This window comes from Serratia sp. DD3 (assembly GCF_000496755.2).
The window spans coordinates 1-49041 of record NZ_AYKS02000077.1 but is presented as its reverse complement, the minus strand read 5'-3'; the positions used below and the strand labels follow the sequence as shown (position 1 = coordinate 49041).

36 protein-coding genes and 1 tRNA gene are annotated in these 49041 nt (G+C 50.0%); 12 read left to right on the top strand and 25 right to left on the bottom strand.

The window, feature by feature from the left end; genetic code table 11:
- Positions 1–373 (top strand): integrase core domain-containing protein (locus tag IO95_RS15175; protein ID WP_037385993.1); only part of this gene is annotated, 373 nt, incomplete at its 5' end.
- A gap of 10 nt (positions 374–383) precedes the next feature.
- Positions 384–1094 (top strand): peptidoglycan editing factor PgeF, encoded by a 711-nt coding sequence (gene pgeF / locus IO95_RS15170; protein WP_051791260.1) that lies wholly within the window; start codon positions 384–386, stop codon positions 1092–1094.
- A 117-nt stretch (positions 1095–1211) separates the two neighbouring features.
- Here pgeF and cspE (IO95_RS15165) read toward each other — a convergent pair whose 3' ends face one another.
- Both cspE (IO95_RS15165) and IO95_RS24245 read right to left on the bottom strand, forming a co-directional pair.
- A complete protein-coding gene (gene cspE, locus IO95_RS15165) occupies positions 1212–1421 on the bottom strand; it encodes a transcription antiterminator/RNA stability regulator CspE (protein ID WP_002221949.1) in 210 nt (69 codons plus the stop codon).
- Positions 1422–1440: 19 nt separating this feature from the next.
- The gene (locus tag IO95_RS24245; protein WP_152554949.1) at positions 1441–1578 is read right to left on the bottom strand and encodes a DUF2627 domain-containing protein; all 138 of its coding nucleotides are present in this window, start codon (positions 1576–1578) and stop codon (positions 1441–1443) included.
- 1210 nt (positions 1579–2788) lie between these two features.
- On the opposite strand from IO95_RS24245, the gene IO95_RS15160 reads away from it, so the two are divergent.
- Positions 2789–3397, top strand: a complete 609-nt coding sequence (locus IO95_RS15160; protein WP_023491519.1) for a LysE family translocator — start codon at positions 2789–2791, stop codon at positions 3395–3397.
- Here the strand turns inward: IO95_RS15160 and IO95_RS15155 are convergent.
- From IO95_RS15155 to cbpA, 5 genes are all read right to left on the bottom strand, one after another.
- Entirely contained in the window at positions 3394–4293 is a 900-nt protein-coding gene (locus IO95_RS15155; protein ID WP_023491518.1) for a LysR family transcriptional regulator, read from the bottom strand. The genes IO95_RS15160 and IO95_RS15155 overlap by 4 nt on opposite strands.
- A 220-nt stretch (positions 4294–4513) precedes the next feature.
- A complete protein-coding gene (locus tag IO95_RS15150; RefSeq protein ID WP_023491517.1) occupies positions 4514–5518 on the bottom strand; it encodes an MBL fold metallo-hydrolase in 1005 nt (334 codons plus the stop codon).
- A gap of 171 nt (positions 5519–5689) precedes the next feature.
- Entirely contained in the window at positions 5690–5965 is a 276-nt protein-coding gene (locus IO95_RS15145; protein WP_023491516.1) for a YebO family protein, read from the bottom strand.
- A 147-nt stretch (positions 5966–6112) separates the two neighbouring features.
- A complete protein-coding gene (cbpM, locus tag IO95_RS15140; protein ID WP_023491514.1) occupies positions 6113–6415 on the bottom strand; it encodes a chaperone modulator CbpM in 303 nt (100 codons plus the stop codon).
- Positions 6415–7350 carry a curved DNA-binding protein gene (gene cbpA, locus IO95_RS15135; protein ID WP_023491513.1) on the bottom strand — a complete coding sequence of 312 codons (936 nt, stop codon included), beginning with the start codon at positions 7348–7350 and terminating at the stop codon, positions 6415–6417. Before cbpA ends, cbpM begins: the two co-directional genes overlap by 1 nt.
- A gap of 693 nt (positions 7351–8043) precedes the next feature.
- Between cbpA and IO95_RS15125 the strand changes: the two genes are divergently transcribed.
- Positions 8044–8430, top strand: a complete 387-nt coding sequence (locus IO95_RS15125; protein ID WP_023491511.1) for a helix-turn-helix domain-containing protein — start codon at positions 8044–8046, stop codon at positions 8428–8430.
- 57 nt (positions 8431–8487) lie between these two features.
- Here IO95_RS15125 and astE read toward each other — a convergent pair whose 3' ends face one another.
- From astE to putP, 8 genes are all read right to left on the bottom strand, one after another.
- Positions 8488–9498 carry a succinylglutamate desuccinylase gene (astE, locus tag IO95_RS15120; RefSeq protein ID WP_023491510.1) on the bottom strand — a complete coding sequence of 337 codons (1011 nt, stop codon included), beginning with the start codon at positions 9496–9498 and terminating at the stop codon, positions 8488–8490.
- Between the two features lie 13 nt (positions 9499–9511).
- Positions 9512–10852 carry an N-succinylarginine dihydrolase gene (gene astB / locus IO95_RS15115; RefSeq protein WP_023491509.1) on the bottom strand — a complete coding sequence of 447 codons (1341 nt, stop codon included), beginning with the start codon at positions 10850–10852 and terminating at the stop codon, positions 9512–9514.
- 23 nt (positions 10853–10875) lie between these two features.
- Positions 10876–12348, bottom strand: a complete 1473-nt coding sequence (gene astD / locus IO95_RS15110) for a succinylglutamate-semialdehyde dehydrogenase (RefSeq protein WP_023491508.1) — start codon at positions 12346–12348, stop codon at positions 10876–10878.
- A complete protein-coding gene (astA, locus tag IO95_RS15105) occupies positions 12348–13379 on the bottom strand; it encodes an arginine N-succinyltransferase (protein ID WP_023491507.1) in 1032 nt (343 codons plus the stop codon). The genes astD and astA overlap by 1 nt, the downstream gene beginning before the upstream one ends.
- A 51-nt stretch (positions 13380–13430) precedes the next feature.
- Positions 13431–14645 carry an aspartate aminotransferase family protein gene (locus IO95_RS15100; protein WP_023491506.1) on the bottom strand — a complete coding sequence of 405 codons (1215 nt, stop codon included), beginning with the start codon at positions 14643–14645 and terminating at the stop codon, positions 13431–13433.
- Between the two features lie 424 nt (positions 14646–15069).
- Positions 15070–15768, bottom strand: coding sequence for a gamma-glutamylcyclotransferase (locus IO95_RS15095; RefSeq protein WP_023491504.1), 699 nt, complete (start codon positions 15766–15768; stop codon positions 15070–15072).
- Positions 15769–16040: 272 nt separating this feature from the next.
- A complete protein-coding gene (gene phoH, locus IO95_RS15090; RefSeq protein ID WP_023491503.1) occupies positions 16041–16829 on the bottom strand; it encodes a phosphate starvation-inducible protein PhoH in 789 nt (262 codons plus the stop codon).
- A gap of 652 nt (positions 16830–17481) precedes the next feature.
- A complete protein-coding gene (gene putP / locus IO95_RS15085; RefSeq protein ID WP_023491501.1) occupies positions 17482–18966 on the bottom strand; it encodes a sodium/proline symporter PutP in 1485 nt (494 codons plus the stop codon).
- 490 nt (positions 18967–19456) lie between these two features.
- Here putP and putA point away from each other — a divergent pair, with 490 nt between their 5' ends.
- From putA to uspC, 3 genes are all read left to right on the top strand, one after another.
- Positions 19457–23431, top strand: a complete 3975-nt coding sequence (gene putA, locus IO95_RS15080; RefSeq protein WP_023491500.1) for a trifunctional transcriptional regulator/proline dehydrogenase/L-glutamate gamma-semialdehyde dehydrogenase — start codon at positions 19457–19459, stop codon at positions 23429–23431.
- A 250-nt stretch (positions 23432–23681) separates the two neighbouring features.
- The gene (gene ydgT / locus IO95_RS15075; protein ID WP_037386000.1) at positions 23682–23897 is read left to right on the top strand and encodes a transcription modulator YdgT; all 216 of its coding nucleotides are present in this window, start codon (positions 23682–23684) and stop codon (positions 23895–23897) included.
- A 259-nt stretch (positions 23898–24156) separates the two neighbouring features.
- Positions 24157–24567 (top strand): universal stress protein UspC, encoded by a 411-nt coding sequence (gene uspC, locus IO95_RS15070; RefSeq protein WP_023491498.1) that lies wholly within the window; start codon positions 24157–24159, stop codon positions 24565–24567.
- Between the two features lie 52 nt (positions 24568–24619).
- Here uspC and mgtA read toward each other — a convergent pair whose 3' ends face one another.
- From mgtA to IO95_RS15045, 4 genes are all read right to left on the bottom strand, one after another.
- Positions 24620–27319, bottom strand: coding sequence for a magnesium-translocating P-type ATPase (gene mgtA / locus IO95_RS15065; RefSeq protein WP_023491497.1), 2700 nt, complete (start codon positions 27317–27319; stop codon positions 24620–24622).
- A 196-nt stretch (positions 27320–27515) separates the two neighbouring features.
- Positions 27516–28214, bottom strand: coding sequence for an MgtC family protein (locus tag IO95_RS15060; RefSeq protein WP_037385986.1), 699 nt, complete (start codon positions 28212–28214; stop codon positions 27516–27518).
- A 694-nt stretch (positions 28215–28908) separates the two neighbouring features.
- On the bottom strand, positions 28909–29121 hold the full coding sequence (cspE, locus tag IO95_RS15050) for a transcription antiterminator/RNA stability regulator CspE (RefSeq protein WP_023491494.1): 213 nt from the start codon (positions 29119–29121) through the stop codon (positions 28909–28911).
- Between the two features lie 329 nt (positions 29122–29450).
- Positions 29451–30242 carry an ion transporter gene (locus tag IO95_RS15045; RefSeq protein WP_235186778.1) on the bottom strand — a complete coding sequence of 264 codons (792 nt, stop codon included), beginning with the start codon at positions 30240–30242 and terminating at the stop codon, positions 29451–29453.
- A 370-nt stretch (positions 30243–30612) separates the two neighbouring features.
- On the opposite strand from IO95_RS15045, the gene IO95_RS15040 reads away from it, so the two are divergent.
- Positions 30613–31620, top strand: a complete 1008-nt coding sequence (locus IO95_RS15040; protein ID WP_023491491.1) for an NAD(P)H-quinone oxidoreductase — start codon at positions 30613–30615, stop codon at positions 31618–31620.
- A 78-nt stretch (positions 31621–31698) separates the two neighbouring features.
- Here the strand turns inward: IO95_RS15040 and IO95_RS15035 are convergent, their stop codons facing one another.
- The gene (locus IO95_RS15035; RefSeq protein WP_023491490.1) at positions 31699–31950 is read right to left on the bottom strand and encodes a GlsB/YeaQ/YmgE family stress response membrane protein; all 252 of its coding nucleotides are present in this window, start codon (positions 31948–31950) and stop codon (positions 31699–31701) included.
- A gap of 331 nt (positions 31951–32281) precedes the next feature.
- Between IO95_RS15035 and IO95_RS26340 the strand changes: the two genes are divergently transcribed.
- Entirely contained in the window at positions 32282–32404 is a 123-nt protein-coding gene (locus IO95_RS26340) for a hypothetical protein (protein WP_023491489.1), read from the top strand.
- A 226-nt stretch (positions 32405–32630) separates the two neighbouring features.
- Here IO95_RS26340 and IO95_RS15030 read toward each other — a convergent pair whose 3' ends face one another.
- The 4 genes from IO95_RS15030 to IO95_RS15015 form a co-directional block, all read right to left on the bottom strand.
- The gene (locus IO95_RS15030; protein WP_023492819.1) at positions 32631–34034 is read right to left on the bottom strand and encodes an amino acid permease; all 1404 of its coding nucleotides are present in this window, start codon (positions 34032–34034) and stop codon (positions 32631–32633) included.
- A gap of 13 nt (positions 34035–34047) precedes the next feature.
- The gene (locus tag IO95_RS15025; protein WP_023492820.1) at positions 34048–35232 is read right to left on the bottom strand and encodes an amino acid aminotransferase; all 1185 of its coding nucleotides are present in this window, start codon (positions 35230–35232) and stop codon (positions 34048–34050) included.
- A gap of 63 nt (positions 35233–35295) precedes the next feature.
- Positions 35296–35667 (bottom strand): RidA family protein, encoded by a 372-nt coding sequence (locus IO95_RS15020; RefSeq protein ID WP_023492821.1) that lies wholly within the window; start codon positions 35665–35667, stop codon positions 35296–35298.
- On the bottom strand, positions 35651–36466 hold the full coding sequence (locus IO95_RS15015) for an alpha/beta hydrolase (RefSeq protein WP_023492822.1): 816 nt from the start codon (positions 36464–36466) through the stop codon (positions 35651–35653). The genes IO95_RS15020 and IO95_RS15015 overlap by 17 nt, the downstream gene beginning before the upstream one ends.
- A 475-nt stretch (positions 36467–36941) precedes the next feature.
- Between IO95_RS15015 and IO95_RS15010 the strand changes: the two genes are divergently transcribed.
- From IO95_RS15010 to IO95_RS15000, 3 genes are all read left to right on the top strand, one after another.
- A complete protein-coding gene (locus tag IO95_RS15010) occupies positions 36942–37166 on the top strand; it encodes a YdcH family protein (protein WP_023492823.1) in 225 nt (74 codons plus the stop codon).
- 438 nt (positions 37167–37604) lie between these two features.
- Entirely contained in the window at positions 37605–38384 is a 780-nt protein-coding gene (mtfA, locus tag IO95_RS15005) for a DgsA anti-repressor MtfA (RefSeq protein WP_023492824.1), read from the top strand.
- A gap of 101 nt (positions 38385–38485) precedes the next feature.
- A tRNA-Asn gene (locus tag IO95_RS15000) sits at positions 38486–38561 on the top strand.
- A gap of 221 nt (positions 38562–38782) precedes the next feature.
- Here IO95_RS15000 and IO95_RS14995 read toward each other — a convergent pair.
- Positions 38783–48997 (bottom strand): autotransporter outer membrane beta-barrel domain-containing protein, encoded by a 10215-nt coding sequence (locus tag IO95_RS14995; protein ID WP_235186777.1) that lies wholly within the window; start codon positions 48995–48997, stop codon positions 38783–38785.
- Positions 48998–49041 lie beyond the last annotated feature (44 nt).

The window sequence follows — 49041 nt, the reverse complement described above, 5'->3', positions numbered from 1 at the left end:
CATTACTGTTCAGGATGTGATGCTGAGAGCCGTGGAAAAGCGCTTCGGTGACAGTCTTCCGGCTAAACCGGTGCAGTGGCTGACGGATAACGGTTCAGCGTACACCGCGCATGACACAAGGAAGTTCGCCAGAGAGTTGAATCTGGAACCGTGTACAACAGCAGTAAGTAGCCCGCAAAGTAACGGAATGGCAGAGCGGTTCGTGAAAACGATGAAGGAAGACTACATCGCGTTCATGCCAAAACCGAATGTGAGAACGGCACTGCAGAATCTTGCGGCGGCGTTCAATCATTACAATGAAAGTCATCCGCATAGTGCGTTGGGATATCACTCCCCGAGAGAATACCGACGCCAGCGGGCATCGTTAACTTAAGATACAAAAGCTGTCTGGAGATGGCGGGTCAAGAACAATTCCTGGCGTCACTCATGGTTTCGGCAGTAAAAGTGCCCAACTGCCAATACCTTTACAACCATATTGCAGCACTAGGCCCGCAACCAAGCAGGTACATGGTACGCGTATTGTCGATGTTCACCACCCTTTGCAAGCCTGTGGTGAAGCCGATGGCTTTTTTACCCGAGAACCAGGGATCTTGCTCAGCGTATTAACCGCTGATTGCCTGCCGGTGATCTTCTGCCGTAAAGATGGCCAAGCCATTGCAGTGGTACATGCGGGTTGGCGCGGTCTGCTGGAGGGTATTTTGGAACAGATGGCTCAGCGTATTAGCCTGGAGGACAGTACCAGTAACTGGGTAGCGGCTATCGGCCCGGCGGCAGGTGTTTGCTGTTATGAGGTGAACGAAGATCTTATCAATAATTTTCAACAACTCTTGCCCTTCCCCGCTACCATGATCAGCCCGAGCTATCGCCACCTGGATTTGGCCGCTATTGCTGAAGCTAAACTCACCGCGTTGGGATTTGCGGCCGTCGACCGGGTGGGCAGTTGCACTATCTGTACCCCCAATGACGACCCGGCCCTTGCCAGGCGCTTTAAATACACCAGTTATCGGCGTAATAGTCATCGGCGTGAACAAGACCCAACACACCCGGGGATCAAAGGTCGTAATCAGTATTCTGGTATTATTATCAATCAGTAAGATGATGAGAGAGTCTGCTTTGGCTAAGTTCATCATCCAGCAGCCTGGCAATAAACTTAGGCGGCAGATACGAAAAAACCCGCACGTTATGCGGGTTTTTTGTACAGCTTGCGCTGATTAGATAGCAGTAACGTTTACTGCAGATGGGCCTTTCTGGCCATCTTGGATTTCGAATTCAACGTTTTGGCCTTCTGCCAGGGTTTTGAAGCCATTACCCTGAATTGCAGAGAAGTGTACGAACACGTCTTTGCTGCCATCAGCCGGGGTGATGAAACCGAAGCCTTTAGACTCGTTGAACCACTTCACTTGACCTTTGATCTTTGCCATCTTGAGTATTTCCTTTAGATTATTTAAACCGCCCAGGGGCGTTACACAGACAAACTAGAGTCGTTACTGCTGAGGCACTAAGATCAGGATCGGCAGAGAAGCGATATTCAACGCTAACATCTTTACTCTGAACTTCTTTACTGAAAATGCCACACATATACAGAACTGTACCTCTTTTTACCCAAGTGCGTTATTACATACTCTGTAAACGATGGCAAGCCATTTTTAATCACTGATGGACATGTCGCACATATTTAAAACGGTTAAGGTCAATAATAGATTAAATAGGTTAAAAGAGGTTGAAGCCTTTGCTATTTTCTGCTTTGTAAAGAAAACATGCCAGACTTCACTTCTACTCGCGTTGTTAACCCTCCACACCCCATGTCAATATCGATTCTTTTTAACCATCGAGCAATACTCTGACAGAGAAAATGCGTAAAAAAATTTGAATGATTATCACGTGTTAATGACAACATTTGAATTTGGATGATCGGGCAGATGAATGCTGTACTGATCGGAGCTTTTCATATCAACCCTAGCGATAACAAGCTAGTACCTGCGCAATCTGCTGTAGATTGCAGTCAGCTATCACTCTGCTGATCAGCCTACTAACGCATAACCATACAAATGTTCTAAATTCAACGATGGCCAAGGTGCAGTTGTGCTAAATATTCCTTTGCATGGCCACGGATACCCACCTGCTTATCCCTCTGATATCATTTGAACCGTGGTTATTGCGCCCGCCCGCAGATAAATGATTTTAAATATCGAGTTGATAATAGTCATCGCCACCAGCTGGAAATAACCCTTTTGACTAGCGGAAAATATTGCTATTTCTGAGTTTTAATTATGCTGCTCACTATTACGCGCTATATATAGCCGAATAACTTGAAGTTGCTTGACCCAGTCTGTTATTAGGGAAAGCGTGCTGAAAGGGTCGTAGCCCGCCGCCAGATCGCCCTAAGTGCGCTTGTACCGTGTATCTCAGGCTCAACAATCGTTTCAAGCAATTTGAAGTATCACAGGTGTATACAAAATAATTCGAGTTATTTGACAAAAACCTTAAGTTACAGCGATCTTCACCACTAGCCACCCCGTATAACACTGTATGTCAAGTTGTAAAAATCTAAATCAGCTTTAGATTATCCCCTATTAATGCAATGCACCTTTCCTTTGTATCATCCCTTCACGCCTATCAATCTGCCGGCTTCAGCAAGAACGCCGAGGAAGGACGCGCTGCGAAACCTGCAAAACGGCCTGCCTATGCCAACCACTTTATCTCGCTGGAGAACTTGGTCACGCCGGCTTGTCTAGCTAAAGCTGTCGAAGTCGGGATGGCCGGATTTTAATAAAACCATGGAGAAAAAATGGAGTTTGGGATGATTTTTGCAATGGGCATGTTTGCACTGAGCATGTCTATCTCACCGGGTCCGGTAAATATGGTGATCATTGCCTCTGGTGCTAACCACGGTTTCTGGCAGACCTTGCCGTTTGTCTCTGGGGCGACTATCGGTTTCACTCTTTTACTGGTTTTCGTCGGTTTTTGGTTCATTGGGATGATTGAGAACTATCAGGTATTTTTCCAATACCTCACCATGGCTGGATCGGCTTTTATTATCTATGTCGGCTACAAAATTGCCTCGTCGCATCCTGAGCTGATCGTGGAGAAAGGCGATGTTCCCAACTTCATACAGGGTTTCCTACTCCAGTGGTTAAACGCAAAAGCTTGGATTGCCTGTGCTTCTGGCGCGGTGCTATTTTCCACCCCGCAGACACATACTACGCTGTTCACTTTCATCGTTATTTACTTCGTCATCTGCTACTTATCGCTCGCTGCTTGGGCTGTACTGGGAGACCGAGTCTCAATTATTCTCAACAGCGTACTGCGTATCCGTATCTTCAACCTCGTCATGGGCGGTATGCTCATCTTAACCGCCCTCTACATGCTTTATTTGCAGTTTTACACCGCTCACTAGTTCTGCAAGCCTGAATTAAATGAGTCATAGATGGCATTAATGAGGGTATAGGCAGCACTACTGGTAGACATATTCAGTGGCCAAACTGCATATACCCTCAGTGGCTCCAGCGTCCATTCTGGTAGGACGGCGATAACCTCTCCGTTACTGATCCCTTGATCACTCAGGTAAGTCGGTGGTGCCGCTAATCCAACCTTTAGCTTGGCAAGCTGATAGGACAGCTCGACATTGTCCACATGGATATGTGGGGTATATTTGATCTCTACTTCTTCGCCGCTTTCCTTGTGCCGGAATAGTCGTGTGCTTGGCCGCATGGTAAGACCGATCCACTTCATATGTGCCAAGTCTCTAGGGTGCGTGGCTGACTTGAATTCTGCCAGGTATTCCTTAGCTGCAATGACACGGCGAGGCAACAAAAACAGGTGTCGCGCCTTCAATGAGCTATCCGGCAGCTCGCCAATTCTGAAAGCGACGTCAATACCCTCTGAAATGATGTCATTGCGGTTATCATCGCAGGAAATACTCAAAATGATTTCCGGGTGCTTTTTGATGAATGTCGCGATGTGTCGAGTAAATTCACTGTTGATAAACACAGCGGGAATAGAGATCCGCAGATTTTTCTTGGTCGATACGGAACGTCGTTTAAACTCGATGACACCTTTCTCGTACAACTCCAGCATCGACTTGGCCGTTTCGAGAAGGCTAGTGCCATCATGGGTCAATACCAGCTTGCGCGTATTTCGATAAAGCAGTGCACTGCATAAACTCTTTTCCAGCTTGGAGAGATGCAGGCTAGCCGTTGCCGTCGATATACCCAAGGCTTCCGCACCACCAGAAATAGAACCAACTTCGGCGATCTTCGCGAATACGATCAAATAGCGTATATCTTCAATCATTCCCACACTCCCTATGAGGAAAAAGTCTTAAAAGCCGAATATATTGCCCATTAAGCTATACGGTTACTCTTTGAGTATTCTGCGTTTTCAGGAAAAATGAGATTTTGATTTCTGTTAGGCAGATGTTTATCATCGGCAGCCTGCATCATACCCATCCGTAGCACGATTATGCACCCCGTGGTTAATGGCTTGGCAATACCTAAGGTATTCGAACTTTAGCCTATTCGTTAGGAACACACTTAACGTCGAGCCGCTGACCAATCTTCATTAGATCAAAATTATGCTGTTCCAGCCCTGCATCACTTAACGCCTGCATTAATTGCTGCGGAGGTTCATCCAACGACTCATCCGCTAATTCAAAAACGCCCCAATGCATTGGAATAACCCGGGGCTGATTTAATTGTTGATATAACCGCACCGAGTGTTGGGGATCCATATGCTTCTCTTGCATAAACCACCTCGGTGCATAGGCTCCAATGGGCAAGGCAGCAATATCGAACGGCCCAAGACGGGTGCCTATTTCTACCAATCGCTCACTGTAGCCAGTATCTCCGGTGAAATAAAAACGTAATTCAGGGTGGTGTATCACCCAACCACACCATAGCGAATGGTTATGATCCCAAGGGGTACGCATACTCCAATGGCGTGCTGGTGTCGCATAAAACGTGGTTGTATCCAGCGTGAAACTATCCCACCAGTCCAATTCAACCACCCGCTTAGCGGGATAATGACTAAACCACTGCTTAAGCCCCAAAGGAACAACAAAGGTAATACCGCGAAAACGTTTGGTCAGTTCACTGATGGTCAATCGATCCAGGTGGTCATAATGGTTATGTGAAATAAGCACCACATCTATCGTTGGTAATTGTTGCACTGTTAACGGCGGGGGTGTTTTACGCTTTGGGCCATAAAAATTCACCGGTGATGCCCGTGATGACAGCACCGGATCAATTAACACATAACGGCCCCCCAAGCGCAGCAGTATAGAGGCATGCCCCAGCCACCAAATGCTATCATGATCACCACTGAGATCGGCGGCTTGCCACCACTGTTGGATAAATTGTTCATACCCCGCTTGTGGCGGTTTGGGCAGCCCCTGCTTTTTACGTTGATCCTGCCAACGTTTGAGATCCCCAGCTTTACGCAGTGATGGTTCAGGATTGGTAAACCCCCAAGGGGTATGATGCGCCTTGCTGGCATCGTAATATTTATTATTCTTCTTCATTCATACCTCTTCCGACCATCGGCTACGTTACTCGACCTAACCACTTGGTATAGCCATCACATTGAACATCAAGCCATTTATGGCTATTACCAATTAATAATTTTATCTATGGCAATTTTTTAGCATTTAACTCGGTAAGAGGCAATAAATACGTGAAATAAGTCGAACTGGTTAACGCTCCGGGATAACGTCTTTATAGCTTAATGCGGGGTTGAGCTCATCATCATCATGGTGCCTATCTTCGCCCTGATTACCCTGCAACTGCATTTTCAATAGCGTAGTTTGTTGACGCTGTTGTTCAACAATCTGTTGCAACAAAACAATCTGCTCATTGGCACGCACGCTCGCACGGTTAACCAAAAACCAGACCCACAAACCCAATAATGCGGCTACTCCCCCCATCACGATGGACATCAGGCCGGATGGGCTAAAAACTAAATCAAACATAAACAACCTTATCGCTAACCTAATTTATTCAAACTACGCTGTTGCCAACACCGGTGCCGTTCCCAACGTCATTTGCATCACTACCTATCATATTTACCCACGGCAACAGCAACCCGGGTGATTAAATACCCGGGTGTACTTCGCTGATTACTGAGCAATAAAACGTTCAAGACGATTACGTAACTGATTGTTATGTTTGCGCAATCTATCAATTTCACCCAAGAGTTCCAGCGCTACCGCAATGCCTGGCCAATCCAGGTCAAGTTCTCGTTGTAACCGCTGAGCTCGATTGAATGCCACCAAAGCTCGGTCATCAAATAACCAGTTATCACTATTCAGGTCACAGGGCTCAATCACCCCTAACCCAACGACCTCCTGCAGTTCAGGCTCCGTCACGCCCGTATGCAGGCAAAACTCAGTAATGGTAAGTGTTATCTGTATGCTAGCCATTATGCTTTACTCCATACGGTGCGCGGATCAAAAACCGGATTTGCCTCAGCCAGTTGCTGCCAGAGCGCAGCACTCTTGTCGTCTGGTTTTGCTGGCATAACAATCTTGATTACCGCATATAAATTGCCGGTCTCTTTTTTGCTGACCAGGCCCTTCCCTTTAACGCGCAAACGTTGCCCGGCCTGACTGCCTGCGGGAATTGTCAGCAAGATATTGTCCGACAGGGTGGGCAAGGATACTTTGGTTCCTAAAGCGGCTTCCCAAGGTGCCAGCGGCAGGATAATCTCCAGATCATGCCCCATCACCTCAAACAACGGGTGTGGCGCGAGTTTGATAATCAGATACAGATCACCGTTGGCCCCACCATTAACCCCAGGAACGCCCTGACCTTTCACCCGGATACGTTCGCCATCCATGACCCCTGCCGGGATCTTGACATTGAGCGTCTTGGCTTTCTCTTCCTCGACCAAGCCAAAGGCGTTGTATACCGGGACGTTATAACTCAACGTTCTGGTCTGTTCTTTGAGTGTTTCTTCCAGGAACATAGCCGCAGCAATTTCAACGTCCTGACCACGAGCGGCACGTTGATGGTGGTGTTGCTGGTTGGTCCGCGAACGCTGACCAAACATAGAGGCAAAAATATCGGAGAAGTCTTCAGCGTTACCACTGTCTCCATGATGAGCCTCACGATACGCCCTGCGACCAAAGTCAGGATCATTGCGGTGTTTTAGCAACTCATCATATTCTGCTCGGCGCTCACTATCTTTCAGTACTTCATAGGCTTCCGCGACCTCTTTAAACCGTGCTTCGGCATCCGCTTCAGTACTGACATCTGGGTGATACTTACGCGCCAACCGTCGATAAGCCGTTTTGATGGCTTTGATATCATCTGAGGGTTTAACCCCTAAAATGGCATAATAATCCTTCATTTCCATAATATTATTATCTCGTTAGCCAAAGCGAAGAAAAGTAAAGCCAAGGTTGGTATACCCGGTTATCCAACAACCTACAGCATAACGCATCCGATGATTAAAATGCTGAGCCTAGTCAACACCTTCGCAACTCGGAATACAACGAGTATATACCCAAGTGGATGCGCGTTGCGGACTGACATCAAGGACACCGCGATTATATCAGCGGTCTGTTGAAGTGATAATGACGTACCCTACCCGAGCACGCCATTATTCAATTAATTTACTGGGTAGGTTGTTCTCTGGTTTCACCGCTCTTTACCTCCGATGCCTACCTTATGATTAACCTCCATCACTGGCATTGCCATAAAAGCAACGACTCCGACGATGACAAAAAGAGTAACAATCATAGTTATTAGCATGTGATTACCTCTTCAACATAACGTTGTTACGGGGCACTCTGTGGTGCTGATTGATCTTTCAGGCCAAGACTGTAGGTAGGCCACGATCACTTTCACTCTTTCAGATTAGCTGTTTTTTCACTTTTACCCAAATAGTGTTGGGTGATCTTGTGTGGTTCAAACAACTGGTCAATGTGCCGTTTTGCTGCCCCAAGGTGACAACCCGAGCTCGGTCAGGTAGGCTAAGTAACAACCTATAACAGCAGGTTGCATAACGACTGGTTTTAATCACGACATCGGCAACTGGGTAAATCTATTGATACAGGCACATCATCTCTCATTAGTCTGCGCGCTCAGTAAATGGGTTGAAACCCATCTCGGGCGTGTGATCCATCTTGAAGAGTTGGCCGCTTACTCCGGCTACTCGCTCTGGCATATGCAGAAACTGTTCAAAGAGGCGACCGGGATTTCACTGGGCAAATATATCCGCGAACGTCGTCTCGCTGGGGCGGTGTATCAACTGCGTAGCAGTGATGCGCCAATTTTCGATATTGCGTTGGACTTTGGCTTCGGCTCACAGTCGCACTTTACCTATATGTTCAGAAAACGCTTCAATATCACGCCCTATGATTTCCGCCAGGATCCAAGCCTTGATCTCCCTATCGCGCCACCGCTCCATGTGATTTATCAAAAAATGCCCTGATGCGCATTATTCAACTAACCAAGAAGCCTTCATCCTATTGCGTCGCTCAGCATCTAGCTACTCACAGTAATGGCCGTCATTAAGAGAAGGAAAGAGCCTGTCACGTGGCACTTCCGTCACTATCATGCCCGCCCGTAAGCCCAGCGCGACATTGGGGTTGGGGAATAATATCCGTGCATTGGCATAGGGAACCTGGTAGCTCTCTCCCGGCTGTTCATACAGTAAGCTACCTTGCGCGAGCGGGGTAAAGTTGGCGGTATCATCGCTTAAATAGAGGCTAAAGGCTTCACTGCGCTTGATAATGGATTGTTCAACACGAAAAACACTTATCGGTGCCTGGCGGCCTATTGGTAAAGGCTGCCCACTGATTAACGCCTGTAGTGCCCCATTGATAGCACTAAACTGCCGCAGGTCGTTATCACCAAATGGCCGGGCTTTGCCTAACTCAAGGGTACAACTGGCCACTTGCAGATGTTCACAGGTAAAATGGCTAAATGTCCCCCCCGCTGCTTGATGGATCACCAACGCATCCAATTCTGCGGCCTCCAGCCAGGCGAGCATGGCCGGGTTATAAGCGGTTTGCTGATAAGGCAGCAGAGCAAAGCGCGGGTACAGTGACGCGCGGATGGCAGTATGAAGATCGTAATGAACCCGTCCCGCCCCTTCGCCGTTAAAAAAAGCGCTGACCACCTGTTCCAACTGTTGCACCCGCGCACTCTCCTCAGTGAGAGAACATTGGCGATAACGGCCACCAAACAGCCGATTAATATCCTGTGTCAGGTAGCGTTTATTGGCACGCATCGCCATTGGGTTGCCCAGTACCACCAGCAGACGCACCGCCAATGGCCTGATGCCCTGGATTAGCTCCTCCACCAATTGATTGAGCAACTCGATGGGGGCGGTTTCATTACCATGGATGCCGGCTGAGATCACCACTGCTTGCTGATAACCCTGTACTGGGCAGAGCTCCAGCAGCCCTTCCCCGAGCCACTGCCAACGTAATGTGGTGGTTTCCCCCCTGGTATGACCGGGGGGCTTAGCTGCCAAAGTCAGGGCTAATAGGTCCATCGGCTTTCCTCCGTTATTGCTGAAAGGCGTAAATCGAACCGAGCCCAAGAATCGATGTCAATGTGTCCAGTGCCTCTCGTCCCTCAAGCAATAACAGAGGATCAGCCAGATCGCTCGCGGTCAGACGGTCGCGATAGTAGTGATCGACCCACTCATTCAGCCTGCTAAACAAGCAATCATCCATCATCACACCGGGGTTCACGGCCTGGAGTTCAGCCTCATTCATCGCCACCCGTAAGCGCAGACAAGCCGGCCCGCCACCATTGCGCATACTCTCTCGCAGAGTGAACACCTTGATTTCATCAATTGGGCCGCCGCTGGTGACTATCTCATTCAGGTAGTGCCACACCGCAGCGTGCTGACGCGACTCTTCCGGCACGATAATCATCATTTTGCCATTCTGTTTGGTGAGGATCTGGCTGTTAAACAAGTAAGTGCCCACGGCATCGGCCACACTGACACGGGAGGTGGGGACTTCAATCGCCACTAATTCCGCCTCGACCGAGGCCATTTTGCGGCGTAGTTGTTCTAGCCCCTGCTGCGCATGGAGGAATGCTTGTTGATGGTAAAAAAGCACCTGCTGGTTGCTCACCGCAATGACGTCGTTATGGAATACCCCTTGGTCGATCACGGCTGGGTTTTGTTGCAAAAACAGCGTTTGTGGTTCATTCAACTGATGCAAGCGAGCAATCGCCTCGCTGGCCTCCCGGGTCTGACGGGCCGGATAGCGCACTGGGCCACTTTCCCCACCAAACTCCTGCTTACCATAAACAAAGAGTTGCACCCCAGGCTTGGCATAGTCCTTCCCCAGGCGGTTATGATTGGCGGCTCCCTCATCGCCAAAGAGCGCTACCGAGGGCAAAGCGTCATGGTGGGCAAAATAGCGGTCATCGTTAAAAATGGCACGTAACACCGCTGAGGTGGTTTCAGCCTCGATGGCCCGGTGAAATTTATTGTTCAAATTCGCTGCGGTAAAATGCACCTTGCCATCCCGACTATCTGCCGAGGGCGAAACGGTAGCGGCGTTAGCTGTCCACATTGAAGAGGCGGAACTGAGGGCAGAAAGCAAGCGCGGAGCGGTACGCATCGCCTGCACCAAGATCTGTTCATCGCTGCCACTAAAGCCCAGTTTACGCAGTGTAGGGAGATGGGGCCGCTCTTGTGGCGGCAAAACGCCTTGTTGAAAGCCCAAGTCTGCCAAGGCTTTCATTTTCAGCAGCCCTTGTTTGGCGGCTAACTTGGGGTTGGAGACACTGTTACTGTGCAGGGTTGATGCCTCGTTACCGAACGACAACCCCGCATAGTGATGGGTCAAACCCACCAGCCCATCAAAATTGACTTCATATCCCAACATTTTTCTCTCCCATCTTGGGGCGATCAATCAAACAGTAGGCCCGGGGACACACTTGCTGGCATCAGCAGTTCAGCACTTTCCAGCGAAGCCATCGGCCATGCACAATAATCTGCCGCATAAAAGGCGCTTGGCCGGTGATTACCGGAAGCGCCGACACCACCGAATGGGGCAGCGCTGGAGGCCCCGGTCAACGGTTTATTCCAGTTCACAATACCCGCCCGCGCCTCCAGTAACAGTTGTTCAAACTGCTGCCGTTGCGGGGAAACCAACCCCATCGCCAAACCATAACGGGTATTATTGGCAATGTGCAGTGCCTCGCTAAAGTCGTCGTAACGGATAATGGTGGTCAGTGGACCGAAGTACTCTTCATCCGGTACCTCCACCACATCGGTAACATCAAGAATCGCCGGAGTTAACAGCGTACTGTTATCCGCCAAGCGTTTCATGGTCAATAAAGGACGCGCCCCCAGAGCCAAAAGCTGCTGCTGAGCCTGTAACATTCTGTCTGCCGCCGCCAAGGAGATTACCCCCCCGATAAATGGCGCTGGTTCAGCATCCCAACGCCCAATACGCAGCGCCGCCGTTACCTTGACCAGGCGTTCAATAAAGGCATCCCCTTCTGGCCCACGTTTGACCAAAATACGACGCGCGCAGGTACAGCGCTGGCCAGCGGAAATAAACGCAGACTGAATGGCCAGATTCACCGTGGCATCACAGTCTACTACCTGTTCGATAATCAGGGCATTGTTGCCCCCCATCTCCAACGCCAGGATTTTTTCTGGTTGCCCTGCCAGTTGGCGATGCAGGTGATAACCAGTATTGGCGCTGCCGGTAAACAGCAAGCCGTCAATATCTCGGCTGGCTGCCAGTAATTCGCCGGTTTCACGCCCCCCTTGCAACAAGTTGATCACGCCAGGGGGTAAGCCTGCCTCCAACCACAGTTTCAGAGTCACTTCCGCCGTCAACGGGGTGAGCTCACTGGGCTTGAATACCACCGTGTTCCCAGCTAATAGTGCCGGAACGATATGACCATTGGGTAAATGCCCCGGGAAATTATAGGGCCCAAAGACCGCCAGTACGCCATGGGGGCGGTGGCGGATCACCGAAGTTGCATCCGCCATGGCTGCGGTGGTAACCCCGGTACGTGTTTGGTAAGCCTGCAATGAAATGCTCACTTTACCGATCATCGCCTGCACTTCGGTCAAGGTTTCCCAGCGCGGTTTGCTGGTTTCACGGCTGATGGTTTCAGCCACTAACTGTTTGTGCTGTTCTAGCAGCGCCGCAAAACGTTTTAATAATTGTTCACGCTGTTCAAATGGCGTGCGCGCCCAAGCTGGAAAGGCGCTACGCGCTGCGGCACAAGCCGCTGCCACATCCGCACTATCCGCCCCATTGGCGTGCCACAAGGGTTGGTTATCCATAGGATCACTTTTATGGAGCAGTGCTCCCTGGCCTGTCTGCCAGCAACCATTAATCAGTAGTGCAGGATGTGACATTATACTTTCTCCTGAATAAGCTTGATGGCCCACACAGCGCCCCCTTGTTCAACCCCCAACAACGCTGCTGTCTCGGCGTTGATGCGCAGGTGTTCATTGTCCAGTTCGCCATGCACCAACAATGCGCGATAATGGTCATAGCTATCATTCGCCACCAGGTACGTTGACCCGGAGGGAGAATAACCGCCATCATCCACCATCACTTTCACCAATTTACTTAATTTCACGCTGCGGATTTCGTCAATCTCCGCTTCGAGCGTCGGGCCACCATCAAAAATATCGACATACCCCTGATAGCGCAGCCCCTCAGCTTCCAGCAGTTTACGTGCTGGCGCGGTATGAGGATGCACCTCACCAATCACTTTTTGCGCATCCTCAGCCAAAAACTCCACATAGAGCGGATGCTTTGGCATCAATTCCGCAATAAACGCTTTCTGCCCAGTACCACTCAAATAGTCTGCCTTGGCGAACTCAATAGAAAAAAAGTGACGCCCTACGCTTTCCCAAAAGGGTGAACGGCCCTGCTCATCGGAAAAACCACGCATCTCGGCGATCACTTTATGTGAAAAATGGTTGCGAAAAGCGGCCATAAACAGGAAACGTACCTTTGACAACAATTTGCCATTCTCGCCATTACGGTAATCGGGGTCGAGAAACAGGGTACATAACTCCGAATGGCCGGTATGGTCATTACTCAAAAACAGCGTAGGTATCGATTTATAGACATTAAGCTGTTTTGACGCATGTACCTGTGTCCCGACACGAAAACTGTACCAGGGCTCACTGAGTCCCACCGCCACTTCGATGGCGCTGACCCCAACCACCTGTTGGCGCTCAGTATCTTCCATCACAAACAGATAGCACTGTTCGCCTTTCGGCAGTTCGCCCTGCCAGGTTTTTAATGCCCGTTCAATACGAGCCGATAAGGTATCTTCGTTCTGTGGCAACGAGGTGAGACCAACCCCCGATTTACCCGCTAGGGTCAGTAAATCAGCTAGGTCACGGCGCTCTATAGGGCGAATAATCATCATAATACTCACCTCAATGGTTATCGGCGGTGCCTACTCGGCACCGCCCCATGATTAGCAGCAAATTCGCGCCACCGCCCGCTCAAACCGCACTAGCCCTTCCTGCACATCTTGCTCCGGGATAATCAGTGACGGGGTAAAGCGCACCACATCGGGACCGGCGATTAACGCTATCACCCCCTCTTCATTAGCCAATTGCGTAAGTTGTTTGGCTTTGCCCGCATAATTCTGATTCAACACACAACCAATTAATAATCCTGCCCCGCGAATTTCGGCAAACAGAGGATATTGCTGGTTGATGTTATTCAACCTTTCAACAAACCACTGGTGGCGTAGTTTCACCCCATCAAGTAGTTGCGGGGTATTGATCAGTTTGAATACCGCCCCTGCCACCGCTGTCGCCAATGGATTGCCACCATAGGTGGTGCCATGGCTCCCCACATTCAGGGTTTTCGCCAATCTGTCGGTAGTTAGCATCGCCCCAATCGGAAAACCTCCCCCCAACGCCTTGGCGGTGGTCAACACATCAGGCACCACACCATACTTCATATAAGCGTACAGATATCCGGTGCGTCCCATGCCGGTTTGCACCTCGTCAAAAATCAATAACGCCCCGTGGCGGTCACACAATTCACGTAACCCTTGCAGGAACTGCAGGTCAGCCGGTAAGACACCGCCTTCCCCCTGGATAGGCTCAACAATAACCGCACAGGTATGTTGATTAATCACTTCAGCGGCGGCCGCCAAATCGTTAAACGGCGTATGAATAATGCCCGCAGGCAGCGGAGCAAAATCTTGTGAATACTTTGGCTGACCGCCAGCAGAAACCGTAAATAATGTGCGGCCATGGAAGGCATTGTTAAACGCCACTATCTGGTTTTTCCCACTAGCGCCATTATCCAAGGCATATTTGCGCGCCAGTTTCAGCGCCGCTTCATTGGCCTCTGCCCCGGAGTTGCAAAAAAAGACCTTGTCAGCAAAGGTCGCGTCAATCAGCTGTTTTGCCAGGCGCAACACCGGCTCGTTGGTGTAGCCATTGCCCAGATGCCACAACTTGTCAGCCTGTTCCAACAAGGCGGCTTTCACTTGTGGATGTGCATGCCCCAGGGCATTCACTGCAATACCTCCGGCAAAGTCGATATAATTCCGCCCTTGTTGATCCCAAACTTGAGAGCCTTCGCCCCGCACCAGAATAAAATCAGCAGGCGCATAAACCGGGACCATCCAGTCATCGAAAGCTTGGCGAGTTACTGCAATGGGTTGTTCCATAATAGGTGCCTCATCTTCACCCCCTCGTTCTGAGGTCGCGCTTGCTTCAATTTTCCTCGGCCTCAGGCTATCGATAACTCAGTTCCATGGCCGGTAGAGCAACGCTGGCATACATTCAGAACGAAAAGGAAATGTTAATTAATGGTTAAAATCACCATGCTATAGAGGTAAGTGTAGAGTAGCGCAAGAAGCCAGCTTTAGTTTTTAGCCAATTTTTTTAATTTTTGCTGTAAAAACAAAGAGTTATATTGCATAATTATGCAATAGTTATGCATTGGTAATTAATAATGGCAAAAACAAGGGCTGAAATCGTCATTAATGGCGATATTCTATGCAAGTGAAAATTATTTTTTTATTGATACTCACAAGCCGCTGATCCTGAGCTTTCAGCGGCTTGGTTACCGGAGGGGAGTTAATTGCTTACTTACGCCGTGGCTTCACTACCCAGCATACCGGTGCTATTTTGCTGTAGCCACTGGCGCACCGTGTTCACCAACTCACCAATACAGTCATCTTTCATTCCATGCTGTTTCAGTTCATTGTCCAAGGCAAACAGGTATTGCGCGTTGCTGCCCAGTGGACCGCTGGCGGAGGCGATTAAAGGAGCGATGACTTGATGACAGGTATCAGCCTCAAACAGAGGATGCTGTGAATTCATGACAAAGACCAAGGCATTGGCCACCTGGCCATGCTCCTGCAACGTCAAATCACACCAGATTGGCAGATAACAATCGGTGAGCATTTCACGCTTCCACAATAACTCTAGCTCTTCCTGTACGTTATGTTCCGGCAAGCGGAAAGCTAACCCCGTGGTTTGCCCGCCCTCTTGCAGCGCCAACATACGCCCGGGTTGATGCGGAGTGCCGCGCCCGGCAGTTAAACGCAGGCAAAACTCCCGGTGCCACCCCTTTAAAATGGCAGGACGGACTTCTTCTGCTTCAAATATCGGATTCCACATCAGCGAACCATAGCCGAAAACCCATACCGGGCTGTTGGCTGGGCGCTGGGCAAGGGTTTGCGCCAATGAGGCTGAACGCTGTTCTGCTGTCAGCAACAACGACTCATCAATAGCACCAAATGCTGTTTTACAATCCGCCTTCTGCAGAAAATCTCTGGTTAACACCGCTTACGACCTCCTGGAAATAGTTTTGTTCTACTCCCTTACTACTGTGAAATGGCAATTTATTGTTGAATCCAGAAAATATTAATTCAACGTATTTACTCTATCGATAACCCTATTCTTTTCTAACCACCTAATCAAGTTAAGCAAGCGCGTTAATATAAAAATTTATGCAATAAAATATTTCGTCTCGTTGACAAATCACGTCTGATAAAAATAAGTAAACAATTGAAATAGCCGCAACGTTTCCGTTGCGGCCATGCAGTTAAAGCTGATTAACTGTAAGCATTGAGTGTACGTTGGCACAAAATGGAACGTACACAGTCCTGTTTATCAAACTGGATAATACCGATCAACTCATCCTCAGCAAAGCGCGCCAGCGCATCACTCAGACCCGATTTGACTCCTCGCGGCAAATCGCATTGGGTAATATCGCCATTAACAATGACTGTCACATTCTCACCCAAACGTGTCAGGAACATCTTCATCTGGCTGGCTGTGACGTTCTGAGCTTCATCCAGGATCACCACGGCATTTTCGAAGGTACGCCCACGCATATAAGCAAAAGGCGCAATCTCCACTTTACCAATTTCCGGTCGCAAGCAATATTGCATAAACGACGACCCCAAACGGCGTAGCAGAATGTCATACACTGGCCGGAAATAAGGAGCAAACTTCTCAGAGATATCGCCAGGCAAAAAACCAAGGTCTTCATCTGCTTGTAGCACCGGCCGAGTAACAATAATTCGTTCGACCTCTTTATGTATCAGTGCATCAGCTGCTTTGGCGGCACTAATGTAGGTTTTGCCACAACCCGCCTCACCGACGGCAAAGATTAACTGTTTATTTTCTATGGCTGATAAGTAATGAGCTTGAGCTTCCGTTCTCGCCTCAATGGTAGAATTATCACGACAGTCACGGGCCATTCCGATGGATTCAACGCCCCCCATTTGTACTAGCGAAGTGACGCTCTCTTCTTCACGCTGGCGATGGCTACGTGTATCACGGCGAATTACGCGTTTAGCTTCACGGCGTGCTTTGATTACTGCTTTCTGTCTTCCCATAGTGGCACCTTACAGTTTGTTTCACCTACCGCAGCAATATCAGATACTGCGCGATTATGTTTCACACACGGATGAGGTTTTGCTCTCCTTTAGAGCCAGTATTTGCCGATAAAATAACGTGAATAGTTACGGGCCAGAGCGAACCGTATTTCTTCATCGAACCCTGTAGATGATGTGAAATATAAAACAGCAAGTGAGTCGAGTCAGAAGGTAATAGAGACCGGGAGTGGGTCAAAAATTGAGGGTCGAAGTGTGCGCCCTCGTTACAACGAGAAATCAGGGAAGGTGTATTTTTTGTTGTTTGTCGCCCAACCAAGGACTTGACCATAGTGATCCTCGTCATGATTATGCAGCGTTACACTGTACATCATATGAAAACTACCGCCCGTTGATTACAGTATAATGACATTCAAACGCCTTGCGTTACTAAAATGTAAAAAAAATATTATTTGATGATAATTTATACACGCTGTGTTTTCGACCTATTTTCCTCTGCTCAACATGAACAATGTCACTAAAGTGCGCAGATTAAAATCGGGTAAATAAATCCAAGTAACGCCCCTTCCGCCACGATGGATTATTAGTCAAGTTGCCACCGGGTTAGCAGCAACTTGAATACACTGGCATCTGGCGCGGCCAGGCCGCGCACCACTCACACCGTTTTAAATTGCGCTTCGGCTTGTTCAAAACGCTGGGTTATGCTGGCTGAAGGTTTACGCCCCATCAAGCTCACCAACACAATCGCGATACTGCCAAACAGAAAACCTGGAATAATTTCATAGAGATTCAACCAGGCATACTGTTTCCAGACAATCACTGTAATCGCCCCAACCAGCATCCCCGCCAAGGCCCCATTGCGGGTCATACGTGGCCACATTACTGAAATCAACACCACCGGACCAAATGCCGCGCCAAAACCTGCCCAGGCATAACTCACCAGACCCAGCACGCGGTTCTCTGGATTAGAAGCCAGGGCGATAGCCACCAGCGCCACGACCAACACCATCACACGGCCCACCCATACCAGCTCACGCTGACTGGCACCGTTACGGAAGAAGGCTTTATACAAATCCTCGGTGATAGCGCTGGAACAGACCAGCAGTTGGCAACTCAAAGTACTCATTACCGCTGCCAGGATCGCAGACAGCAGAATACCGGCAATCCATGGATTGAACAGCAACATCGCCAACTCAATAAATACCCGTTCGCCATTTTGTGACACATTACCCGCCTGCGCCGGGTTATTGGCAAAATAGGCAATACCGAAGAAACCCACAGCAATGGTCCCCGCCAGGCATAGCACCATCCAGGTCATACTGATACGACGCGCATTACGGATGGTATGATGAGAATCTGCCGCCATAAAACGCGCCAGAATATGTGGCTGACCAAAATAACCCAGCCCCCAGCCCAACAATGACAAGATGGCCACTAAATTCAGCCCCTTCATCATATCCAGATTGGCAGGGTTTTTATCACCAATGACCAAGATGGAACTGTCGATGCCACCGACGGCGAAGATAACCATCACCGGTGTGAGGATCAGCGCAAAAATCATCAGACTGGCTTGCACCGTATCTGTCCAGCTTACTGCCAGAAACCCACCAATAAAGGTATACAATATTGTCGCGGCAGCACCGGCCCACAGAGCAGTTTGGTAACTCATACCAAAGGTACTTTCAAACAAGCGAGCACCAGCAACAATCCCCGATGCACAATAGATAGTGAAAAACAGCAGAATGACGATCGCGGAAATCACGCGTAGTAGCTTACTTTTATCTTCAAAACGACTGGTGAAATAGTCCGGTAAGGTCAGCGCATTATTATTGGCTTCTGTATGCACACGCAAGCGCCCCGCCACTAACTTCCAGTTGAAGTAAGCGCCAATGGTCAACCCGATAGCTATCCAACTTTCTGAAATACCAGAAAGAAAAATGGCGCCCGGCAACCCCATCAGCAACCAACCACTCATATCTGATGCCCCAGCGGACAATGCGGTCACCACACTCCCCAACCGGCGCCCCCCCAAGATGTAATCATCGAAATTCTTGGTGGCTCGATAGGCAAGCAAACCGATCAATATCATCCCGAAAATGTAAACCAAAAAGGTCACTAACATAGGTGTGTTCATTATCATGCAACTCTCCATTCTTTTTCCCCGCTACTTGCCGTTGCCTCACTTAGCTGGCAACAGAAACTCGGGTTTTTTATGTTATCTATTTCATCGCCCCATGCCCCGGAAGGTAAAGCATGGCGATAAGCAGTGGATGAATCGTGTTTCTTTTGTTATGACCTCAACGCTGGCTATCCTAGTTGAATGAATTCATAACCAACAAGGTATTTAACAAAAAATAAACAGGAAATTTACTCTACGTCACATTTACTCACTTCCCTGGTTGCACCGATTAATGACCCAATAAGTTGCACTTATTTATCCCTATGATTAACAAATATAAATATTCTGTAACCAATATCAGTAGTCGCCATGCCGCTATCGCCTCTTGCGGCGAATATACGATTTAACTCACATTTCAATAAATCATTTTTTAACAAGGTTGCACAAGGTTGCAACATGCTGGATATTTGACAGCATCTACTCTCTAGCCACAGTCAGGAGCTGAATTGGCATGGCCACGACCACAATGGGTGTAAAACTTGATGAAGCAACACGAGACCGCATCAAGAGTGCGGCACAACGAATTGACCGCACCCCGCACTGGCTCATCAAACAAGCCATTTTCAATTATCTCGAACGGCTAGAGAGCGGTGCTGAACTTGCCGAAATCGCCGCACTCGCGACCGCCGCTCAAGCCGAAGCGGACGACATTATGCCGCAACTTTCCGCAGAGTCCCACCAACCATTCTTTGAATTTGCCGCACAAATTCTGCCACAGTCCGTTCTCCGTGCCGCCATCACCGCTGCCTACCGCCGCCCAGAGCGTGAAGCGGTGCCGATGCTGCTTGAGCAGGCCCGTTTGCCAGCTGAACTGGCCTCTGCCACCCATAAATTGGCCTATGACATCGCCGAGAAGCTACGCAATCAAAAAAGTGCCCATGGCCGTGCGGGTATGGTGCAAGGGTTGCTGCAAGAGTTTTCACTCTCTTCGCAAGAAGGGGTGGCTCTCATGTGCTTGGCTGAAGCCTTGCTCCGCATTCCAGACAAACCCACTCGGGATGCGTTAATCCGCGATAAAATCAGTAACGGTAATTGGCATGCGCATCTTGGCCGTAGTCCTTCACTGTTTGTTAACGCCGCCACTTGGGGGCTGCTGTTTACCGGCAAACTGGTGGCTACCCATAATGAAGCCAATCTATCGCACTCGCTGAACCGGATTATTGGTAAACGTGGCGAACCCCTGATCCGCAAAGGTGTGGATATGGCCATGCGCTTGATGGGGGAGCAGTTTGTCACCGGTGAAACCATTGCCGAAGCCCTGGCTAACGCGCGTAAACTGGAAAACCGAGGGTTTAGTTACTCTTACGATATGCTGGGTGAAGCGGCGTTTACTGAAGCCGATGCCCTCGCCTATTTGGCCTCTTACCAGCAAGCAATTCATGCCATTGGCAAAGCCTCAAATGGCCGTGGGATCTATGAAGGCCCGGGGATCTCCATCAAGCTTTCGGCATTACATCCGCGCTACAGTCGGGCGCAGTATGATCGTGTCATGGAAGAGCTCTATCCCCGTTTGCTTTCACTGACGCTGCAAGCCCGTCAGTATGATATTGGCATTAATATTGATGCTGAAGAGGCAGACCGCCTGGAAATCTCCCTCGATTTGCTGGAAAAACTCTGTTTTGAGCCCCAACTGGCGGGTTGGAATGGGATTGGTTTTGTTATTCAGGCCTACCAGAAACGCTGCCCGTTAGTTATTGATGCGGTGATCGATCTGGCGAGCCGAAGCCGTCGTCGTCTTATGGTGCGCCTGGTAAAAGGCGCCTATTGGGATAGCGAAATCAAACGCGCCCAAATTGATGGTTTAGAAGGTTATCCGGTCTATACCCGCAAAGTGTATACCGATATCTCTTATCTGGCCTGTGCGCGTAAATTGCTGGCGGTGCCTAACCTGATCTACCCACAATTTGCTACCCATAATGCTCACACCCTCAGTGCCATCTATCATCTGGCGGGGAATAACTACTATCCTGGGCAGTATGAATTCCAGTGTTTACACGGTATGGGGGAACCCCTGTATGAACAGGTAGTGGGTAAAGTCGCCGACGGCAAATTAAATCGCCCCTGCCGTATTTACGCCCCGGTGGGAACACATGAAACTCTGTTGGCTTATCTGGTACGTCGCCTGTTGGAAAACGGCGCCAATACCTCATTCGTTAACCGTATCGCCGATCACTCTTTGCCACTGGATGAATTGGTTGCCGACCCGGTGACTACCGTTGAACAGCTCGCGGCCCTCGAAGGGGCAATAGGCTTGCCCCATCCGCGCATTCCCTTGCCACGACACCTGTATGGTGAAAAACGGGCTAACGCCAATGGGCTGGATCTTACCAATGAACAGCGCTTGGCCTCACTTTCCAGCGCCCTGCTCTCCAGTGCCGCACAACTCTGGCAGGCTGAACCGATGATCGATGCCCCGCTAGACCAAGGCGATCGGCTCCCGGTGATCAACCCTGCTGAACCGAGCGATATTGTCGGTTATGTTCGTGAAGCCACAGCAGATGAAGTCAGCCGCGCACTCGATGCCGCAACACAGGCCGGCGGGATCTGGTTTGCCACACCGCCTGTTGAGCGGGCGGCTATTCTGCAACGCGCCGCAGAATTGATGGAAAACCAACTGCCGAGCCTGTTGGGGCTGTTGGTTCGTGAAGCCGGTAAAACCTTCAATAATGCCATCGCCGAAGTCCGTGAAGCGGTTGATTTCCTGCGTTACTATGCCAACCAGGTCGCCGATGATTTCGCGAATGATAGCCATCGCCCCCTCGGCCCCGTGGTCTGCATCAGTCCGTGGAACTTCCCATTAGCCATCTTCACCGGCCAGATTGCCGCCGCACTGGCTGCGGGCAATAGTGTGTTGGCTAAACCGGCAGAACAGACACCGCTGATTGCGGCACAAGCCGTCCATATTCTGCTGGAAGCCGGTATTCCCCAAGGTGTGTTGCAACTGTTACCAGGCCAGGGGGAAACAGTAGGGTCGCAGTTAGTTAATGATGCTCGAGTACGTGGGGTGATGTTCACCGGCTCTACAGCGGTTGCTACCCTGCTGCAACGCAGTATCGCTGGGCGCTTGGATCCACAAGGTCACCCGATACCTTTAATTGCCGAAACCGGCGGATTAAACGCCATGATCGTCGATTCCTCTGCCCTGACCGAACAAGTGGTTGCCGATGTCATGGCCTCGGCTTTTGATAGTGCTGGGCAGCGCTGCTCGGCTTTGCGGATCCTGTGTCTGCAAGAGGAAGTTGCTGAACACACGTTACAGATGTTGCGGGGGGCCATGGCGGAATATCGCATGGGCAACCCAGAGCGCCTCTCTACGGATATGGGGCCGCTGATCGATAACGATGCCAAAACCCTTATTGAGCGCCATATTCAAGCCATGAGGACCAAAGGTCGTCGGGTTTATCAGGCGGCGAAAAGCTTTGGCGATGATAACCAGCAAGAGTGGGCCCGTGGCACCTTTATTAAACCGACGCTGATCGAACTGGAGAGCTTTGACGAATTGCAAAAAGAGGTCTTCGGCCCTGTGTTACATGTGGTTCGTTTTCAGCGTGCTCATCTTGGGGCGTTGGTGGATCAGATCAATGCGGCAGGTTATGGCCTAACGCTGGGTGTTCATACCCGTATCGATGAAACCATCACTCACGTCACCGAGCAGGCCAAAGTCGGCAATCTGTATGTTAACCGCAATATGGTTGGTGCCGTTGTTGGTGTACAGCCCTTTGGTGGTGAAGGCTTATCAGGGACCGGGCCGAAAGCAGGTGGCCCACTCTATCTCTATCGTTTGCTGGCCGAACGCCCAATGGATGCCGTACAACGCACCTTTAATCATCTGGATAGTCAGCATCCTCTGGAAGCCACCCAGCGCTCGACGTTACTCGCCCCATGTCAGGCTTTAGAGCAATGGTTTAATACGCAAAAGCTATCGGAGCTGGCAGCGCTAGTCCAGCAATATGCGGCACTTGGCCAAAGTGGCATCGCACGCCAACTGCCTGGCCCCACAGGGGAGCGCAATAGTTATGCGCTGCTACCACGGGAACGGGTTCTTTGCCTGGCAAACAACCAGTCTGATGCGTTAATTCAATTAGCTGCGGTATTAGCTGTGGGTAGCCAGGTGCTCTGGCCTGAAGCCGAGTTACAACGCGCGCTATTCCGCCGTTTACCCGCAGCGGTACAGGCAACAGTCTGTTTCAGCGACAACTGGGCAGAAGATAAAGTGACATTTGATGCCGCTATCTACCATGGTGATGCTGACCAGTTACGCACCTTGAGTGAGCAAATTGCTCAACGTGATGGTGCGATAGTGTCACTACAAGGGTTTAGCCAAGGTGAAACCAACCTGTTGCTGGAACGGCTATTAATCGAGCGTTCATTAAGTATTAACACTGCCGCTGCTGGGGGGAATGCCAGCCTGATGACCATTGGCTAATGCTAAAGTCTGGGTGTGATGTCAGGCGCAATAGCGCCTGACATCGCTATATTGGATAAGAAATATTGCTGAAATCAATACTGCATATTATTATTCTAATAGTCCGTATGTTTTACTTGGTTTACCTTGGCTCTGCGCGATTTTTTAATTTTATCCTTTTATTTGAAGGTGCATCTTGATTTATGGCTAGTGTCGCCAATCCGTGATGCTTTTCTTCTTGTTAGAATTATTAATAGGCTACCCCTTAATCATGACCACAGCTATCGACTATCTGCAGACATTCCGTAAATGCTCCAGCTTAGACAGCCTGGAAAAACTCTATGACAAGCTTAATTACTCGCTGACTGATACCAACGATGTCATTAATATGTATCGTGCTGCTGATCATCGGCGTGCCGAATTGGTATCTGGTAAACTGTTTGATCTAGGGAAAATACCAAAATCGATGTGGGCACAAGTGTTCTAAACTCTGCTGACCATAGCTTCGCAAGAGCCGGTTTGATGGGACAACTGAGTCAATGATCTCAGCCAATATCCCTTGATACAGCCGGTATAGAGGCTTTTTGTATTATATTAATATCCCCACTCTGCTGATCGCAGCAACACGTTAAGTGTCAATCAAAGCCACCTACCCCATATTTCCTGCTATGCGTGACATAAAACACATTTATTGTGGTTTCAAAGCTCTACTCTTAGTAAATAAACCCGCGATAGGAGTTAAAGGGATGGCATATCGCAACGTGCTGGTTGCTGTCGCTGTGGCAGCAGATAGCCACTTGTTGGTAGAACGAGCAGTTTCACTTGTGCGCCCCAACGATGGGCAGATCACGCTGGTTAGCACCATTGCTACTCCCGAAATCTACGCTGGCCCGATGCTGGGTGACCTCCGTGCTTTGATGGAAGAGGAAGCGTTATTGTTTATGGATGAGCTGTGTTTACGCGCAAATTACCCTGCCATTACCACTCAGGTTATTCATGGTGAATTAGGTGACAGCCTCAGCTATGCCAACCAAAAGCATCCCTTTGATCTGGTTATCTGTGGTAACCACAGCGACAGCATAATCAATAAAGTGAGCTGTTCCGCCGCGCGTTTTATTAATACCAGCAGCGTTGATGTGCTGATTGTGCCGCTGTGATCTGATTGTTAACGCATCATGCAAACCGCCGACTTTCGCCGGCGGAAATCATTTAAAACCATGTGCCGAAACGGCGGATGTAGATACGCTTTATCAATTGTGCCACGACACAGTAGCTAACTAGCGTGGCAACCAACCAAGGGAAGTACTCCCACGGTAGCGGTTGCAAGCCCACCCACGCCCCCAACGGGGAGAACGGGATATAGATACCCAGAGCCATAATCACTCCGGTAGTCAACAACACAGGCAATGCTGCCGTGCTCTGAATAAAGGGGATCTTTTGAGTACGCAACATGTGCACGACTAATGTTTGTGACAACAACCCTTCAATAAACCAGCCAGATTGGAACAAAGCCTGATGTTCCACGCTATTGGCAGCAAAAACAAACCACATCAGCGCATAAGTGGTGATATCGAAGATCGATGAAGTGGGCCCGATCCACAGCATAAAGCGGCCAATATTCTTCGCATCCCATTTACGTGGTTTACGCAGAAACTCTTTATCCATCTTGTCCCATGGCAATGACAGTTGCGAGATATCGTACATCAGGTTTTGTAATAATAAGTGGATGGCCAACATCGGCAAAAATGGGATAAATGCACTGGCCACCAGCACTGAGAACACGTTACCAAAGTTGGAGCTGGCGGTCATATTGAGATATTTGATGATATTACCGAAGGTTTCACGCCCTTTGAGGACCCCTTCTTCCAACACCATCAGGTTTTTTTCCAGCAAGATAATATCTGCGGACTCCTTGGCAATATCGGTCCCCGTATCCACCGAGATCCCCACGTCCGCATCACGTAGTGCTGGGGCATCATTAATACCATCACCCAGAAAACCCACTGTATGACCATTCCCCTGCAACATTTTTAGCACGCGCGATTTTTGCAACGGCGTTAACTTGGTGAATACCGTGCGCTGTTCCACTTCACACGCCAGTTGAGCATCATCCATCTGCTCAATCTCCAGGCCAGAGAGTGGCTGCCCTGGCTCCAAACCCACATCTCGGCAAATTTTGCAGGTAATCACCGGGTTATCGCCGGTCAGTACTTTCACCGCTACGCCATTTTCCTGTAGTGCGGCAATGGCCTCTTGGGCACTCTCTTTCGGTGGATCAAGAAAGGTCAAGACCCCTTCAATCACCAGGTCTCGCTCATCCGCGATACCAAGTGGCAAGGTGCAACCCTGCAGCCCCAGTTCGCGGGTTGCCAGTACCAATACCTGAAAACCATCTTCATTGTACTGGCTAGCCAATGCCTGCAAAGCAGCGCGGCGCGCATCATCCAGTAGCAGTGTCTGCTGCCCTTCACGCACGTGAGTGGCAATCTCCAGCATCTCTTCTACGGCACCTTTGCAAATCAACAAATGATGCTGTGCTTCATCTTGCACCACTATCGATAGGCGGCGACGTATAAAGTCAAACGGCAGCTCATCAACCTTGCTGTAACGCCCCAATGCCTCGACCCCGGGTTTACCCCGGCCAAAACGGATCACCGCCTGATCCATCAGATTTTTCATGCCACTTTGGTGGAAGCTGTTCAGCCAAGCCAAATGCAGCACATGATTATCTTTGCAACCATTCACATCCAGATGGTGTTCCAGAATGATGCGATCTTGGGTTAACGTCCCGGTTTTATCGGTACAGAGCACATCCATGGCACCAAAGTTCTGGATAGCATTCAGGCGCTTCACCACCACTTTGCGGCGTGCCATGGCAATCGCCCCTTTTGCCAGGTTCGAACTAACAATCATTGGCAACATTTCTGGCGTCAGCCCCACGGCCACGGCCAACGCGAACAGCGCCGCTTCACTCCAGTCCCCCTTGGTGAACCCATTGATCAGCAACACAATCGGTACCATCACCAACATAAAACGGATCAACAGCCAACTAACGCTGTTCACCCCGCGGTCAAAAGCAGTTTGCGATCGAGTGCCAACAATCGACTTGGCCAACGAGCCAAAATAAGTTCTCCCTCCGGTAGCCACCACCACCGCCGTGGCCGTCCCACTGGCCACGTTAGTCCCCATCAGGCAAATATTCGACAGTTCAAGTAACTCACTTTCACTGGAGGGATCTATTTCGAGGGATTTCTGACTGACGTTGCCCATCACATCATATTTCTCGATGGGAATCGCTTCGCCGGTCAAAATTGCCTGGCTGATAAACAGGTCACGTGAATTGAGCAAGCGAACATCAGCGGGCACCATGTCACCAGCAGAAAGCTGAATAATATCGCCGGGCACCAGCTCACGAAGCGGGATCTCCAACGCCTGCGGTTGGCTGTTATAAGTGTGACGACGTAATACCGTCGCGGTGGTACGCACCATCGACTTGAGTGATTCGGCAGCCTTATTGGTGCGATACTCCTGCCAGAAACGCAGCAAACCACTCAGTGTTACCATCACCGAAATAATAATGACGCCAGTAAGATCGGTTTCTTCACCGTGCCGGGCGGGTAGCCAATAATCGGTAAAGAAACTGATCGCCGCCAACACCATCAGTACAAAGATAAATGGATTATTAAATGCGCTGAGTAATTGAATCAATGCATGAGGGGCTTTCTCATGTGCAACCTGGTTAATACCAAACTGTTGTAAACGTTCTTGAGCATCTTCCTGGGTTAGCCCAATGCGGTTACAGTTCAAATTTGCCAATGTTTGATCAAGGCTGTTCTTTGCCTCTAAAGCAATGGCATAAGGTTCGTGGCCTTTATCACGGCGACGAGTGTTTTCTTTTAGATAAGTCATAACGCTATTCTCTTATTTTACTCTGCACGCAGGGATACCCCGCCCGTAATAACGGGTGAACATATGCAGACTATTATTTATTTAAATGGCGTTGTTAGCGTGATTGTTATTACATTAACAACGCATAATAATAAAACCTCTGGGGTGATCGTCCATAACACATCCTTATCACCTATTAGGTGAAGATAAATGATAATTAACTGGGTAACTCTGAAGCGATACGCCAATGAACGGCACTGACACTACGTTCTAAACTTACCCGACAAACAATGCCTTCAATCTCTTTTTGTGCTCCTGGATTAGCCAAGATCTCGGCACAAACTTCCAACTGACCCGGGCTGGCAATATCAGCACTGCGCAGCGACTGTAAGCGTAATGCGACGCCATTCAATGCCTGCAATATCAATGTGCGAACCATAATTTCATCCTGCTCACCACAGGTCACCTGAATACGGTAACGCAACTCGAGGTCTACCGCTTGTTGCTGCGGTTGCAGATTGATACGTTGAGCGGCTTCACGCAGCAGGATATTGGCACAGAGAATCACCATGGTTGCCGAGGCCGCTTCCCAATGCTGCCCTAGGCCACAGAGCACCCCAATAGCGGCCGAGCACCATAATGTCGCTGCCGTATTAAGGCCGCGGATATTGAACCCTTCACGCATAATTACCCCAGCGCCAAGGAAGCCAATACCAGAGACAATCTGTGCCGCGATGCGCCCAGCACTAGAGGGTTCAGCCGTCGCTGAACTCAGGATAAATAGCGCAGCCCCAGTGGCCACCAACGCATTGGTTCGCAAACCTGCCATGCGTTGACGCCATTGGCGCTCGGCACCAATCACTGCACCCAGGCTCATCGCCAGTAATAAATTCAAAACAAAAGGAGTCATAGCCATGATAGTCCCCTTAATTAATAACAGGAGGTCAAATCATGTGCTGCTATATTCGAGATACCTGAAAATTATTGCATCAAGTAATAAAGCTTTAAGCACACGCGAAATCGCGCTGAGTAATAATCAGCGAGTTAGCGTGCTATTGCCTGGAGGGAAAAGGCTGTGGCTAGTCAATACCATAATAACATCCGAATTCATTCACCCGATGTAATTAGCTGTCGGGCATACATAAATTTATTTTCGGGTTTGCACAGCTCGAAGTAATGAGAGAGGTGCTGCCCGCCGTTTTCGGCAAGCAACAAATCAGAAGAGATAGGTTAGCTTGCCTTGCTTATTTCGCTACTACTGCAACTGTCCAATATATTTTCTCCACTGAAATTTGGTTTGAATTATAGTTATCTGGTTTTACAAAGTAAAGAATAAATCCATGCAATAGGAATATTTTTATAGATATCCTATTTATCCCTAAGCCCATTGAATTTTCAGAACAAAGTGCAATGTATTTTGAACCTTGCTTATGCAGGTTTCGGATCAGAGGAGTTTATGGATGAACCAAGTCATGGTGGCAAGCCAATATGGCGGCAGAGGGATTAACGGTGAATTTAAAAAACAAAACCCTGTCAGCATGATGCTCACAGGGTTAGAATAATCATTTTGGCCAACCGCCAAAGCGGTTCTTTAATCAGCCAAAAACTGATTAGATAGCGGTAACGTTAGCCGCTGATGGACCTTTAGCACCGTTCTCAATAGAGAACTGTACTGTCTGGCCTTCTGCCAGGGTCTTGAAGCCTTGGTTCTGAATAGCAGAGAAGTGTACAAACACATCTTTGCTACCGTCTGCAGGAGTGATAAAACCAAAACCTTTAGACTCGTTGAACCACTTCACTTGACCTTTGATCATGTTAGACATGTCGATTTCCTTCAAAAAAAATTTAAGCCGCCATGGGCATGTAATAGCCGGTTATCAGTTACTTATGGAGGCACTAGAAAGGAAATTCGTCAGTGAAGAGCTATCCAGGATAACGCTTTAAATTTGAACTACTTTACTCAAAATGTCGTGCATAAATAGGTCTGTACCACAGGCCAGGGCTATTAACGCATAGCCCGCATTTAATAGCAACTGTTTTCGTCCCTCAGGGCTCAGAAACAGCTCCCATTGAACACTATCCAGCCACTTAAGATATCCCTCATAAGACAGCAACCCCCGGGTGTTGCTGTCTCCGGCTACGCTTGGACAACCTAAGATTCATCAGTGGGTTTTGTTGATAGCTCGGGCAACTCTGAAGCGCAAAACCTACAGAATAGCGCGTCATTTTCATGTCCACCACGTAAACACCCCTCACAATGACGCATTTGACGATCACGATGGCGTTGCAATTCCTGTGTCATATAGGAGGTAAAAATACCTGTTGGTACCGCAATAATCGAATAACCGACCAAAATCAACAACGAAGCCAACAATCTCCCAAACGCCGTGTGTGGCACGATATCACCATAGCCTACCGTGGTTAAGGTCACTACCGCCCAATACATCGAAGCGGCCAGGCTGGTAAACTCGCCGCTACCACCCTCAACCGCATACATCAGCCCACCAAAAATACATAACACCACCGCAACAAAGGCAAAAAAGACAGCCAGCCTATGCCGGGCTAACTTCAGACTGCGCCAGACGATGTTCATCCCATTCATGTAGCGCAGCAATTTCAGTACACGTAATACACGTAATATCCGCAACACACGCAACAACAGGACAGACTCCATCCCCAGCTGCGGAAAAAGCCAGATGATGTACATCGGCAACATGGATAACAAGTCCACAATACCGAAAAAACTGTAGGCATACCGCTCTTTACTCGGTGTCGCCCACAACCTCAGTAGGTACTCCACAGTAAACACCGCAGTGAAAAATAATTCCGCACAAAATAGCAGATGGACCAGTTGCGCATTGGGGATATATACCGTGTTACCACCGGGTTCAAGAAACAGCACCACGACGCTCAGTAAGGTGATGGTGATCCAAAATGCTTCCATTCGCCTCCCTGAACGGGATTGGTTATCAAACAACTGTTGATAACAGCGCTGGCGTAAGGTTGTAATCTTTTCTTTATTTTGCATATTCAATAGGTTATATAAATTACTTTGTAATATTTCAGTTGCACACATAACTCTGAAAAACGCCAACGGCAAGTGCACTGACGCCCTCGGCGTAACCCTGCCACTTGAATAGCAGCTGTTCCATACGCAAACTAGTTCCATACGCCAAATAGTCCTATGCGTTCTAGCTTACACTGACTTAATGATTCGAGTAAGTCTCTGTTATCCTCCCTCGCTTGCAGGGTGACAGGTCTATAGGATAGATAGAGTCAACCGCCTCCCTATCACACCGTTTAAGGATAAGAACATGCCCAGCCATCTACGACTTCCTGACACCATGAAAGTCATCGAAATCAGTCAGCCCGGTGAACCCAATGTTCTGGCGCTTGCTCAACGGCCCTTGCCCACATTGGCAGCTGGCGAAATTCTGGTAAAAGTCGCTGCCGCTGGCGTTAACCGCCCAGATGTGATGCAAAGACGTGGTCACTATCCTCCCCCGCCTGGGGCTTCAGATATTCCTGGCTTGGAAGTGGCTGGTGTTGTTGCCGCCGTGGGGAGCAACGTACAAAAATATCAACCAGGGGATCAGGTTTGTGCGCTGGTCGCCGGTGGGGGTTATGCTGAATACTGCCAGGTTGATGAACGCAATGCCTTACCGGTCCCCCACGGATTAAGCCTGGTGGAAGCGGCCGCCATTCCAGAAACCTTTTTCACTGTTTGGGTCAATGTTTTTCAGCGTGCGCACTTGCAGGCGGGGGAAACCGTGCTGATCCATGGTGGTACTTCTGGCATTGGCACGGTGGCCACTATGCTGGCTAAGGCTTTCCATGCTTACGTCATCACCACCGTAGGGTCAGAAGAAAAACGGCAGGCCAGCCTGGCCCTGGGGGCTGATGTGGCGATCAACTACCACATTGAAGATTTTGTCGAGCAGGCCAAACTCGCCACCAACGGTAAAGGAGCTGATGTTATTGTCGATCTAATTGCTGGCGAGTATGTTGAGAAGAACTATAAAGCGGCGGCGATGGACGGGCGAATTGTACAAATTGGCACCCAAAACGGCGTGGTTAAAGAACTCAACCTGATGCCATTATTGCTCAAGCGCCTCACTCATAGCGGTTCGACGTTAAGGGCACGCAGTGTGGAAGATAAAGCACAAATCGCAGACGATCTAGCCATGAAAGTATGGCCATTGTTAGAGCGTGGTGTGCTAAAGCCGCAGATTTTTAAAACCTTCCCGCTGGAGCAAGCCTCACAAGCCCATGCACTGATGGAATCCAGTGCTCATATTGGCAAGATTGTTCTCACAATTTAAGCTGTCACGCCACAAGGAAGGGGGCCAACCTTGCCCCCTTGAGAACCACTATAGCGGCCTTATTTGATGTCACTTCAATCAGCTTTTGAGTTTTCTGTAAACAAAAAGCACTATCAAAGCACCAACAACAGCAACCGCGAAACTACCTATATTAAAACCGTCAACCCCACCCATCTGGAAAAACCGGGTACTGATAAACCCACCGACTACCGCCCCAACAACCCCCAGAATGATAGTCATGATCAAACCACCTTCATCCTTGCCTGGCATAATCCACTTAGCCAAAAAACCGGCGATTAAGCCAAAGATAATCCAGGAAATGATGCCCATGTTGACTCTCCCCATGCACTTTTTACCTAACAGCAATCAAATAACCATTCCGGCTCAGCCGTTACAGTTATTATCCTCCCCCGAGAGCACACTCGGATAAGCGATACCTTAACCCTTCATTATTCAAGCTACAGGCTTATTAACTGTAATTTGAATCAAATCTGGAACAGACACTATTACTATAGGCAAAGAATCAGCATCTGACATCCTCCCCAAGCAGCACACTTTAACTGAGCAAAATTTATGCTATATTAATAAAGCTGTCATATTTAGATGCTTTAATAAGCTATACTCTATAGGAATCAATCGGGCTTGGACTGGAGGTAGCGCTATGAGTAACCCTTCTTTCATGCTATTTCTGGCTTTGATCTATACCCTTGCTGCCGTGTGGGATGGTTCTGTGGCAATGCTGACCAAGTATGGCCAGTTGTTGTCAATGATGATCCAGGGCTAGGTCAATATCCTTTCACTTGCCTAACCGTACTCCTGGTGATGCTTTAAGCGCCAGATTACAGGTTCGAAGGTGGATAGCCAAATTACCGATAGGGCTCAAAGGGCATAACTTTGAGCCTATGGATGGCTTTTCACACCGAATATTCTACCTCTTTCCCATACCGACACACAGAACCCCCTACTATCCCCGATAGAACTGCAAAGGGGAGCAGAAGCTCGATCACCCATCATTCCATATTCTGTACTGATACATTGTCACTACCCGCTGTCAGGGTCTGACGACGATAGTAATAAATCAGCACCAGCAACAACGTAAATGGAATACCAAACAACAGCGTCATTTTAAAAAAGTCGGTAAACAGTGTTGTCACCATTAACGCGAACATCAATGTCCCCCCCAATAACGTAAAATAGGGGTAGCCCCACATGCGGAACTTAAGCTGCGTCTGAGTATGCTGGCGGCGGAAAAACAGATGAGTAACAAAAATCATCAACCAAGTAAAACAAGCCCCATATACCGAGATAGACATCATCACGGCAAAGGATTGTTGTGGATAAACAAAACTCAATATGATGGAAACCACAATGCCAATACAGGATATTGCCAATGCATTGACCGGGATCCCGCGTTTGCTGATGCGACCCAGAACAGCAGGTGCTTGCCCGGCGCGAGAAAGTGAGAACATCATACGTGTAGTGATATATAACTGGCTATTCATCGCCGACAGCGCGGCAACCAACACCACAAAGTTAAAGATCCCCGCAGCAGCAGGCAATTGGATCACATTCATCGCCACCAGAAATGGGCTTTCACCAGTACCGGATTGCCGCCAGGGCACAATGGCCAGCATCAGGGCAATCGACATCATGTAAAAAATAAACAGCCGTAGAATGGTCCCTTTAAATGCGGTTTTCACTGCGGTGACCGGGTTTTTTGCCTCGCCGGCCGCCACCGCGATCATCTCAATACTTAAGTAACTAAAGATCGATACAATAACGGCAAACCACATTCCTTTTACCCCGAAAGGGAAAAACCCACCGTTATCCGTAAAGTTACGAATGCCAAAAGTAGGATTAGAAGAAACCATCAAGATACCGATCCCAATTACAATAAATGCCGATATCGCCACCACCTTGATGGTTGAAAGGGCATATTCCACCTGACCAAATGATTTAACCCCGATAATGTTGATAAGGATCACCGCTGCCGAGAACAACAGCACCCAAGGCCAAGTGGGCGTATCTGGAAACCAAAATTGCATATACACGCCGATCGCCGTCACTTCGGTGCCCACCGCCAGCACCACGCAAGACCAATATGAATAACGCACCAAAAAACCAAACAGTGGGCTCAGATAATACTCAGCATAATCACCAAACGAACCGGAGGTAGGATGTTCAGCCGTCATCTCCGCCAAACATCCCATTAACAGAAGTGCAATGACGCCACCAATAAAATAACTGAGCAGCACGCTTGGCCCCGCCATCTGGATAGCATAAGCACTACCGAGAAACAGGCCAGTACCGATCGCCCCGCCAATCGCCAACATCGTCATTTGCCCGGCGGTTAAATGCTTCTGCAAGCCGCCTTGCCGTTGCGCTATCTCATTAAAACCGGCTTTCTCTTTCATGATTACTCCCCTTTCACTTGGGACAGGTCACATCAAGGATGGCTTGGGCCACATAATCAACATTCTGCAGATTGAGACCGGGCAGGCACATTCGGCCAGGTGAGACTAAATAGATAGAATATTGCTGCCGTAACTGATTCACTTGTTGCTCATTCAGCCCGGTATAGCTGAACATCCCTTTTTGATGGCTGATACGTGCATAATCCAGGGTTGAGCCCCCTTGTTCCAACCCAGCGGCCAGGGTGATACGCATCTGTTTGATCCGTTGGCGCATGCTGGTCAACTCGCTTTCCCATAACTGGTGCAATTGGGGATCACTCAACAGCGTCTCCACCACCTGGCTACCATGGGTCGGCGGGCAAGAGTAACTACGGCGCACTAATGTTTTTAACGCGCCTTTTACCCGCCCTGCGCTTTCCACGCTGTCACAACAGACTGATAATCCCCCTACCCGCTGGCCATACAGCGCCATGTTTTTGGAGAAAGAATTGCTGACCAAAAAACCCAGGTCGGTTTTCAGTATTTCGCGCAAGGCAAAACAGTCCTCTTCCAATCCATCACCAAACCCTTGATAAGCAATATCAAAGAAAGGTAACAAACGACGCTGTTGCAACCGATGAATCAGTGTTCGCCACTGCGATGGGTCAAGGTCAGTTCCCGTAGGATTATGACAACAGGGGTGTAGCAACACCACCGACCCTTCTGGCAATGAAGACAAGGTATCAAGCATCGCCTCAAACCGCAGTTGACCGGAAAGATCATCAAAGTAAGGGTAGCTATTCACCTGCAGCCCTGCGCCTTCAAATATCGCCTGATGATTGGCCCAGGTGGGGTCAGGTAACCATATTTCACGACGCGATAAATAGTGATAAATAAAATCAGCCCCTAGCTTTAACGCGCCGGACCCCCCGATACTTTGTATCGTGGCAATGCGCGGGATTGGCTCACCAAAGAGTAAGGTCTGAATCTGGTTGGCAAATAACGCGCTGCCCTCAATGGGGGGATAGGCATGTGGGCGCTGTTGTTCCAGCAAACGCTGCTCTGCAATATGTACCGCCTGCATCAAAGGAATATTCCCTTGATGATCATAATAAAGGCCAATTCCCAGATTGACTTTATTGGGATGAGCATCCTGTTGATAGGCTTCCATCAGCGACATAATAGGGTCAGGCATTGAGGGTTTAATATTTTTCAGCATGGTATTTCCTTCCTTCATTTTTCAATGAATTTGCGGGAGAGTAGATTTTTTTTAATAAAACAATTAAGCAATAGCACTCACTGTGATTTCTATTATCATCCCTGGAACGACTAATTTATCCACGATAACCGTTGATCGATTGGGATAAGGAGCATCAAAATAATTTTTATATATTGAATCAAGTAATTTTACGTATTTGATATCCGTCAGATAAACAATAACCTGCAGGACATTATCACTATGGCTTTTAGCTGCCTTTAGCGTAGTGGCAAGATTATCAAACGTCAGCCGGATCTGTTTTTCTGGATCCCCGGTGTCAATCGAGCCATCCATTTTTACCGGACCATGAGCGGTAAATAGCATCCCGCCGCCGGATGTTGCCCAGGAAAATGGTTGCCCAATATCCGGTAAGCCTGTTTCAATGATATTTCTCATCAGTGGTCTCTCCATAAGCAAGCCATTGGCGGTATAACGCACTCTCTGCAGAAAATAATATTTCCAACACACTGAAATGGTTGGCACCTGGAACTGAACACAGACTCACTGGCCCTCCCTTATTCTGCAGCATAGAATAATAATAACGTGACTGACCGATTAACTCTGGCAGTTCCTCTGCCCCATAAAACAAACATATTGGCTTAGCGGTTAACGGAATATGACGGGCTGGGCTCAACTCTTCTATCTGCTGACGAGTCAATTGTAAGTTCCGGTTTACCTCACTGGCTATTAATGGTTGTAATTCAAAAATACCACTGATGGGAAAAACAGCCTGAACACAGGAGTGATGCTGCCATAATGCCGCTAAATGACCACCCGCAGAGTGTCCAACCAGGTAAACCGGTTTCTCGTCACGCTGTTTTATCCGTTGTTCAATGGCATCCAATGCCATTCCAATTTGTTGGCTAATGCCCATTAATGTGGTCGATGGTGCTAAACCATACTCGACCAATGCCACATCGAAACCTGATGCCAACGGATTTTTGGCAATAAAAGCAAAATCCTCTTTATCACACCATTGCCAATAGCCACCATGAATAAATATCAATGTGCCTTGATACTCATTTGGTGAATAAAACCAGTCAAAAACTTCCCGCGCGCTATCCCCATAAGCAATATTTCTCTCATGACGTTCCTGTTGGTAAATAGCCCGACTTTGCGACTGGAATGATAATAAAATCGCTTTTTCGTCACTCACCGTAGAACCGTTATCATAACTGCCCATTAAAAGTTTCATATGTTAAACTTTGTTTATTATTTAAGATGTAATACAACTATTAACGGTTGGTTAAATAATTGTCAACAAACAAAGCTGGGTAATACGTGACCGAGGATATAGTTTTGATCATTGCCATGAGATGTTTCACTAGTAAAACTATTTAGCGTTTCATCAATGAAACATACGATGATTTCTACCCCGTTTATGCCAATTACCCTCTAAAGGTACAAACTGGTAGCGAGTAACAATTACCACCTGCCTTATTTATTTTCCGAGGCTAGTGATGTTCACCTCACCATTGCTCTAAATAACGGTCATTTTTTTGGTCTACTTATTAGACATAAGTGCAAAAACCACGATATGATCTCGGTTATTTTATTTTTAACAGCATAATATTCCGTTACTGAAAGGGGGCATTTTCAAAGTAGCCACGGTGAGTTAATGTAGAAGTGAGTAAACTTCCAACCTACCGTTGACTCAAAGGAGCCTGAGTATGTTTCCAGAATACCGTGACTTAATATCGCAGCTCAAATCAAACCATCCTCGCTTTCAGTCATTATTTGAAAAACACAATCAGCTGGATCATGAAATTTCCAGATTAGAAGGGCCATCGGGTTCCGGATACTCTGAAGAAGTCGTGCGTTTAAAAAAGGAAAAACTGCATATCAAGGATGAACTTCACAAAATTCTCAAAACGGCGGATGCCCTCAGCAAATAAACCCGCTGATCCTCACCTTGGTAAGGGGCACCATCGATACCCAGGTTGATTCAAATGATCACCGACATTTAAGAAATTTGAATCGGCTTGGGTAGTTACTCACGTGAAATCAAGTTGTAAGCATCATCGTTACCGGCAGTATGAGGTAAAAGGCCCTAAAGGCCGAAGTCGACGTCGGTTAGAAGTAGGCTTGTTGGTCTACTTCTATCGATTTAACATTTAGGTTTAGCATTTAGGTTTAGCATTTAGGTTTAACACTTCGCGCTTACAGGTAGCATCGGGGCTTCCAACGCCAAGAGCGGTACGGTAAGTCCCCCCTACTCCCCGGTACCATATGCTTTGTCCTACAACTTGAATGAAGCTGGGTAGCGAATTTTTGCCGTATCTTCACCACCTAAGTCACTGCCTGATACTCAAGTGACCTTGATGAGCAGCATAATGATTAAATGGCCGTGGAAAGCAAATTCAATACAGGCAGAAACCTTTGCCCAATGGCAGGAGGCCCTGGATATCCCCCTACTTGCTCCTTTAAATGAGCAAGAGCAACGGCGTTTGGTCGCTGTCGCCAGCCAACTGCTGCAAAACAAGCGCATCCTACCGTTACAAGGGTTGGAATTGACGCCATTAATGCAGGCTCGGATTGCTCTGCTATTTGCCTTGCCAGTGATGGAACTGGGTGCAGATTACCTGGATGGTTTCAATGAAATCCTGCTTTATCCTTTCCCATTTGTGGTCGAGGATGAGTGGCAAGATGATATTGGATTAGTCCACTCTGGGCCCATCGTTCAAGCGGGCCAAAGCTGGGAACAAGGCCCGATCGTGTTAAATTGGCAAGATGTGCAAGACTCTTTTGACCTTTCCGGTTTCAACCTGGTTATTCATGAAGCCGCACATAAATTAGACATGCGTAACGGCGGCAACGCGACAGGTATCCCCTTCATTCCTTTACGTGATGTTGCCGCCTGGGAACATGACCTGCACACTGTGATGGAAAACCTGCAAGACGAAATCGATATGGTAGGTGAAGAAGCCGCCAGTATGGACCCTTATGCGGCCAGTGATCCCGCAGAATGCTTTGCTGTGCTTTCTGAATACTTCTTTAGTGCTCCGGAACTGCTGGTAAACCGTTTCCCTACATTATATGGCCATTTCAAGCGCTTCTATCAGCAAGACCCTTTGAGCCGTTTGCAGCATTGGGGCGCTAACGATGAACCCTAGACCGCTGAGTTTGTTCAGATGATGAGCAGTCAGATCATCAAGAACAATTTAGCATTGACACAATGATGGCCGCTGGATATGATGCGCCCCGTTCACACGATTCCTCTGTAGTTCAGTCGGTAGAACGGCGGACTGTTAATCCGTATGTCACTGGTTCGAGTCCAGTCAGAGGAGCCAAATTTAGAAAATCCCGCTTAGGCAACTAAGCGGGATTTTTGCATTTAGGTTTGGTGACCATCGACACCTCAAATACCACCATGATGGAAAAGCGGAAACTCGCCTTGGGAGCCTACCCTGCCGTCTCTGTAGTGCTGGTGATAAAACAAGGGCGAGTCACCTCGCCCCTGATTTTCTGGATCACATTATCCCAATCACATTCTCTCAATAACAACAGTCTGTTAGAAGGCGTATTTCACCCCGACCATCACCGCTTTATTGTCATAACCCTGCTCACCAATTTGATTGGTCAAGTTACCCCAAACGGTGAGGTCTTTATTTAACTTGCCTTCAGCCCCCACTTGCACTTCGACCAGATGGCGGTTACCCGCCTGTTGCAGGGTGGTGCCATTCATGGAAACACCGGACATCTGGCTATTGCCAATGTAATTAACCGCCGCATAGGTGGTGAATACCGTCTTGCCCGTTTTATCCCCCGCCATCTGCATATCATTGGCGAACTTCACACCGACGCGAGTTTGCAGATTATGATGACCACTTTGTTGTATCTGGGTGCCTTTGCTATCAGTAAAATCCTTCATTTTGACGCCATTAAGGGTTAACTGCGCTTGCGGCGTCATATAACCGGTGTTATCACCACGTTGATAAATCTGCACGGGGTAGCCCACCTCCACCGAGGCACTGGCGCCGCGCAGGCGGTAATCCTGCTGACTCTCCGACTGCCCTTCGGTTGACCCGTTGAACCAGGCGTACTGCAACCAGCCATGCACATAAGGGCTATGGCGTTGATTGGCATATTGATACCAGGTGCCATACACCCCCAGGGAGTAACCGTCTAACCGGTTGTCAGAACGGTAATCGCTGATCCGTGAGTCTGAACTGCCATTACTCAGCCCATAACCCGCCATCACACCCACGGCGAGCGCATCTTCACCGGTGATTTGCCCGTTAAACACCTCGCCCCCCAGTTGTACCACATAGTTATTACTGCTATTGGAAAGCTGGCCGGATGCATCATTAAACTTGGTGCGGGAGCCTTGCTGGCGCAGCCATAAGCTGTGTTCCCCATCATCAACCGAGGGTTTGATGTCATCCAGGCGCGTATTGAACAAGGTATTGGCCGTGCCAATGCTGGCCATATAGCTGCCGGCTTCAGGGCGATAGACATCGTTGACAAAATCACCATAGTTCGAGCGCAAATACCAGTTGCCATTGGCTGGGTCCGTGGGTGTCCCTTGATAGAGGAAGTAATCAAGTGCCCCGGCCACAGCACGGCCATTTAAGGTAAAGTTGCCCGCAGAAACGCCCCCCACGCGAATAATTTCAATACCATTGCTGTTTTCAGCCCCTTCGCCGCCAATATTGTTGACGGTGACCGTACTCTCGCCAGCGGTGTTACCGCTAATCACCAGTTGGTCCGTTTGGGAGGCATCATCACCCAACACGCTATCAAACGTGATATTGCCATTATTGCCAATATAGTTGCCATTAATGGTCAGCGCGGCGTAATCCGCCCCGGTGGCACTGCGCCCAACCGCCATCGTACCGGCGTTGGTGACATTACCGTTCACCTGGCCATCACCCGCCAAGGTGCCATTCGCTTCAATGAGAACCTGGCTGTTTAAAATTGCCGACGAGGCGCCACTGAACGCCATCGCACTGGCTTGTCCCCCCGCGATGACGGCCGGCGTCGTGCTGAGCAGTAAGCGCCCCGCTTGAATGACGGTGGTCTGCGCACTCACCTGGTCGTTGGCAATGTGTAGCGTACCACTCCCCTGTTTAACCACCGTACCCTGACCACTGACGGGCGTGACAAACTGCCAGAGCCCATCGGTCTCTAACACCAACGTCCCGTCGTTAGCCACCGCAGCACTCCCCAGGCTCTCCGCCGCACTGGCTTGTAAGGTGGTGCCGCTTTGTGTGAAGAAGGTACCGCCATACTGGCTGTTATTGCCGGTTAATGTCACCGCTGCTGCGTTAGTCAGCTCAACGTCACCGGCCCCTTGTAGCACATTGACCAGGTTACCCACGGCGCTATCCAGCGTCAGTTGACCATCGATAATAATGTCACTCTGCCCCAACGCGCCGGTTTCGCTCAGCTGTGCGTTGGCTGCAGAGAGGATATGCGTTATTGCGCTATAGTCCGGGCTATGACGGGTGAGCGCCAAGGTGCCGCCAGCCAATATCAGGTTACCCGCACCGGTCATCACGCCATTGACTTGCCCCCCCTCTTTTACCGTCAAGCTGCCATTGTTGAGCGCCAAGGTACTGTTGCTGTCTGTATTCAGTGCCCCCACCGTTTGGGTATGGGCATTCAAATCCACACGGGCACCGCTGCTAATGGCAAGGTTAGCGGTATTCCCCAAGGCCGAATCGGCCATTAACTGCAAAATACCCGAGCGCACGAAGGTCGCACCGGTGTAATCATTGGCGCTACTTGACAAGGTCACGATGGTGCCATCATTAGGGGAATCAATCGCCAAATCACCGCTGCCGGTAATTTTCGCGTTAAGATTATTGTGTGGGGTGCCGTTATTGACCAACGTGCCCTGCAAAACCAGCGCTTCACTGCCGCTGGTTAACAGTTCCAGCTTTTTCAAACCGTAATTGACATATAAACCGTCCCGTTCGATACCGGTACTGAGGCCATACATAAAGGTCCCCATACCCGCGACCGTCGTGTTATTGGGGTTGGTAATGCCTTGCAGATAAATAGTCTCGATGGGGAGATTGTTGCCATCCGTGAGTATCAACTCATCACCCGTGCCGTTGGCGGCCCCTTGCGCCAACCCGACAATAATCACCCCGGTGTCCAGATCCAGGGTGTTCAGCCCCTCGATACTGGGCGAGAGTGTCTCTGGCAAGTTGACACTCACCGTACCGCCAGCGCGCGTATCAATATTTTGCGCAATAATGGTCCCCTCGGAAGTGACCACCCCATTGTTTTCACTCAGGTTGGCATAGGTTAATACCCCGTCCTTGAACACCAGACTACCGAGGGTTTGTACCCCATCCCCCACCGAGGTATTACTGCCCGCCGCCAGCTCAAGCGTCGCCTGAGTCAAGGTGGTGGTATTGGCACCCGACAAATCAAACCGGGTATTTTGTAAATTCACCGTGCCCGCAAAAGCACTGCCCACGGTAGTACCAAAGTTAAAGGCGGCGCTGTTGGTGTTGACGTTGACATCACCGATCCCGGTCAGGGCATTATTGAAGGTGAATGCCCCGCTGGTGTTGATATCTAACGCACTGCTGCTATCAGCCACATTCACCCTGGCGTCACTGTTCAGCACCGTGTTGCCATCAATATTCAGACTGGAGCCACTCGTCAAATCCACTATTCCACTGAAATTCTGAGCATTGCTGTTACCCGCCAGATTAATGTGGCTTTCACTCAGCACCCAATTGCCCGCCCCGGTTAACACATTATCCAGCGTACTCGGGGCTCCACCGGCATAATCGCTAAACAGCAAGTTGCTGCCACTGGCAATCGCCACCGAACCCTGCCCCAGATTCTGTGCGTATATCACCGTCAGGGTGCTGTCACCCACCAAGTCATACCGCCCATAGAAGTTGCTATTATCGCCAGCCAGCGCCATATCAGCGCCATTGCTGACGCTGACGGTTGAACCGTCTACCCCGGTCAGTGCATTCATCACCAAGCCACTCAACCCATTGAATACCAGCACCGAGGTATTGGTGGTTAAATCCACCGTCGCCGTTGAATCCCCAAGATTGTAAGCCGCATCGACAGTTAAGCGGCTATCCGCTGCAATCCTCTGGGTACCGCCGAAGCTGTTAATGCCCGTAAGTTGCACATCCCCTTGGGTGTTGATGATACCGGAGCCACTTAACTGATTGGCAAAGCGGCCATCCCGGGCGAAGGTCAGGCTACCCTCCACATTGACTTCACTGCTGCCCAAGGTACCGGCACTGTTCAGCACCAGCGTAGCCCCGTTATCAATCTGTGTATCGCCGGTTAAGCCACTATTAGCGGCACTGACGGTAAAGGTGCCCCCTTGCACCTGCAACTCACCATGACCGGTTAAACCGCCGGTCGCGCTGGAGGTTCCCCCCTCGGTCAGCATCAAGATACCGCTACCGAGATCAAGGATACCATTGTTGGTTAACGTCCCGATGGTCAGCAGGCTTGCCCCGAGCAGTACCGTGCCATTATTGACAGCACTCTGCACATTCTGGTTGTAACTGTTGAGATCAAACGTACTGCCGCTGTTGACCGTCAGCAAGCGGGTACTGCCCAGCGCCCCATTGCCCCCGAGTACCACCGTGCCGCCCTGGAGGGTGGTATTACCGGTGTAACTGTTGGTGCTGTTGGAGATGGTTAGCGGTGCCAGGCTGCCATCCAGCACCAGGTCACCGCTGCCAAAGATAGTCACCGACAGGTCGTTGTTAGAGCCCGCCAGCCCATCGGTGGCAATCACCAGCGCATCAGCACCATTACCGAGCAACTCCAGCGCAGTGAGAGCGTAATTCATATACAGCCCCGCACCATTGCGACCCTGGTTACTCAACGCATAATCATAAATCCCGTTGGCAACATGCACCCCGCCCTGGTCGATTTGCGAGGTGGTCTCTTGCCCCACCTCGCTACCATTGATTTGCAAGGTCAGTTTATTCGCCCCGGTGGCTGACTGGGCACTCACCAGTTGAATGCCATTGGAGGCTGAAATTTGATTCAGTAATGAGCCATTCGGCGGGGTGTTATCAATAGAAAGATTGCCCAGAACATTGACCACACCGCTACTGGCAGTCAAATTGTTGGTCGCAATCACCCCATCCGCCTGCTGACCGGGAATGCCGGCATAAAACACCAGACTGCCGCCATGGAGACTGACATTACCCACGGCTTCTGTACTACTCACCCCAACACGCCCCACGGTGGTATGACTGCCCGTGCCCAGGTCCAGAGTGGCTTGCGTTAATGTACCGGTATTCGTGCCGGCGAGAGCAAACTGGGTGTTTTGCAAGCTGACCTTGCCGGTAAAATCACTGCCCACCGGGGTGCCAAAATCAAACGCCGTGTTGTTGGTATTGACATTGACCACGCCCTGCCCAGTCAGCGCATTATTGAAGGTAAACGCCCCCGTGGTGGCGATGTTCAGATCACTGCTGATATCCGCCACATTCACCGTGGCCGCACTGTTGAGTACCGTGCTGCTGTCGATATTCAAGCTGGAGCCCTGGGTGATATTCACCACACCGCTAAAGTCCTGAGCCAGGCTGTTATTGCTCAAATCAATATGACTCGCATTGAGCGTCCAACGGCCATCACCACTGAGGGCATTATCCAAGGTGCTTAACGCGCGCGCGAAATAACCGTTAAACAGCAACGTACTGCCACTGGCAATCGCCACCGAGCCATTGCCCAGGCTCTGCGCTTGTGTCACCGTCACCGTGCTGTTGCCAATCAGATCATACCCGCCATTAAAGTTGCTGTTATCACCCGTCAGCGACAACGCCGACCCATTGGTGACCGTCACCGTTGAATCGCTCACCCCGGTCAGTGCATTGGCCACCGCACCAAACAGGCTACTCAAGACCAACTCCGAGGTGTTGGTGGTTAAATTCACCGTGGCGGCAGCATCCCCCAGGTGATTGGCCGCAGTCACGGTTAAGCGGCTGTCGGCACCAATCACCTGAGCACCGACAAACAAGTGGTTATCACCGGTGAGTTGCACATCCGCCAGCGTATTGATAATCCCCGCACCACTGAGTGGGTTGGCAAAGCTGCCATCGCGGGCAAAGGTCAGGCTACCGTCCACGTTCACATCACTGCTGCCCAGGGTCCCGGTATTGTTCAGTATCAGCGTCGCCCCACTGTCAATGTCGGTATCAGCGGTTAATCCACTGTTGGCCGCACTGACGGTGAAGGTACCGGCTTGGACATTGAGCAATCCACTACCGGTTAAACCGTCGGTAGCGCCGGAACTCCCCCCCTGGGTCAGGGTCAAGGTGCCGGTACCGAGATCAATCAAACCATTGTTGGTTAATGCTCCACTGGTCAGTACGCCACTGCCTAACAGCACCGAGCCCTCATTGGTGGTACTTCCCACAATTTGCTGGTAGTTGTTGAGGTTGAACGTACTGCCACTGTTCACTGCCAGTAAAGTGGTGCTGCCCAGTGCTCCACTGGCCCCCAGCGATACCGAGCCTGCGCTGATAGTAGTGGTGCCGCTATAGCTGTTGGTGCTGTTGGAAATCGTTAACGGTGCCAGGGCACCCGCCAGCACCAAGTCACCGGTACCAAAGATATTCACCGACAGGGTGTTGTTAGAGCCCGCCAGCCCATCGGTAGCAATCACCAGCGCATCTACACCATTACCCAGCAACTCAAGGGCGGTGAGGGCGTAATTCATATACAGGCCCGCCCCATAACGGCCACTGTTGCTCAAGCCATAATCATAAATCCCGTTGGCAACATGGACACCGCCCTGGTCAATTTGGCTCGAGGTCCCTTGCCCTGCCGCCGCCCCATTAATCAGCAAGGTTAACTGACTGACCCCCGAAGCGCTCTGAGCACTCACCAGTTGAATACCATTGGAGGCCGAAATTTGATTCAGCAGTGAACCATTGGGTGGGGTGTTATCAATGGCAATATTGCCCAACACGTTCACCACCCCGCCATGGGCAGTCAAGCTGTCAGTCGCGATGATCCCATCCGCCTGCTGGCCGGGAATACCGGCATAAAACGTCACACTACCGCCATCAATGCTGACATCGCCGACAGTTTCTGTGCTGATGACCCCACTGGCCCCGACTGTGGTGTTACTGCCGTTACCCAGGTTGAGGGTGGCAAGCGTTAACGCGCGAGTATTGTCGCCAGAGAGTGCAAACAGGGTATTTTGTAAATTCACCGTACCGGCAAACGCACTGCCCACCGTCGTGCCAAAGTTAAAGGCGCTGTTGTTGGTGTTGACATTGACATCCCCCAACCCGGTCAGCGCATTATTGAAGGTCAACGCCCCGGTGGTGGTGATGTTCAAATCACTGCCGGTATCCGCCACATTCACCCTGGCGGCACTGTTCAGCACGGTGCTGCCGTCAATAGTCAGGCTAGAGCCATTAGTCAGGTCCACCACACCACTCAAGCCCTGTGCATCACTGCTATTGCTCAGATTGATATGGCTGGCATCCAGCGTCCAGATGCCCGCCCCGCTCAGCGCGTTATCCAGGGTACTCAGTGCCCCGCTGGCATAATTGCTAAACAGCAGATTACTGCCACTGGCGATGGCGACTACACCATTGCCTAATTGTGGTGCCTGCGTCACCGTCAGGGTGCTGTTATCCACCAGATCAAACACGCCGTAAAAATTGCTGTTATCGGCGGACAGGGACATCTCGGCCCCATTGCTGATACTGACGGTGGAATCAACCACCCCAGTCAGCGCATTGGCGATATCTCCGAGCAAGCCACTGAAATTCAGTACCGAACTGTCGGTGGTTAAATCCACCGTGGCGCTGGCATCCCCCAGATTATTGGCGTCAGTGACGGTTAATCGGCTGTCTGCGCCAATCACCTGAGCGCCGGTAAACAGGCTGTTATCACCGGTAAGTTGCACATCCGCCAGCGTATTGAGGGTGCCGGCACCACTGAGTGGGTTGGCAAAACTGCCATCACGGGCGAAATTGAGGTTACCGTCCACGTTCACATCACTGCTGCCCAGGGTCCCGGTATTGTTCAGTATCAGCGTCGCCCCACTGTCAATGTCGGTGTCAGCGGTCAGCCCACTGTTGGCGGCACTGACGGTAAAGGTGCCTGCTTGTAGCTGCAACAGGCCATCACCCAGTAACCCATCGGTCGCGCTGGAGGTGCCCCCTGCGGTGAGGGCTAGCGTGCCGGTCCCCAGGTTAATGCTGCCGTTGTTGGTGAATAGCCCACTGGTCAGCACACCAGCGCCTAACAGCACCGTGCCTTCATTGGTGGTACTCCCCACCATTTGGTTGTAGCTATTGAGGTTAAAGCTACTGCCGCTGTTCACTGCCAGCAAACTGGTGCTGCCCAGCGCCCCACTGGCCCCCAGCAACACCGAGCCTGCACTGATGGTGGTGGTCCCGCTATAGCTGTTGGTGCTGTTGGAAATCGTTAACGGTGCAAAGGCACCCTCCAGCACCAGGTCACCGGTACCAAAGATATTCACCGACAGGTTGTTGTTAGAGCCCGCCAGCCCATCGGTAGCAATCACCAGCGCATCTACACCATTACCCAGCAACTCAAGGGCGGTGAGGGCGTAACTCATATACAGGCCCGCCCCATGACGGCCACTGTTGCTCAAGCCATAATCATAAATCCCGTTGGCAACATGGACGCCCCCCTGGTCAATTTGGCTCGAAGTCCCTTGCCCTGCCGCCGCCCCATTAATCAGCAAGGTTAACTGACTGGCCCCCGAAGCGCTCTGGGCACTCACCAGTTGAATACCATTGGAGACCGAAATTTGATTCAGCAGTGAACCATTGGGTGGGGTGTTATCAATGGCAACATTGCCCAACACATTCACCACCCCACCATTGGCAGTCAAGCTGTCAGTAGCGATAACCGCATCCGCCTGCTGGCCGGGAATACCGGCATAAAACGTCAAACTACCGCCATCAATGCTGACATCGCCGACAGTTTCTGTGCTGATGACCCCACTGGCCCCGACCGTAGTGTTACTGCCGTTACCCAGGTTGAGGGTGGCAAGCGTTAACGCGCTGGTGTTATCACCGGATAGGTCAAACAGGGTATCTTGTAAATTCACCGTACCCGCAAACACATTGCCTACCGTGGTACCAAAATTAAATACCGCCTGGTTGGTATCAACATTGACATCCCCCAACCCGGTCAGCCCATTGTTAAAGGTAAACGCCCCGGTGGTGGTGATGTTCAAATCACTGCCGATATCCGCCACATTCACCCTGGCGGCACTGTTCAGCACTGTGCTGCCGTCAATAGTCAGGCTAGAGCCATTAGTCAGGTCCACCACACCACTCAAGCCCTGCGCATGACCACTATTGCTCAGATTGATATGGCTGGCATCCAGCGTCCAGGTGCCCGCCCCACTGAGGGCGTTGTTCAAGGCGCTCAGTACCCCATTGGCATAGGCGCTAAACAGCAAATTACTGCCACTGGCAATGGCCACCGAGCCATTGCCCAATTGTGGGGCTTGCGTCACCGTCAGGGTGCTGCCGCCCACCAGATCAAACAAACCGTAAAAATTGCTGTTATCCGCAGACAGGGACATATCGGCCCCATTGCTGATACTGACGGTGGAATCAACCACCCCAGTCAGGGCATTAGCCACATCCTCCGTCACGCCACTGAAATTCAGCACCGAGCTGTCGGTGGTCAAATCCACGGTGGCGCTGGCGGCCCCCAGATTATTGGCGTCAGTGACGGTTAATCGGCTGTCGGCACCAATCACCTGAGCGCCGATAAACAAGTGGTTATCACCGGTGAGTTGCACATCCCCCAGGGTATTGAGGGTCCCTGCACCACTGAACTGGTTGGCAAAGCTGCCATCGCGGGCAAAATTGAGGCTCCCCTCGACACTCACATCACTGCTGCCCAGGGTCCCGGTATTGTTCAGTACCAGCGTCGCGCCGCTGTCAATTTGGGTATCGGCGGTTAACCCACTGTTGGCGGCACTGACGGTAAAGGTACCTGCTTGTAGCTGCAACAGGCCATCACCCAGTAAGCCATCGGTAGCGCTGGAAGTACCGCCCTCGGTGAGCACCAAGGTACCGGTCCCCAGGTTAATGCTGCCATTGTTGGTTAACGCCCCACTGGTCAGCACACCGCTGCCTAACAGCACGGTGCCCTCATTGATGGTGCTTCCCACCTGTTGGTTGTAGCTATTGAGGTTAAAGGTACTGCCGCTGTTCACGGCCAGTAAATAGGTACTCCCCAGCGCCCCACTGGCCCCCAGCAAGACGGTGCCCCCAGCAATAGTGGTACTGCCGCTGTAACTGTTGGTGCTGTTGGAGATGGTTAACGGCGCCAAAGTGCCGTCCAGTACAAGACCGCCGGTGCCAAACACGTTAACCAGTAAATCGTTGTTGGAGCCTGGCAAACCGTCGGTGGCTATCACCAGTGCATCGGTGCCATTTTCCAGCAACTCCAGGGCGGTAAGGGTATAATCCATATACAACCCCTCGCCACTCTCCCCGCTGTTGCTCAAGCCATAATCATAAATCCCGTTGGCAACATGCACGCCATTTTGTTCAATTTGGTCTGAGGTATTTTGCCCAACGTTAGTACCATTAATCTGCAAGGTCAGTTGATCCGCCCCACTGGCGGTTTGCGCACTCACCAGTTGCATGGCATTGTCGCCGGTCATTTGGTTCAACAGTGAACTACTGCCGGGGGTGTTATCTATCGCTGCATTGCCTAAAATATTTACTGTACCGCCGGTGGCGATAAAATTATCGGTGCTGAGCAAGCCATCTGCACGTCCCCCCGGGAGGTCACCATAAAACGTCAGGG

What these genes read in the sequence shown, in the direction of transcription:
- cspE (WP_002221949.1), bottom strand. Translation starts at nt 1,421, where the DNA reads ATGGCAAAGATCAAAGGTCAAGTGAAGTGGTTCAACGAGTCTAAAGGC.
- IO95_RS24245 (WP_152554949.1), bottom strand. Translation starts at nt 1,578, where the DNA reads ATGTGTGGCATTTTCAGTAAAGAAGTTCAGAGTAAAGATGTTAGCGTT.
- IO95_RS15160 (WP_023491519.1), top strand. Translation starts at nt 2,789, where the DNA reads ATGGAGTTTGGGATGATTTTTGCAATGGGCATGTTTGCACTGAGCATG.
- IO95_RS15155 (WP_023491518.1), bottom strand. Translation starts at nt 4,293, where the DNA reads ATGATTGAAGATATACGCTATTTGATCGTATTCGCGAAGATCGCCGAA.
- IO95_RS15150 (WP_023491517.1), bottom strand. Translation starts at nt 5,518, where the DNA reads ATGAAGAAGAATAATAAATATTACGATGCCAGCAAGGCGCATCATACC.
- IO95_RS15145 (WP_023491516.1), bottom strand. Translation starts at nt 5,965, where the DNA reads ATGTTTGATTTAGTTTTTAGCCCATCCGGCCTGATGTCCATCGTGATG.
- cbpM (WP_023491514.1), bottom strand. Translation starts at nt 6,415, where the DNA reads ATGGCTAGCATACAGATAACACTTACCATTACTGAGTTTTGCCTGCAT.
- cbpA (WP_023491513.1), bottom strand. Translation starts at nt 7,350, where the DNA reads ATGGAAATGAAGGATTATTATGCCATTTTAGGGGTTAAACCCTCAGAT.
- astE (WP_023491510.1), bottom strand. Translation starts at nt 9,498, where the DNA reads ATGGACCTATTAGCCCTGACTTTGGCAGCTAAGCCCCCCGGTCATACC.
- astB (WP_023491509.1), bottom strand. Translation starts at nt 10,852, where the DNA reads ATGTTGGGATATGAAGTCAATTTTGATGGGCTGGTGGGTTTGACCCAT.
- astD (WP_023491508.1), bottom strand. Translation starts at nt 12,348, where the DNA reads ATGTCACATCCTGCACTACTGATTAATGGTTGCTGGCAGACAGGCCAG.
- astA (WP_023491507.1), bottom strand. Translation starts at nt 13,379, where the DNA reads ATGATGATTATTCGCCCTATAGAGCGCCGTGACCTAGCTGATTTACTG.
- IO95_RS15100 (WP_023491506.1), bottom strand. Translation starts at nt 14,645, where the DNA reads ATGGAACAACCCATTGCAGTAACTCGCCAAGCTTTCGATGACTGGATG.
- phoH (WP_023491503.1), bottom strand. Translation starts at nt 16,829, where the DNA reads ATGGGAAGACAGAAAGCAGTAATCAAAGCACGCCGTGAAGCTAAACGC.
- putP (WP_023491501.1), bottom strand. Translation starts at nt 18,966, where the DNA reads ATGATAATGAACACACCTATGTTAGTGACCTTTTTGGTTTACATTTTC.
- putA (WP_023491500.1), top strand. Translation starts at nt 19,457, where the DNA reads ATGGCCACGACCACAATGGGTGTAAAACTTGATGAAGCAACACGAGAC.
- ydgT (WP_037386000.1), top strand. Translation starts at nt 23,682, where the DNA reads ATGACCACAGCTATCGACTATCTGCAGACATTCCGTAAATGCTCCAGC.
- uspC (WP_023491498.1), top strand. Translation starts at nt 24,157, where the DNA reads ATGGCATATCGCAACGTGCTGGTTGCTGTCGCTGTGGCAGCAGATAGC.
- mgtA (WP_023491497.1), bottom strand. Translation starts at nt 27,319, where the DNA reads ATGACTTATCTAAAAGAAAACACTCGTCGCCGTGATAAAGGCCACGAA.
- IO95_RS15060 (WP_037385986.1), bottom strand. Translation starts at nt 28,214, where the DNA reads ATGGCTATGACTCCTTTTGTTTTGAATTTATTACTGGCGATGAGCCTG.
- cspE (WP_023491494.1), bottom strand. Translation starts at nt 29,121, where the DNA reads ATGTCTAACATGATCAAAGGTCAAGTGAAGTGGTTCAACGAGTCTAAA.
- IO95_RS15045 (WP_235186778.1), bottom strand. Translation starts at nt 30,242, where the DNA reads ATGGAAGCATTTTGGATCACCATCACCTTACTGAGCGTCGTGGTGCTG.
- IO95_RS15040 (WP_023491491.1), top strand. Translation starts at nt 30,613, where the DNA reads ATGCCCAGCCATCTACGACTTCCTGACACCATGAAAGTCATCGAAATC.
- IO95_RS15035 (WP_023491490.1), bottom strand. Translation starts at nt 31,950, where the DNA reads ATGGGCATCATTTCCTGGATTATCTTTGGCTTAATCGCCGGTTTTTTG.
- IO95_RS26340 (WP_023491489.1), top strand. Translation starts at nt 32,282, where the DNA reads ATGAGTAACCCTTCTTTCATGCTATTTCTGGCTTTGATCTATACCCTT.
- IO95_RS15030 (WP_023492819.1), bottom strand. Translation starts at nt 34,034, where the DNA reads ATGAAAGAGAAAGCCGGTTTTAATGAGATAGCGCAACGGCAAGGCGGC.
- IO95_RS15025 (WP_023492820.1), bottom strand. Translation starts at nt 35,232, where the DNA reads ATGCTGAAAAATATTAAACCCTCAATGCCTGACCCTATTATGTCGCTG.
- IO95_RS15020 (WP_023492821.1), bottom strand. Translation starts at nt 35,667, where the DNA reads ATGAGAAATATCATTGAAACAGGCTTACCGGATATTGGGCAACCATTT.
- IO95_RS15015 (WP_023492822.1), bottom strand. Translation starts at nt 36,466, where the DNA reads ATGAAACTTTTAATGGGCAGTTATGATAACGGTTCTACGGTGAGTGAC.
- IO95_RS15010 (WP_023492823.1), top strand. Translation starts at nt 36,942, where the DNA reads ATGTTTCCAGAATACCGTGACTTAATATCGCAGCTCAAATCAAACCAT.
- mtfA (WP_023492824.1), top strand. Translation starts at nt 37,605, where the DNA reads ATGATTAAATGGCCGTGGAAAGCAAATTCAATACAGGCAGAAACCTTT.